Annotated in this window: 53 protein-coding genes, 1 other RNA gene and 4 pseudogenes (1 of these 58 only partly in view); 33 read left to right on the top strand and 25 right to left on the bottom strand. The window is 73.6% G+C overall.

Annotation, left to right across the window (positions count from 1 at the left end; translation table 11 throughout):
- The 3 genes from traB to AB0953_RS30190 form a co-directional block, all read left to right on the top strand.
- A protein-coding gene (gene traB / locus AB0953_RS30200; protein ID WP_366862745.1) for a plasmid transfer protein TraB crosses the window boundary here: on the top strand, positions 1-6 show its end. The gene continues 2,049 nt to the left of window position 1, outside the view; only the last 6 of its 2,055 coding nucleotides appear in the window; its start codon lies beyond the left edge, outside the window; its stop codon occupies positions 4-6.
- A 242-nt stretch (positions 7-248) separates the two neighbouring features.
- Positions 249-656: a hypothetical protein gene (locus tag AB0953_RS30195; RefSeq protein WP_366862778.1), complete on the top strand. Its 408-nt coding sequence runs from the start codon at positions 249-251 to the stop codon at positions 654-656.
- A gap of 13 nt (positions 657-669) precedes the next feature.
- Complete coding sequence (locus AB0953_RS30190) at positions 670-840, top strand: hypothetical protein (RefSeq protein WP_366862744.1); 171 nt, start codon at positions 670-672, stop codon at positions 838-840.
- A 101-nt stretch (positions 841-941) separates the two neighbouring features.
- Here the strand turns inward: AB0953_RS30190 and AB0953_RS30185 are convergent, their stop codons facing one another.
- Positions 942-1,934: an HNH endonuclease gene (locus AB0953_RS30185; protein WP_366862743.1), complete on the bottom strand. Its 993-nt coding sequence runs from the start codon at positions 1,932-1,934 to the stop codon at positions 942-944.
- A 160-nt stretch (positions 1,935-2,094) separates the two neighbouring features.
- Between AB0953_RS30185 and AB0953_RS30180 the strand changes: the two genes are divergently transcribed.
- The 5 genes and pseudogenes from AB0953_RS30180 to AB0953_RS30160 all read left to right on the top strand — a co-directional run bounded on the left by AB0953_RS30180 (position 2,095) and on the right by AB0953_RS30160 (position 7,086).
- Positions 2,095-2,745, top strand: coding sequence for a DNA cytosine methyltransferase (locus AB0953_RS30180; RefSeq protein WP_366862742.1), 651 nt, complete (start codon positions 2,095-2,097; stop codon positions 2,743-2,745).
- Positions 2,742-3,590, top strand: a complete 849-nt coding sequence (locus AB0953_RS30175) for a bifunctional DNA primase/polymerase (protein ID WP_366862741.1) — start codon at positions 2,742-2,744, stop codon at positions 3,588-3,590. The genes AB0953_RS30180 and AB0953_RS30175 overlap by 4 nt, the downstream gene beginning before the upstream one ends.
- Positions 3,591-3,592: 2 nt before the next feature.
- On the top strand, positions 3,593-5,068 hold the full coding sequence (locus tag AB0953_RS30170) for an ATP-binding protein (protein WP_366862740.1): 1,476 nt from the start codon (positions 3,593-3,595) through the stop codon (positions 5,066-5,068).
- A gap of 446 nt (positions 5,069-5,514) precedes the next feature.
- Positions 5,515-5,751 (top strand): helix-turn-helix domain-containing protein, encoded by a 237-nt coding sequence (locus AB0953_RS30165; RefSeq protein ID WP_366862739.1) that lies wholly within the window; start codon positions 5,515-5,517, stop codon positions 5,749-5,751.
- A 70-nt stretch (positions 5,752-5,821) separates the two neighbouring features.
- Positions 5,822-7,086: pseudogene (locus AB0953_RS30160) on the top strand (site-specific integrase).
- A gap of 75 nt (positions 7,087-7,161) precedes the next feature.
- On the opposite strand, the gene AB0953_RS30155 reads toward AB0953_RS30160, so the two are convergent.
- Complete coding sequence (locus AB0953_RS30155; protein ID WP_366862738.1) at positions 7,162-8,523, bottom strand: glutamine synthetase family protein; 1,362 nt, start codon at positions 8,521-8,523, stop codon at positions 7,162-7,164.
- Positions 8,524-8,739: 216 nt separating this feature from the next.
- Here AB0953_RS30155 and AB0953_RS30150 point away from each other — a divergent pair, with 216 nt between their 5' ends.
- The 4 genes from AB0953_RS30150 (at position 8,740) to AB0953_RS30135 (ending at position 11,206) form a co-directional block, all read left to right on the top strand.
- The gene (locus AB0953_RS30150; RefSeq protein WP_366862737.1) at positions 8,740-9,153 is read left to right on the top strand and encodes a hypothetical protein; all 414 of its coding nucleotides are present in this window, start codon (positions 8,740-8,742) and stop codon (positions 9,151-9,153) included.
- Between the two features lie 86 nt (positions 9,154-9,239).
- Positions 9,240-9,905: a DUF3105 domain-containing protein gene (locus tag AB0953_RS30145; RefSeq protein ID WP_366862736.1), complete on the top strand. Its 666-nt coding sequence runs from the start codon at positions 9,240-9,242 to the stop codon at positions 9,903-9,905.
- A complete protein-coding gene (locus tag AB0953_RS30140; RefSeq protein ID WP_366862735.1) occupies positions 9,902-10,669 on the top strand; it encodes a DUF305 domain-containing protein in 768 nt (255 codons plus the stop codon). The genes AB0953_RS30145 and AB0953_RS30140 overlap by 4 nt, the downstream gene beginning before the upstream one ends.
- 117 nt (positions 10,670-10,786) lie before the next feature.
- Positions 10,787-11,206 (top strand): CBS domain-containing protein, encoded by a 420-nt coding sequence (locus AB0953_RS30135; protein WP_366862734.1) that lies wholly within the window; start codon positions 10,787-10,789, stop codon positions 11,204-11,206.
- Positions 11,207-11,236: 30 nt separating this feature from the next.
- Here the strand turns inward: AB0953_RS30135 and AB0953_RS30130 are convergent, their stop codons facing one another.
- Both AB0953_RS30130 and AB0953_RS30125 read right to left on the bottom strand, forming a co-directional pair.
- Entirely contained in the window at positions 11,237-12,124 is an 888-nt protein-coding gene (locus AB0953_RS30130; RefSeq protein WP_366862733.1) for an alpha/beta hydrolase, read from the bottom strand.
- Positions 12,121-12,618, bottom strand: a pseudogene (locus tag AB0953_RS30125) (DUF998 domain-containing protein); the annotation flags it as partial. The gene AB0953_RS30130 and the pseudogene AB0953_RS30125, both read right to left, overlap by 4 nt.
- Positions 12,619-12,757: 139 nt before the next feature.
- On the opposite strand from AB0953_RS30125, the gene AB0953_RS30120 reads away from it, so the two are divergent.
- The 3 genes from AB0953_RS30120 to AB0953_RS30110 all read left to right on the top strand — a co-directional run bounded on the left by AB0953_RS30120 (position 12,758) and on the right by AB0953_RS30110 (position 16,951).
- Positions 12,758-13,636 (top strand): AraC family transcriptional regulator, encoded by an 879-nt coding sequence (locus AB0953_RS30120; RefSeq protein ID WP_366862732.1) that lies wholly within the window; start codon positions 12,758-12,760, stop codon positions 13,634-13,636.
- A 157-nt stretch (positions 13,637-13,793) separates the two neighbouring features.
- Positions 13,794-15,140: a DUF4190 domain-containing protein gene (locus AB0953_RS30115; RefSeq protein WP_366862731.1), complete on the top strand. Its 1,347-nt coding sequence runs from the start codon at positions 13,794-13,796 to the stop codon at positions 15,138-15,140.
- A 56-nt stretch (positions 15,141-15,196) separates the two neighbouring features.
- Positions 15,197-16,951: an NAD+ synthase gene (locus AB0953_RS30110; protein WP_366862730.1), complete on the top strand. Its 1,755-nt coding sequence runs from the start codon at positions 15,197-15,199 to the stop codon at positions 16,949-16,951.
- Between the two features lie 130 nt (positions 16,952-17,081).
- Here the strand turns inward: AB0953_RS30110 and AB0953_RS30105 are convergent, their stop codons facing one another.
- Positions 17,082-18,110, bottom strand: a complete 1,029-nt coding sequence (locus tag AB0953_RS30105) for an endonuclease/exonuclease/phosphatase family protein (protein WP_366862729.1) — start codon at positions 18,108-18,110, stop codon at positions 17,082-17,084.
- Positions 18,111-18,452: 342 nt separating this feature from the next.
- Between AB0953_RS30105 and panB the strand changes: the two genes are divergently transcribed.
- The 3 genes from panB to AB0953_RS30090 all read left to right on the top strand — a co-directional run bounded on the left by panB (position 18,453) and on the right by AB0953_RS30090 (position 21,426).
- Complete coding sequence (gene panB / locus AB0953_RS30100) at positions 18,453-19,313, top strand: 3-methyl-2-oxobutanoate hydroxymethyltransferase (protein WP_366862728.1); 861 nt, start codon at positions 18,453-18,455, stop codon at positions 19,311-19,313.
- 215 nt (positions 19,314-19,528) lie between these two features.
- Positions 19,529-20,563: an ATP-binding cassette domain-containing protein gene (locus AB0953_RS30095; RefSeq protein ID WP_366862727.1), complete on the top strand. Its 1,035-nt coding sequence runs from the start codon at positions 19,529-19,531 to the stop codon at positions 20,561-20,563.
- Positions 20,560-21,426: an ABC transporter permease gene (locus AB0953_RS30090; protein WP_366862726.1), complete on the top strand. Its 867-nt coding sequence runs from the start codon at positions 20,560-20,562 to the stop codon at positions 21,424-21,426. Before AB0953_RS30095 ends, AB0953_RS30090 begins: the two co-directional genes overlap by 4 nt.
- Positions 21,427-21,488: 62 nt before the next feature.
- Here the strand turns inward: AB0953_RS30090 and AB0953_RS30085 are convergent, their stop codons facing one another.
- Positions 21,489-25,271, bottom strand: a complete 3,783-nt coding sequence (locus tag AB0953_RS30085; protein WP_366862725.1) for a BTAD domain-containing putative transcriptional regulator — start codon at positions 25,269-25,271, stop codon at positions 21,489-21,491.
- A 62-nt stretch (positions 25,272-25,333) separates the two neighbouring features.
- Here AB0953_RS30085 and AB0953_RS30080 point away from each other — a divergent pair, with 62 nt between their 5' ends.
- Positions 25,334-26,137, top strand: a complete 804-nt coding sequence (locus AB0953_RS30080; protein WP_366862724.1) for a site-2 protease family protein — start codon at positions 25,334-25,336, stop codon at positions 26,135-26,137.
- A 150-nt stretch (positions 26,138-26,287) separates the two neighbouring features.
- Here AB0953_RS30080 and AB0953_RS30075 read toward each other — a convergent pair whose 3' ends face one another.
- Positions 26,288-26,473, bottom strand: coding sequence for a hypothetical protein (locus AB0953_RS30075; RefSeq protein ID WP_366862723.1), 186 nt, complete (start codon positions 26,471-26,473; stop codon positions 26,288-26,290).
- Between the two features lie 141 nt (positions 26,474-26,614).
- On the bottom strand, positions 26,615-27,319 hold the full coding sequence (npdG, locus tag AB0953_RS30070) for an NADPH-dependent F420 reductase (protein ID WP_366862722.1): 705 nt from the start codon (positions 27,317-27,319) through the stop codon (positions 26,615-26,617).
- A gap of 94 nt (positions 27,320-27,413) precedes the next feature.
- Here npdG and AB0953_RS30065 point away from each other — a divergent pair, with 94 nt between their 5' ends.
- Complete coding sequence (locus AB0953_RS30065) at positions 27,414-28,040, top strand: hypothetical protein (RefSeq protein WP_366862721.1); 627 nt, start codon at positions 27,414-27,416, stop codon at positions 28,038-28,040.
- A 64-nt stretch (positions 28,041-28,104) separates the two neighbouring features.
- On the opposite strand, the gene AB0953_RS30060 is transcribed toward AB0953_RS30065, so the two are convergent.
- Positions 28,105-28,347: a hypothetical protein gene (locus AB0953_RS30060; protein ID WP_366862720.1), complete on the bottom strand. Its 243-nt coding sequence runs from the start codon at positions 28,345-28,347 to the stop codon at positions 28,105-28,107.
- A gap of 103 nt (positions 28,348-28,450) precedes the next feature.
- Here AB0953_RS30060 and map point away from each other — a divergent pair, with 103 nt between their 5' ends.
- Positions 28,451-29,308 carry a type I methionyl aminopeptidase gene (gene map / locus AB0953_RS30055; RefSeq protein ID WP_366862719.1) on the top strand — a complete coding sequence of 286 codons (858 nt, stop codon included), beginning with the start codon at positions 28,451-28,453 and terminating at the stop codon, positions 29,306-29,308.
- 155 nt (positions 29,309-29,463) lie between these two features.
- Entirely contained in the window at positions 29,464-30,111 is a 648-nt protein-coding gene (locus AB0953_RS30050; RefSeq protein WP_366862718.1) for a biliverdin-producing heme oxygenase, read from the top strand.
- Between the two features lie 39 nt (positions 30,112-30,150).
- Here AB0953_RS30050 and AB0953_RS30045 read toward each other — a convergent pair whose 3' ends face one another.
- On the bottom strand, positions 30,151-30,822 hold the full coding sequence (locus AB0953_RS30045; RefSeq protein WP_366862717.1) for a PhzF family phenazine biosynthesis protein: 672 nt from the start codon (positions 30,820-30,822) through the stop codon (positions 30,151-30,153).
- Between the two features lie 361 nt (positions 30,823-31,183).
- Here AB0953_RS30045 and efeO point away from each other — a divergent pair, with 361 nt between their 5' ends.
- The 3 genes from efeO to efeU are packed head-to-tail and all read left to right on the top strand — an operon-like array spanning position 31,184 to position 34,565.
- Entirely contained in the window at positions 31,184-32,332 is a 1,149-nt protein-coding gene (gene efeO, locus AB0953_RS30040; RefSeq protein WP_366862716.1) for an iron uptake system protein EfeO, read from the top strand.
- A gap of 43 nt (positions 32,333-32,375) precedes the next feature.
- The gene (efeB, locus tag AB0953_RS30035) at positions 32,376-33,695 is read left to right on the top strand and encodes an iron uptake transporter deferrochelatase/peroxidase subunit (protein ID WP_366862715.1); all 1,320 of its coding nucleotides are present in this window, start codon (positions 32,376-32,378) and stop codon (positions 33,693-33,695) included.
- Positions 33,696-33,719: 24 nt separating this feature from the next.
- The gene (gene efeU / locus AB0953_RS30030) at positions 33,720-34,565 is read left to right on the top strand and encodes an iron uptake transporter permease EfeU (RefSeq protein WP_366862714.1); all 846 of its coding nucleotides are present in this window, start codon (positions 33,720-33,722) and stop codon (positions 34,563-34,565) included.
- A gap of 89 nt (positions 34,566-34,654) precedes the next feature.
- Here the strand turns inward: efeU and AB0953_RS30025 are convergent, their stop codons facing one another.
- From AB0953_RS30025 to AB0953_RS30015, 3 genes are all read right to left on the bottom strand, one after another.
- Positions 34,655-35,215, bottom strand: a complete 561-nt coding sequence (locus AB0953_RS30025) for a GNAT family N-acetyltransferase (protein ID WP_366862713.1) — start codon at positions 35,213-35,215, stop codon at positions 34,655-34,657.
- Positions 35,212-36,075, bottom strand: coding sequence for a PhzF family phenazine biosynthesis isomerase (locus AB0953_RS30020; RefSeq protein ID WP_366862712.1), 864 nt, complete (start codon positions 36,073-36,075; stop codon positions 35,212-35,214). The genes AB0953_RS30025 and AB0953_RS30020 overlap by 4 nt, the downstream gene beginning before the upstream one ends.
- Positions 36,076-36,142: 67 nt before the next feature.
- Complete coding sequence (locus tag AB0953_RS30015) at positions 36,143-36,904, bottom strand: SDR family oxidoreductase (protein ID WP_366862711.1); 762 nt, start codon at positions 36,902-36,904, stop codon at positions 36,143-36,145.
- 108 nt (positions 36,905-37,012) lie between these two features.
- Here AB0953_RS30015 and AB0953_RS30010 point away from each other — a divergent pair, with 108 nt between their 5' ends.
- Together AB0953_RS30010 and AB0953_RS30005 are read left to right on the top strand one after the other, a co-directional pair.
- Positions 37,013-38,326: a multidrug effflux MFS transporter gene (locus AB0953_RS30010; RefSeq protein WP_366862710.1), complete on the top strand. Its 1,314-nt coding sequence runs from the start codon at positions 37,013-37,015 to the stop codon at positions 38,324-38,326.
- A 61-nt stretch (positions 38,327-38,387) separates the two neighbouring features.
- Complete coding sequence (locus tag AB0953_RS30005) at positions 38,388-39,401, top strand: small ribosomal subunit Rsm22 family protein (RefSeq protein WP_366862709.1); 1,014 nt, start codon at positions 38,388-38,390, stop codon at positions 39,399-39,401.
- A 5-nt stretch (positions 39,402-39,406) separates the two neighbouring features.
- Here the strand turns inward: AB0953_RS30005 and ddaH are convergent, their stop codons facing one another.
- Positions 39,407-40,237: a dimethylargininase gene (gene ddaH / locus AB0953_RS30000; RefSeq protein ID WP_366862708.1), complete on the bottom strand. Its 831-nt coding sequence runs from the start codon at positions 40,235-40,237 to the stop codon at positions 39,407-39,409.
- 94 nt (positions 40,238-40,331) lie between these two features.
- Between ddaH and AB0953_RS29995 the strand changes: the two genes are divergently transcribed.
- Entirely contained in the window at positions 40,332-40,763 is a 432-nt protein-coding gene (locus AB0953_RS29995; RefSeq protein WP_366862707.1) for a TetR-like C-terminal domain-containing protein, read from the top strand.
- A gap of 8 nt (positions 40,764-40,771) precedes the next feature.
- Complete coding sequence (locus AB0953_RS29990; protein WP_366862706.1) at positions 40,772-41,521, top strand: bifunctional DNA primase/polymerase; 750 nt, start codon at positions 40,772-40,774, stop codon at positions 41,519-41,521.
- Positions 41,522-41,842: 321 nt separating this feature from the next.
- Here AB0953_RS29990 and yaaA read toward each other — a convergent pair whose 3' ends face one another.
- Positions 41,843-42,643 (bottom strand): peroxide stress protein YaaA, encoded by an 801-nt coding sequence (gene yaaA, locus AB0953_RS29985; protein WP_366862705.1) that lies wholly within the window; start codon positions 42,641-42,643, stop codon positions 41,843-41,845.
- A gap of 104 nt (positions 42,644-42,747) precedes the next feature.
- Between yaaA and AB0953_RS29980 the strand changes: the two are divergent.
- Positions 42,748-43,263, top strand: a pseudogene (locus AB0953_RS29980) (hypothetical protein); the annotation flags it as partial.
- A 145-nt stretch (positions 43,264-43,408) separates the two neighbouring features.
- Here the strand turns inward: AB0953_RS29980 and AB0953_RS29975 are convergent.
- Both AB0953_RS29975 and AB0953_RS29970 read right to left on the bottom strand, forming a co-directional pair.
- Entirely contained in the window at positions 43,409-44,236 is an 828-nt protein-coding gene (locus tag AB0953_RS29975; protein WP_366862704.1) for a hypothetical protein, read from the bottom strand.
- Positions 44,237-44,244: 8 nt separating this feature from the next.
- Positions 44,245-44,982, bottom strand: coding sequence for a MerR family transcriptional regulator (locus tag AB0953_RS29970; RefSeq protein WP_366862703.1), 738 nt, complete (start codon positions 44,980-44,982; stop codon positions 44,245-44,247).
- 77 nt (positions 44,983-45,059) lie between these two features.
- Between AB0953_RS29970 and rnpB the strand changes: the two genes are divergently transcribed.
- An RNA gene (gene rnpB, locus AB0953_RS29965) (RNase P RNA component class A) lies at positions 45,060-45,470 on the top strand.
- 93 nt (positions 45,471-45,563) lie between these two features.
- On the opposite strand, the gene AB0953_RS29960 is transcribed toward rnpB, so the two are convergent.
- Genes AB0953_RS29960 through AB0953_RS29950 form a run of 3 tightly spaced genes read right to left on the bottom strand, consistent with a single transcriptional unit; the run spans position 45,564 to position 48,456 of the window.
- Positions 45,564-46,859: a bifunctional RNase H/acid phosphatase gene (locus AB0953_RS29960; protein WP_366862702.1), complete on the bottom strand. Its 1,296-nt coding sequence runs from the start codon at positions 46,857-46,859 to the stop codon at positions 45,564-45,566.
- The gene (locus AB0953_RS29955) at positions 46,859-47,602 is read right to left on the bottom strand and encodes a C4-type zinc ribbon domain-containing protein (protein WP_366862777.1); all 744 of its coding nucleotides are present in this window, start codon (positions 47,600-47,602) and stop codon (positions 46,859-46,861) included. Before AB0953_RS29955 ends, AB0953_RS29960 begins: the two co-directional genes overlap by 1 nt.
- Positions 47,599-48,456 carry a Nif3-like dinuclear metal center hexameric protein gene (locus AB0953_RS29950; protein ID WP_366862701.1) on the bottom strand — a complete coding sequence of 286 codons (858 nt, stop codon included), beginning with the start codon at positions 48,454-48,456 and terminating at the stop codon, positions 47,599-47,601. Before AB0953_RS29950 ends, AB0953_RS29955 begins: the two co-directional genes overlap by 4 nt.
- Positions 48,457-48,639: 183 nt before the next feature.
- Between AB0953_RS29950 and AB0953_RS29945 the strand changes: the two genes are divergently transcribed.
- Positions 48,640-49,719: a hypothetical protein gene (locus AB0953_RS29945; RefSeq protein ID WP_366862700.1), complete on the top strand. Its 1,080-nt coding sequence runs from the start codon at positions 48,640-48,642 to the stop codon at positions 49,717-49,719.
- A 125-nt stretch (positions 49,720-49,844) separates the two neighbouring features.
- Here the strand turns inward: AB0953_RS29945 and AB0953_RS29940 are convergent, their stop codons facing one another.
- Genes AB0953_RS29940 through AB0953_RS29930 form a run of 3 tightly spaced genes read right to left on the bottom strand, consistent with a single transcriptional unit; the run spans position 49,845 to position 52,776 of the window.
- On the bottom strand, positions 49,845-50,786 hold the full coding sequence (locus AB0953_RS29940) for a 3-oxoacyl-ACP reductase (protein ID WP_366862699.1): 942 nt from the start codon (positions 50,784-50,786) through the stop codon (positions 49,845-49,847).
- Positions 50,787-50,800: 14 nt separating this feature from the next.
- The gene (locus AB0953_RS29935) at positions 50,801-51,880 is read right to left on the bottom strand and encodes a Zn-dependent alcohol dehydrogenase (protein ID WP_366862698.1); all 1,080 of its coding nucleotides are present in this window, start codon (positions 51,878-51,880) and stop codon (positions 50,801-50,803) included.
- A 41-nt stretch (positions 51,881-51,921) separates the two neighbouring features.
- Entirely contained in the window at positions 51,922-52,776 is an 855-nt protein-coding gene (locus AB0953_RS29930) for a MaoC/PaaZ C-terminal domain-containing protein (RefSeq protein ID WP_366862697.1), read from the bottom strand.
- A 225-nt stretch (positions 52,777-53,001) separates the two neighbouring features.
- Here AB0953_RS29930 and AB0953_RS29925 point away from each other — a divergent pair, with 225 nt between their 5' ends.
- Positions 53,002-53,358 (top strand): DNA-binding response regulator, encoded by a 357-nt coding sequence (locus tag AB0953_RS29925; RefSeq protein ID WP_366862776.1) that lies wholly within the window; start codon positions 53,002-53,004, stop codon positions 53,356-53,358.
- Between the two features lie 52 nt (positions 53,359-53,410).
- Here the strand turns inward: AB0953_RS29925 and AB0953_RS29920 are convergent.
- Positions 53,411-53,818, bottom strand: a pseudogene (locus AB0953_RS29920) (sigma factor); the annotation flags it as partial.
- A 169-nt stretch (positions 53,819-53,987) separates the two neighbouring features.
- Positions 53,988-55,038, bottom strand: a 1,051-nt coding sequence (locus AB0953_RS29915; RefSeq protein ID WP_366862696.1) for a beta-ketoacyl synthase N-terminal-like domain-containing protein, incomplete at its 5' end; no start/stop codon positions are given.

Genomic DNA, 55,038 nt, shown 5'->3' with positions numbered 1-55,038 from the left:
GCCTGACGCCTGACACCCCTGACACCGTCAGGCCCCCGTGACACCCAAACTCCTAGGCAAACCCGCTGTCAGACCCCGTGACACCCACGGTCTGACACCCCCTGACAGTGACGCCTGACACCTCACTCGAGGCCCGCGCCACCCGTACTCGGCGCGGGCCCGACCCACACCCGGGAGGCATGCACATGCCCCACGAACCCATCACCCACCACCCCGAACCGATCACCTGGCACCCCGGCCCGACCCCCATGCCGGGGCCGCTCCTCCCAGCGATACCGGCCGGGGCGGACATCCGGCTGGTGACCCTGCCCGACGGCATCCGCACCCTCGCCTACACCCACCCCACCCCCACCGAACCGGCCCCCGCACCGGCCCCCGCGGGCGGTGTCCCGGGGTGGGCGAAGACCGCCGCGCTGCTGGCCCCGACCGTCGGTGGGGGCATCGGCGCGGCCGGAATCGGAATCGCCTACGCCGCCCCGGGACTGATCGCCATGGCAGATGCCCTCTGGGCCCTCGTTGCTCTCATCGCCGCCGGCGCCGGCTTGGCCTGTGTCGGCCGCACCCGCGGTCGGGCCACCGCCACGACGCACATCACGCAGCACGTCACCGCGACCGGCCTGTTCGGCCGCGCCACCGGCACCATCCACCACCGCTGAAGGAGAGCGCCTGATGAGCCAGTCCGTGCCCGCCCGCATCGGCGACGCGGCCGCCCTGCTGCTGGGCAAGCACACCGTCCGCTGCCCGCAGCCCGGCTGCACGGTGCGAATCCGCTACCGCGCCATGACCCCGGAGGATGCCGAGCGGCTGATCGCCCTGGCCACCGACCACACCCGCCACTGAGGATCCGTGCCATACCCGCACGACGGCGCCGTGGTTCGAGACCACGCCGAGAACCCTGCTCGGGCCGCTCCGTTCGCGTCACGGGCACCTGCATGTGGCGATTAGGTCGCAGCGGCGCGGTCTGCACCGGGCTGGCCTTGGGCTTGGTGCGGGAGCCGAATGTACGCCGGCGGCCGGTGGAGGTTCCAGTGCGCCTGCAGCCAGGCGTGGTGGCCCTTGGTCAGTGCTGCATGCACTGTTTGGCCGTGCAGCTGGGTGTAGGCGGTGAATCCGGCGAGCTGGGGGGACACGTCCAGGGTCAGCGAGGCCGGGTTCACCGCGATGAGTCCCAGGTCGAACAGGCGGTGGAGGTCCCGGCGTAGCAGCAGGCCCCCGTCGGGATGGTGCTGTCCGTCGGCCGCGTAGCTGTACAGGTGCGCGGCTTCCAGGGCGGCGGCCGGGGCGGGGCCGGTGAACGCACACACCTGGCCGTGGTCGATGAGCAGGCGGCGCCGGAAGGTGGCCTGTCCCACCCGGGCGCGGACGACGGTGGTCTTGTGACCGCCAGGGATGGCCGCCTGCCGGGCCGCGTCGGTGATCTCGACGCTGGTCGGCTGGCCGGTGGCCAGGATCGCCGCCCGCATCCTGTCCCAGTCGAAGGGCCTCAGGCTCTGCTGGGACTTCGGTGAGTCACACAGGCTGCGCAGCTGGGCGCCGGTCAGCAGGCCGGGCATGTCGACCCAGCCGGTCCCGTGCCGGGACCGGTAGGTGGTGACCTGCTTGCGGTGCGCCACCGGGGTGTCGAACTCGGCCCTGCAGTCCCAGCACAGGTAGGTCGGGGTCTTGGTGCGGCGGGCCTTGAAGCTGGCCCGGCCGCAGGCCGGGCAGGCGTAGGTGTCCTTCTCGGCCTGGTCGACGTCGATCGCCTCGATGACCGACACACCGAGCAGGGACTTCTTGTCCCACAGGGCGATCACATCCCCGACGGCGATGTTGGCGTGGTTGGGGACGGTGCTGTCCCAGCTGTAGTGGCGGGACGGCTCGTCGTCGTAACCGTCGTTTCCGCCGTGCGTCCTGTCGGCGTCGTCCACCGCCAGCACCAGCCACGCACCCATCACAGGCCCCCCTCCCACGACCACCGTCACCGGCGGCCGCAACAAGATCCACGATCACCCGTCAACCTACCCCCCACCACAGACAAGGGCGGCCCCCTCTCGCCAAAGACCGGGGCCGCCCTGCTCTCCACATCCGCTGAAGACCTGGAGGACATCCAGCATGACCCATCCCACCGACATCCGGCGAGGCCGCAAGCCCCGGTTACTGGACCTGTGCTGCGGCGCCGGCGGCCTGTCGGCCGGCTACCACCAGGCCGGATTCGACATCACCGGCATCGACAACTGCCCCCAGCCCAACTACCCGTTCACCTTCCACCAAGCCGACGCCCTCCAGTACCTGACCGACCTCATCACCACCGGTGAGATCCACACCTACGACCTGGTGCACGCCTCCTGGCCGTGCCAGCGCTTCGCCCGCGTCACCGCCTGGCGGGGCATCCGCGAGGACCACCCCGACCTCATCACCCCCGGCCGCGAGCTTCTCCGGACGTCCGGGGTGCCGTGGGTCATCGAGAACGTCCCCGAAGCACCCCTGCGCCCCGACTACCTGCTGTGTGGGACCCAGTTCGGTCTGCGGGTCCGCCGCCACCGGGTCTTCGAGACCTCCTGGGGTGGGGGCGGGGACCTGGTGCCGCCCTGCTGGCACCACAGGAACCTCCTCGCCTTCGAGCACAAGGGCGAGCGCGCGTACGCGGATGCCATGGGCTGCACCTGGATGAGCAACGTCGAGGCCCGCCAAGCCGTCCCCCCGGCCTACAGCCACTGGATCGCCACCCAGTACCTCACCCACGAGACGAGGGCAGCCGCATGAACCGCGCAACCGAACACCTGCGAACCGCGCTCTGGCTCGCTGGAATCGGCCTCCCGGTCCTGCCCCTGAGGGAGGGCAAGCTGCCCTTTGGGAACTGCCCCGCCTGTTCGGGCAGTCTCTGCGGGGACCGGCCCCACATGAAGGCCGCCGGCCCGTGCCAGTGCCCCGCTCCCTGCCACGCCTGGGGCGCCGCCACCACCGACCCGAACGTTCTCACCTCCTCCGCGTGGGCGGGAGCCTGGCGGCAGGCTCAGGCCGTCGCCTACCACCCCGGCGGCGCCGGACTCACCGTCGTGGACCTCGACAACGCCGACGCGGTCGAGTGGGCCCGCCAGGAACTCCCCACGACCAAGGTCGTGGCGACCACCCGGGGCCAGCACTGGATCTACCGGGGCGCGATGCAGTCCGCCAACGGGGTTCGGCCCGGCGTGGACATCAAATCGACCATGACCTACGCGCGGTGGCGCGGTCCCGGTACCGGGGGCATGGCGGCGTTGCCCGCGGTCGTGCGGGCGCTCGCCATGAAAGAGCCCATCGTGATCCGGCCGGCGCCCGTCTCCGTCTCCGTGCCGGCGTTGACTGGCGGCGGGGAGTGCCCGCACCGCTCGCCCGCCTACCTGGAGCGCGGGATCGCGATGGCGGAGCAGCGCATCACCGAAGCCGACAGCGTCATCCACACCACTGTGTACCGGACGTTCCTCGCCGTGCTGTCCGCCCACGGTCGGTGCGGCTGCCTTACCGACAAGCACATCGGTCGGCTGTTCACCGCCGCGCACGGGAAGGGCGAGTCCCTGCGGCACTGCGAGGCCGCCTGGGACAACGCCCGAGCGAAGCTGGGGATGTAGCCATGCCCGAGGAAGAGAAGACTCCGGCCCGCGAGATCATCACCGACTACGCGCAGGCGCATTTCCGGTACTTCCGCACCACCGAAGGCACCGTGTACGCGCAGAAGAACGGCCACCCCGTGGCCCGCCCGATCCGCTCTCAGGGCACGACCGGCAGCCACCGGCAGGAACTCATGGTCGGGCTCTTCAACGACGGGCACGGCGTGTTCAACGGAACCGCCCTCAAGGAGGCGTTGGACTTGATCGAAGCACTCGCGCTCAGCCAGGACGTACAGGCCACCCACATCCGGGTGGCCCCGGGCTTCGACGGCGCGACGTGGCTCGACCTGGGCCGCGACGACGGCCGATCCGTCCGCATCCACGCCACCGGGTGGGAGATCCGAATCCCCGACCCGCGCGAGGTGTGCTGGCGGCGCACCCAGCTCACCGGCGAACTGCCCATCCCCGAGAAGGACACCGACGGCAAGGGCATCGACGCCCTGCTGCGGCTGTGCAACTTCGCCAACGCCGAGAGCGAGTGCCTGGCCGTGGCGTGGCTGATCGGCTGCCTGGAACCGTCCGTGCCCGTCCCCGCCCCGTTCCTCACCGGCCCCCAAGGCGCCGGCAAGTCCACCGGCGGCCGCATGCTCGTGCGGATCATCGAGGGCATGACCGGTGACCTGCGCCGGGCCCCGAAAGACGAGGAGAACCTGATCACGGCCGTCGCCGCCGGATGGGTCACCGCCCTGGACAACCTCTCCCACCTGCCCCCGGACCTGTCCGACCTGATGTGCTGCATCGTCACCGGCGCCGAGAGCCTCAAACGCGCCCTGTTCACCGACGGAGACGTCGTCCGCTCCCGCTACCGCCGCCCGCTCCTGCTGACCGGCATCGACGTCGGCGTCATCCGCCCCGACCTCGCCGAACGCCTCCTGCCTCTCCGCCTGGTGCGACCCCGGGTTCGGCGCACGGAAGCGGAGCTGTGGGCGGAGTACGCACAGGTCCTGCCCATCATCCTCGGCTCACTGCTCGACCTCACCGTGAAAGTGCGGGCCACCGAAGCCGAGACTCCCACCGACCTACGCATGGCCGACTTCGCGCACCTCTGCGCCCAGCTCGACGCTGCCGCTGGCCTCGGCGCGCTGAACGCCTACCGAGCCAGCCTCGACGACCTCAACGACGACGTCATCGAGGGCGACCTCCTCGCCCAGACCGTCCTCAAGCACGCCGCCGGCCTCGACCTGGGCGCCGAAGCGCGGATGACGTCCACCGAGTGGCTGCACGCCCTCACCCAGCTCTACACCGGAGACGACTTCCGTGCCCTGCCCAAGGGGTGGCCCACCACCGGCAAAGTCCTCTCCGACCGCCTCAAGCGCCTCCAGCCCACCCTCGCCGCCCGCGGCGTCCTCGTCGACTGGGGGCGCACCAAAACCGCCCGCTACATCGAGATGAACCGCCCGGCCGCCTCCCCGCCCGGACAGCAGGAGGCCGCGTTCTAAGCGGCTCCATCGCGACCGGCTGGCACAAGCAAGAGGAGCACCCGCCGCCTACGCGGGGCGTGCTCCTCTTGCTGTTCCGGCGGCTTGCCGCCGCTGCAAAGAATGTGCCGCCGTGGCGGCTCCTTCTTCGCGCTTGAAGGCGCACTCCACCACAACAGACACCACCCTCTCTTTTCCTAAGAGAAGAGACGCTGCGTCACCCGTGTCACCACCGGGCTCCAAACGGCCCGTGGCCTGCGGCTACACCGGTGACGCAGACGGCCAACGGCTGCGTCACCACGCGTCACCCGCGTCACCGGCCTGGCGTCGAGGGGTGACGGTGACGCTGGCCGGTGACACACGGCCGACCTACTACGTCACCGAAAACCGCAGGTCAGACCAGTAAGTGACACAGACGACGCGATGACGCAGAAATCCGGACCTCGGACACACCCGCCGGAGGAGCAATGCCCGCCGAGAGTGCCCCCCGCGCCATCCTGCGCGGCGGACTCCCCGACCGTTACCTCAACCCTGACGACGTCGCCGAGATCCTCGACGTCCCGGTGGAGACCCTCTACCAGTGGCGCAAGAAGCGGACCGGTCCGCCCGGGTTCCGCGTCGGCAAGCACACCCGCTACGACCCCGCCGACGTCTACGACTGGATCGCCGAGCAGAAGCGCAAGGACATCAGCCAAGCCGCCTAACCCACCACACCACCGCCGAGGGCGGGCCCACTTGGGCCCGCCCTCGGCGCTTGCCCAGAAAGGCCCATACGTGGCAGGCCACATCCAAGACCGGTGGTTCAAGACTGAGCAGGGACCCGACGGCAAGCCCCGTCGGATCAAGACCGACCGCTACGGCAGCGGCATGCGCTACCGCGCCCGGTACATCGGGCCGGACGGCACAGAGAAGTCGAAGAGCTTCCCCGACAGGCAGAAGCGGCTCGCCGAGCAGTGGCTGGCCCACATCGAGGCGGACATGTCCCGGGGGCAGTACATCGACCCCGCCGCCGGCGGATCACGTTCCGGGAGTACGGAGAGAAGTGGCTCGCGTCGCTGACGACGGATGTGACCACGCGGTCGTCCGTCGAGGTGCAGATCCGCAAGCACGCCTTCCCGTACCTCGGCACGCGGCCCCTCGACTCGTTCCGGCCGGAGCACATCCGTGACTGGCTCAGCGAGCTGGAGCAGATCCTGCCGGTCTCCTCGTACCGGCGCGTCATCTTCGCGAGCGTGTCGGCCGTACTCGCCGCCGCGGTGGATGACGAGTTGCTGGCGAAGAACCCGTGCAAGGCCCGTACGGTCCGGGCGCCCGCTCCGGTCGCTCCGCGGGTCAGGCCGTGGACGCCCGAGCGGCTCTTCGCCGTCCGGGCGGCGCTGCCGAAGCGCTATCGGGCGATGGCTGATGCCGGCGGGGGTCTGGGGCTCCGGCAGGGTGAGATCTTCGGCCTGCCGGACGACCCCGATGACTTCCGCGGTGAATGGCTGCGGGTGGCCAATCAGGTGAAGGTGGCGAACGGGCACCTCGTCTTCGGTCCGCCCAAGCGGGAGAAAGAGCGGGACGTGCCGCTCCCCCGCCGCATCGGGCAGGTGCTGCGGGAGCACCGCGAGGAGTTCCCGCCGGTGGACGTGACGCTGCCCTGGCTGAAGCCGGACGGGCCACTCGTCACCAAGCGGCTGCTGTTCTCCCTCCCGGGCGGGGGCGCGGTGCGGCGCACCGACTTCAATACGCGGGTATGGAAGTTCGCCCTCGTGCAAGCCGGCGTCATCCCGGAGCCGCGGCCGGGTGAGCGTCACCAGGCCGCGCGCGAGCACGGGATGCACGCCCTCCGCCACTTCTACGCGTCCGTCCTGCTGGACTCCGGGGAGAACATCAAGGCGCTGAGCACGTACCTCGGCCACGGCGACCCCGGGTTCACACTCCGCGTCTACACGCACCTGATGCCGAGCAGCCACGAGCGCACGCTGCGGGCCGTAGACGAGGTCTACAAGGCCGCCGATCCGACGGCCGACGGCCCACAGACGGCCCAGGAGGGGTGAAACGGGTCCGGGCCGGCGGCTGAGTGCCGCCGGCCCGGGGGGCCGTTTGACTGGGGTACCGCCGTTGACCTGGGGTTACAGGACCGGAAGGTTCTTGCGGAGTTCGAAGGCCGTGACCTCCGAGCGGTATTCCTCCCACTCCTGCTTCTTGTTGCGGAGGAAGAAGTCGAAGACGTGTTCGCCGAGGGTTTCGGCGACCAGTTCGCTGCGCTCCATCAGGGAGATGGCCTCGCCGAGGTTCTGCGGGAGGGGTTCGATGCCCATGGCGCGGCGTTCGGAGTCGGACAGGGCCCACACGTCGTCGTCGGCGCCCGCCGGGAGCTCGTAGCCCTCCTCGATGCCCTTCAGGCCGGCGGCGAGGAGCACGGCGTACGTCAGGTAGGGGTTGGCGCCGGAGTCGATCGAGCGGACCTCGATGCGGGACGAGCCCATCTTGCCCGGCTTGTACATCGGGACGCGGATCAGCGCCGAGCGGTTGTTGTGGCCCCAGCAGATGTACGAGGGGGCCTCGCCGCCGGAGCCGGCGGTGCGGGCCGAGCCGCCCCAGATGCGCTTGTACGAGTTGACCCACTGGTTGGTGACCGCGGAGGTCTCGGCCGCGTGCTTCAGCAGGCCTGCGATGAAGGACCGGCCGACCTTCGAGAGCTGGTACTCGGCGCCGGACTCGTAGAACGCGTTGCGGTCGCCCTCGAAGAGGGAGAGGTGGGTGTGCATGCCGGAGCCCGGGTACTCCGAGAAGGGCTTGGGCATGAACGTGGCCTGGACGCCCTGCTCCAGCGCGACCTGCTTCATGACCAGGCGGAAGGTCATGATGTTGTCGGCCGTGGAGAGCGCGTCGGCGTAGCGCAGGTCGATCTCCTGCTGGCCGGGGGCGCCCTCGTGGTGGCTGAACTCCACGGAGATCCCCATGGATTCGAGCATGGTGATCGCCTGGCGGCGGAAGTCCATGCCGACGTTCTGCGGGGTGTGGTCGAAGTAGCCGGAGTTGTCCGCCGGGATGGGGCGGGAGCCGTCCAGCGGCTTGTCCTTCAGCAGGAAGAACTCGATCTCCGGGTGGGTGTAGAAGGTGAAGCCCAGGTCCGAGGTCTTGGCGAGGATGCGCTTGAGCACGAAGCGGGGGTCGGCGAAGGAGGGCGAGCCGTCCGGCATCAGGATGTCGCAGAACATGCGGGCGGTCCCCGGGGCCTCGGCGCGCCACGGCAGTATCTGGAAGGTGCCCGGGTCCGGCTTGGCGATCATGTCGGACTCGTAGACCCGTGCGAAGCCCTCGATGGCCGAGCCGTCGAAGCCGATGCCCTCGTCGAAGGCCTGCTCCAGCTCTGCGGGGGCGACGGCGACGGACTTGAGGAAGCCCAGCACGTCGGTGAACCACAGGCGCACGAAGCGGATGTCGCGCTCCTCGAGCGTCCGGAGGACGAATTCCTGCTGCTTGTCCATGCCTTCATCCTCGCAGTTCAGACGGCCTGTGCACCACTGCCCCCGGGGAGGGCGCGCGGTCGGGGCGCCCAGTATCGCCAGCCGTGGTTTCCGCCACATTACGCACCCCGGAAAGATCACGGCACCCCCGCACTGACCTGGGACCCGTCATGAGCACTACCATCGGCGGCCATGGGGGGCCGGGAGCACAGGGGGCACGGGCGCATCGGGCGTCACGTGCCTCGGCGTGCCGCGCCGGCGCTGGTCCTCGCCCTCTCCGTCCTGCTGGGGGCGCTGCTGCTGTGCGTACGGCCGGGTGAGCCGCACTCCGTGGCGGCGGCCGTACGGGGGAAGCTCGGGGGCCGGGCCGTCGAGCATGGTCCCGGTCAGACCCGGGCCGCTGGGCCGGCCCGGCCGGCCCTGCCGAGCGGGCCGCACGCCGTGTGCGCCGCCCCCGGCGAGCTGCCCGGCTGCTCCCCCTTTTCGCACGTCACCCCGGGTGTCCTGCCCGCCCCGCCGCCCGCCTTGCCCGTGACGGCCGCCGCCGGAGGCCCCGTCGCGCGCCCCGCCGACGGCGCAGGCCGGCTCCGGCCTGACGACGCGCCCGCCCGCGCCCCCGACCTCCACGCCCTGCAGGTGCTGCGGAGCTGAGGGGTCCGGCGCGCAGCCGCTCCGGCGGCGTCCGGGCGCGCCCTCCGGATCCACCTCCACCCCCCTCAGCAGAAGGAACAGGGCACATGGCCGGCACGACCCCCACCGACAGGAACACCCGCCAGGCGCGCATAGCCGAGATGCGCCGGGCCGAACGCTCCCGCGAGCGGCGCAACAAGGCCGTGGCGATCACGGTCTCGGCGGCCGTCGTCGCGGGCCTCGTCGGCTTCGGCGCGTGGGTGCTGATCGACCGGAAGAACAAGGACGAGGCCGCGGCGAAGGCCGCCGAGACCGCCCGCACCGCCCCGGTGGCCGAGGAGCAGAGCTGGGACCCGAAGACGCTGGGCCGCAACCACGTCGAGACCCCGGTGAGCTACCCGATGAACCCGCCGGTCGGCGGCGACCACCACCCGCGCTGGATGAACTGCAACGGCGACGTCTACAAGAACCCGGTCCCCCAGGTGAACGCCGTCCACTCGCTGGAGCACGGCGCGGTCTGGGTGACGTACAACGAGAAGGCGCCCCAGGCCGACATCGACCAGCTGGCCGACCGGGTGTCGAAGACGCCGTACACGCTGATGAGCCCGGTCAAGGAGCAGAGCGGCACGATCACGCTCAGCGCCTGGGGCAAGCAGGTGACGGTGGACAGCGCCGCCGACCCGCGGGTGAAGCAGTTCTTCACCAAGTACGTGCAGGGCCCCCAGACCCCCGAGCCGGGCGCGGCCTGCACCAACGGGCTGGCCGGCAAGTGAGCGGGAGCGAGGCGGGCCGCCCGGCCCGGCGCACGGCGTACTGGGCGGCCGGTACGGCGGTGCTGCTCGCGCTGCTCTTCGCGGTGGCGGCCACGGTGGCCGCCGCGAGCGGAGGGGACGGCTCCGCCGCAACGCCGGCCCGCACGCCCGCGCAGGACTCCCCGGACGCGGGCTTCGCCCGGGACATGGCGGTGCACCACCAGCAGGCCGTGGAGATGGCGTTCGTGGTGCGCGACCGCACACAGGACGAGGCGGTGCGCACCCTCGCGTACGACATCGCCAACACCCAGGCCAACCAGCGGGGCATGCTGCTGGGCTGGCTGGACCTGTGGGGGCTGCCCAAGGTGGTGGCCGACCGGCCGCCGATGGCCTGGATGGCGCCGGCCGGGGGCAGCGCCACGGGCGGGGGCGGCACCACGGGCGGCAGCCACGCCGGCCACGGCGACCACTCCGGGCACGGCGACCACTCCGGCCACGACATGGGCGGCGTGGCCGCCAAGCCCGGGGCGCTGATGCCCGGCATGGCCACCAAGGAGGAGCTCACCGCGCTCGGCACCGCCGAGGGCCGGGACGCCGAGGTGCTCTTCCTCCAGCTGATGACCGACCACCACAAGGGCGGCGTCGCGATGGCCAAGGGCTGCGCGGAGCTGTGCCGGACCCCGTCCGAGCGGGCGCTCGCGCAGGGCATGGTCGAGGCCCAGCAGTCGGAGCTCGTGCTGATGGCGGACCTGCTGCGACAGCGGGGGGCTGCGCCGCGCGGGTGACGGGGTCCGCCCGTACGGTGGGGGGAGGGTGCCCTGACGGCCCTCCCCCATCGGCCTCCCGGGGCGCCGCAGCGGGCGCGACCGCGCCCGGCCGCAACGCACGCCAGGAGGTACGCAATGACCACAGCGGCGGACATCATGCACGCCGGGGCGCAGTGGATCCCCGCCACCGAGACCCTGGACCGGGCAGCCGAGCTGATGAGCCGGCTCGGCGTGGGCGCCCTTCCCGTCAGCGATGCCGACGAAAGGCTGTGCGGCATCGTCACCGACCGCGACATCGTCATCAAGTGCGTGGCCAAGGGCATGGACCCGTCCAGGGTGACCTGCGGCGACCTGTGCGAGGGCACCCCGCGCTGGATCGACGCGGGCGCCGACGTCTCCGACGTCCTCGAGGAGATGGAGAGCCACCGGATCAAGCGGCTCCCGGTGATCCAGGACAAGAGGCTGGTCGGCATGATCAGCGAGGCCGACCTGGCCCAGCACCTCTCGGAGGACCAGCTCGCGGGCTTCGTGGAGCGGGTCTACGCCAAGCACTGAGCCCCGGCGCCGCCCGACGCGGTGATCCGGTCATGGCTCACGGCGCGGGGAGGCCGGGAGCCGCGGGTCCCGCAGGGCGGTCAGGATGGCTTCGGCCACCTGGGCGGGGGCGTCCAGCATGGCGAGGTGGCCTGCGGGGGACGCCGTGGCGAAGCGGGCTGCGAGGGTGGCGGCCAGGATGCGCTGGCGGGCCGGCCAGCGCAGCGACGCGGGGCGGGTCGAGCCGTCGTGGGCCGCCAGGACCGTGGTGGGGGCGGTCAGCGGGCGCCGGGCGCGCAGGGCGAGCAGCTCGGCGGCGGTGTCCGGGTAGCGGGAGTTCTCCAGCAGGGCGCCGCGCCAGACCCGGCCGGTGCGGTAGCAGCGGCGTACGAGGTCCCGCGGGGCCGGATCCCCGCCGCCGGCGCGGGAGGCCCGTACGGCGGCGCGCCGCGCCCGCGGCCCCAGGGCGGCCGGCAGCCCGGCGGCGGTCAGGGCCCGGCCGAGGGCACGGGCGGCGCCGGTGCGCAGCGCGGCGGGCAGGACCGTACGGGGGGCGTCCTCCACACTGCCGTCGACCAGGACGAGGGCGGCGGTGCGCTCCGGGTACAGGCGGGCGAAGGCCTCGACGTGGAACGCGGCGACCGAATGCCCGACCACGGTGACGGGCCCCGGGCAGCCCAGCGCGTCCAGCAGCCCGGCGATCCTGCGGGCCTCCCCGGCGGCGGTCGGCGGGTCCGCGGCCGGACCGCTGAGGCCGTGCCCGGGGCGGTCGAACCGGATGGCGGTGCGGCCCGCGGCCACCAGCAGCGCGGCGACCGCGTCCCAGTCGAACCAGGCCATGGCCAGCCCGGCACTCAGCACGACGGGCGGCCCGCTGCCCTCGACGACCACGTGCAGCGGGACCCGGTCCACCCGGACGAAGGAGCCGGGGCCGCTCACGTACGGCGCTCCCGACGGACCGCATGCGCCAGCAGGCCCAGCCACAGGGCCACGAGCAGTACCTGGAGCCGCTGCCCGGCCCCCATGGCCCAGGTGCCGCGCCCGGCGGTGAACAGGGCGATGGCGGTCAGGGTCCAAGCGGTGGCGAGGAGTTCGAGGGCGACGAGGGCGGGGCCGTGGCGGGCGAGCGGGGCGTGCCTGCGGTAGCGGCGCGCAGCGGTGGTGAGGGCGACGATCCCGACGAGGGCGCCGGTCATGGCGAGGCTGCTGCTGACGGCGTGGGCCTGGTGCGTGGCCGGGACCAGGCCGGCGGTCTCCCGGGCGGCGCACACCGGGTCCGCGGTGGGGGTGCAGCTCAGCGGCAGCCAGGCGTCGGCGGCGGTGGCCGCGCCGAGGAGGGTGATGCCGGCCCAGCCGAGGACGGACCAGGGGCGGCGGGAGCCGGGGTGCCGGGCCGCCCGGAGCAGGGCCGGCAGCCCGCCCGCGAGGACGAGTCGGTCGTGCACCGGGCCGCATCCGGTCGCCCGGCCGCGTCCGGCCACCGGCCGCACCCGACCGGACCGGGCACAGGATGTCGGGTCGGGCAGGGTGGTCCCTCCCTACGTTGGTGATCGAAAAGGGAAGGAGGCCGGGTTGCTGGAGCACCTGAACCGGGCCATGGACCACATCGAGGACCATCTCGACGGCACGGTCGACGCCGCCGAGCTGGCCCGGATCGCGATGACCTCGGAGTACCACTTCCGGCGGCTGTTCTCGGCGCTGGCCGGGCTCCCGCTGTCGGAGTACGTGCGGCGCAGGCGGCTGACCGTCGCCGGCGCCGAGGTACTGGCCGGCGAGCGCACGCTGCTCGACGTCGCGGTGCGGCACGGCTACACGTCCGCGGAGGCCTTCGGGCGCGCGTTCCGGGCCGTGCACGGCATCGGCCCGGGCGAGGCCCGTCGCACCGGTGCGGTCCTGCGCTCGCAGCCCCGGATGTCCTTCCGCCTCATCGTCGAAGGGAGTACCGCCATGGAGTACCGAATCGTGGAGAAGGAGGCTTTCCGCATCGTCGGGAAGAAGGCGCGCGTGCCGCTGGTCCACGAGGGCGTGAATCCTGCCATAGCCGAGTTCATCAAGGGACTCGCGCCGGAGACGGTGCAGCGGATCACCGCACTGTCCGACCGGGAGCCCGCCGGGATCGTCTCCGTGACGGAGGTCCTCGGCGACAAGCGGGTGGAGGGCACCGAGGTGGACTACCACCACGCGGTCGTGACCGGCGCGGAGCGGGCCGAGGAGGAGTTCGAGGGCCTGGACGTGCAGGACGTACCGGCCGGGACCTGGGCCGTCTTCGAGAGCAGCGGCCCGTTCCCGCAGACGCTCCAGAACCTGTGGCGGGACGTCTTCACCCAGTGGTTCCCCTCCAACCCGTACGCCTCCCGGCCGGGGCCGGAGATCCTGCGCACCCTGCCGTCGGCGGACTGGACGGAGGCGGCCGCCCAGCTGTGGATCCCGGTGGAGCGGATGCCGGTCTGACCGGTCCCGGGGGGTGTGGTGCCGGCCGGGCACCACACCCCCCGCGGCATCCGCTCCTGCCCGGGGGCAAAAGACTTTTGGCCGGTTCTCATGCCCATGGCAGGCTGACCACCTGATCATCCGACTGCCGCACGCATACGAGGACACAGCCGCCAGCATGAGTACGCCGCCGCCGGACCAGCCCGGCACTCCCACGGAGCCCGAGGGCATCCCCGCACCCGAGCCGGAGGCGGCCCCGGCGGGCCGGCCGGTGTCGTTCGACAAGGCCCCGGAACCGCAGCCCGAGCCGGAACCGCAGCCCGAGCCGGAGCCCGAACCCGCACCCCGGCCCGAACCCGAGTCGCAGCCCGACTCCGAGCCGTCCCCCGCCGCGCCCGCCGCCGGGCCGGTGTCGTTCGACAAGGCCCCGGAGCCCCAGCCCGAGCCCCAGGCGGCCCCCGCAGCGGCCCCCGCCCCGCCGGCCGACCCGTTCGCCGCGCCCGCAGCGGCCCCCGCCCCGCCGGCCAATCCCTTCGCCGCCCCCGATCCCGCCGCCGCGCCGCCCACCGCCCCCCTCGGCTTCACCCCCGTCACCCCGGGTCCCGCCCCCGCAGCCGCCGGCGGGTACGGCGGCGGGGCCGTGCCCCCGCCCGGCAATCCGTGGGCCGCCCAGCCGGGCTACGGCGCCGGCCCGGGCCATCTGTGGGGCCGGCCCGCTCCCGCCGCCAACGGCCTGGCCGTCGCCGCGCTGATCGTCGGGATCTTCGGCCTGCTCTTCGGCCCGATGCCGTTCTTCTTCTGGGCCGGCGGCCTCCTCGGCGTGATCGCCGTCGGCCTCGGCATCGGCGGGATCAACCGTGCCTCGGCCGGGTTCGGCCGCAAGGCGATGGCCGTCACCGGCACCGTCCTCGGCGTGCTCGCCCTCGGCGCCTCGGTCGGCGGCTTCTTCCTCACCGGTGTCGTCGTCGACAAGGCCCGCGAGCGCGTCGACGAGCGGATCGACCACGACTGGCCGGACCCCGGCGGCGACCCCGACCTCGACGACGACTTCGACGACGACTTCCACCCCGCCACCCCCTGGCCGACCAGGCCGCCGCGGCCGACGAAGCCGGCGCCCACCCCCTCCAAGGAGCCGGGCATCACCTCGCCGCTCCCCTTCGGCCAGACGTACGCCTACCCCAACGGCATCAAGGTGTCCCTGTCGGCGCCCAAGCAGTACCGGACGAAGAACAAGTACGCCAAGGTCGGCAACGCGGTGGAGATGACGCTCACCATCACCAACGACTCGGCGGAGACCCACCACGTCATCTACGCCATGCCCAACGTCCGCGACGACAAGGGCATGACCGCCAAGCTGGTCTTCGACGGCGAGGTACCCAACATGATCAAGGGCGACATCCTGCCGGGCCAGTCCGCGAGCGGTGTCGTCGCGTACGAGGTCCCCGAGGGCACCGCCTCCCTCAGCGCCGACATCTCCCCCGGAACGCTGATGCCCAGCGCGAAGTTCACCGGCCCGATCGGCTGACCCCACCCGGCCGGGGCCCAGGACATCGCGTCAGAAAGACGATTACACTGGGCCCCGTGCCTCAACTACGCCTCGCTCTGAATCAGATCGACTCGCACGTCGGCAACATCGCGGCGAACGCCGACTCGATCGTGCACTGGACCCGGCACTCCGCCGAGCAGGGCGCCCACCTCGCGGCGTTCCCCGAGATGGTGCTGACCGGCTACCCCGTCGAGGACCTCGCCCTGCGCACCACCTTCGTCGAGGCCTCCCGCGCCGCCCTGCTCGCACTGGCCGAGCGCCTGGCGGCCGAGGGCCTCGGCGAGCTCCCGGTCGTCGTCGGCTACCTCGACCGCAGCGAGCGCTCCACCCCGCGCCTCGGGCTGCCCGCCGGCTCCCCGGAGAACGCGGCCGCCGTACTGCACCGCGGGAAGGTGGTGCTCCGCTTCGCCAAGCACCACCTTCCCAACTACGGCGTCTTCGACGAGTTCCGCTATTTCGTCCCGGGCGACACGCAGCCGGTGCTGCGCGTCCACGGCGTCGACATCGCCCTGGCGATCTGCGAGGACCTCTGGCAGGAGGGCGGCCGCGTACCCGCGACCCGCTCTGCCGGCGCCGGACTGCTGCTCTCGATCAACGCCTCCCCGTACGAGCGCAACAAGGACGACGTACGCCTCGAACTGGTGCAGAAGCGGGCCCAGGAGGCCGGCTGCACCCTCGCCTACCTCGCGATGATCGGCGGCCAGGACGAGCTGGTCTTCGACGGCGACTCGATCGTCGTGGACGCCGACGGCGAGGTCATCGCCCGCGCCCCGCAGTTCTCCGAGGGCTGCGTCCTGATCGACCTGGACCTGCCGGCGGCGCAGGCCGACGCCCCCGAGGGCGTCGTCGACGACGGGCTGCGCATCGAGCGCGTCATCCTGTCCGAGGAGCCGGTGGAGCCGTACGAACCGGTCGTCAGCGGCGACTACGCCGACCGCCTCGACGACGACGAGGAGGTCTACGACGCGCTGGTCGTGGGGCTGCGCGCGTACGTGAAGAAGAACGGCTTCCGCTCCGTCCTGATCGGCCTCTCGGGCGGCATCGACTCCGCGCTCGTCGCCGCCCTCGCCTGCGACGCCATCGGCGCGCAGAACGTCCATGGCATCTCCATGCCCTCGAAGTACTCCTCGGAGCACTCCCGGGGCGACGCGGCCGAGCTCGCCGAGCGGACCGGCCTGAACTTCCGCACCGTCCCCATCGCCCCCATGTTCGACGCGTACATGGACGCCCTGGGCCTGACCGGCCTGGCCGAGGAGAACCTCCAGTCCCGGCTGCGCGGCACCCTGCTGATGGCGGTGTCCAACCAGGAGGGCCACATCGTGCTGGCCCCGGGCAACAAGTCCGAGCTGGCCGTCGGCTATTCCACCCTGTACGGCGACTCGGTCGGCGCGTACGGCCCGATCAAGGACGTCTACAAGACGGACGTCTTCCGGCTGGCCCGGTACCGCAACCGGGCCGCGGTCGAGCGCGGCGAGACCCCGCCGATCCCGGAGAACTCCATCGTGAAGCCGCCGAGCGCCGAGCTGCGCCCGGGCCAGGTGGACACGGACTCGCTGCCGGACTACCCGGTGCTCGACGCGATCCTGGAGCTGTACGTGGACCGCGACCAGGGCCTGGAGGCGATCGTCGCGGCCGGCTTCGACCGGGAGCTGGTCGCCAGGACCCTGCGGATGGTGGACCTGGCGGAGTACAAGCGCCGCCAGTACCCGCCGGGCACGAAGATCTCCGCGAAGGGCTTCGGCAAGGACCGCCGCCTGCCCATCACGAACGGCTGGCGCGAGCACGCCTGACCCCGCACCCCCGCCGTGACGGCGAAGGGCCCCGGCCGCCCCTCCCGGCGGCCCGGGGCCCTTCGCCGTCACGGGCGCCCCCCTTGTGCGCTCCGCGCCCTCCGCGCCCTCTGCGCCCTCTTCGGTCCGCCTAATTCTTCACGGTCACCCGGGCCGCCACCGGCAGGTGGTCGCTGCCCGTGCGCGGCAGGGTCCAGGAGGCCTCCGGCTTCATCCCGCGCACCATGATCTGGTCGATCCGGGCCATCGGGAACTGTGCGGGCCAGCTGAAGCCGAAGCCGTCACCGGCGGCGCCCTGCGTGGAGCGCATCTGCGAGGTGACCTCCGACAGGGAGCGGTCGTTCATGGTGCCGTTGAGGTCGCCCAGCAGCACGACCTTGCGCAGGGGTTCGCCGGCGAGCGCGGCGCCCAGCGCGCCGGCGCTGTTGTCGCGCTGGTTGGCGGTGAACCCGGCGTTCAGCTTGACCCGGACGGAGGGCAGGTGGGCGACGTACACGGCGACCGCCCCCTGCGGGGTCTCCACGGTGGTGCGCATGGCCCGGGTCCAGCCCAGCTTGATGTCGACGGCCCGGCTGGAGGTGAGCGGGTACTTGCTCCACACCCCGACCGTGCCCTCGACCGCGTGGTACTTGTACGTGGCCTCCAGCGCCTGCTCGTAGACGGGGACCGCGCTGCCCTTGAGCTCGGTCAGGGCCAGGACGTCCGCGCCGGCCCGGGCCACCGAGCGGGCGGTGCCGCGCGGGTCGGGGTTGTCGGCGTCGACGTTGTGGGAGGCGACCGTCAGGTTGCCGCCGGAGCCGGACTTGTCGATGACCAGGCCGCCGAAGAGGTTCACCCAGACGACGGCCGGCAGCAGGATCGCGATCAGCGCGGTGGCCGACTTGCGGACCACCGCGGCGGCGACCAGCAGCGGGATCGCCAGCCCCAGCCAGGGCAGGAAGGTCTCGGTGAGGCTGCCCAGGTTGCCGACGGCGTTGGGCAGCTCCGCATGGAGGATCATCACCAGCGAGACCGCCAGGGCGAAGGCCGCGGTCACGATGCCGCGCCGCCAGATCCCGGGGTCGCGCCGCAGTTCGGCCAGGCGCCGGCGGAACCGGGATCCGGAGGACTCGGGCCCCGAGCCGCCGTTCCCCGTCTCCGTCATGTACGCCTGTGCCATGCCACTGCCCTCGCTGCCGTGCTCGCGCTCCGTCCCCGCACCATGACCCTAGGCGATCGACGGAGCCTTCCGTGCCGGTGTCCCCGGCCGTACGTCCGGGAGGACGAACGGCCATACGGCCCGGGTTCCGCTTGTCACGAAACGCGCACATTCGCTCGGACGCGCGCACTTCGCGCCCTCGGGCGACCATGAGGAGGGCCGGAGCCGGCCTCGTGCGCGGCCGGGAGTGTGACGCACCGGTCACCGCGCCACTTTCCCAGCGGCCGAGACAGGTGCAACCATGGTGGATGAGTCCGGGGACGCCGTGAGGGCGCCTCGAGATGACATCAAGGAGCAGTGGCAATGACGCATGCCGTTTCGCCTGCCCGCGAAGCCGCTTCCCCCACCCTGTACGGGGGCGCAGGCACCCGGCGGATCACCGTCCGCGACCTCACTCTCGCCAAGGAGCGCGGCGAGAAGTGGCCCATGCTCACCGCCTACGACGCGATGACCGCCTCCGTCTTCGACGAGGCCGGCATCCCGGTCATCCTCGTCGGCGACTCGATGGGCAACTGTCACCTCGGCTACGAGAACACCGTCCCCGTGACGATGGACGAGATGACCCTGCTGTCGGCGGCCGTGGTGCGCGGCACCAGCCGGGCCCTCGTCGTCGGAGACCTGCCGTTCGGCTCGTACCAGGAAGGCGCCGTGCAGGCGCTGCGCAGCGCCACCCGGCTCGTGAAGGAGGCGGGCGTCGGCGCCGTGAAGCTGGAGGGCGGCGAGCGCTCGCTGCACCAGACGGAGCTGATCGTGCAGTCCGGCATCCCGGTCATGTCGCACCTGGGCCTGACCCCGCAGTCCGTCAACGCCATGGGCTACCGGGTCCAGGGCCGCGGCGACGAGGCCGCGCACCAGCTGCTGCGCGACGCCAAGGCGGCGCAGGACGCGGGGGCGTTCGCGGTGGTGCTGGAGCTGGTTCCGGCGGAGCTGGCCGCCGAGGTCACCCGTTCGCTGCACATTCCGACGGTGGGCATCGGAGCGGGCGCGGAATGCGATGCGCAGGTGCTGGTGTGGACCGACATGATGGGCCTGACCGGCGGCCGGATGCCCAAGTTCGTCAAGCAGTACGCCAACCTGCGGGCGACGATGACGGACGCGGCGAAGGCCTTCGCCGAGGACGTCGTCGGCGGAACGTTCCCGCAGGAGCAGCACGCCTTCCACTGAGCCGCTGAAGCACTGAACCGCTGAGGCACTGAACCGGCAGCCCGTACGCCCATCCGGCGTACGGGCTGCCGGCGTTCTGCGGGGTTGCCCGGCACGTGTGCCGACGGCCCTGTCGGTGCGTCATCGCGTTCTGTCGGTGACCTGTCGGCGGCCTGTCGGTGCAGGCCGGCGGCTGTCGGTCGCCTGTCGGTGGTTTGTCGGCGGCCGCTGGTTGCATGGTGGACATGACGCGAAACGACAAGAATCCCCTGAACGGCCCGAACGCCGTCGAGGTCCGGGGACTGGTCAAGCACTTCGGCGAGACCAAGGCCCTGGACGGGGTCGACCTGGACGTCCGCGAGGGCACCGTCCTCGGGGTCCTCGGCCCCAACGGCGCCGGCAAGACCACCCTCGTGCGCTGCCTGTCCACGCTGCTCGTCCCCGACGCCGGCACGGCCCGGGTCGCGGGCTACGACGTGGTCCGCCAGCCGCGGCAGCTGCGCCGCACCATAGGCCTCACCGGCCAGTACGCCTCGGTCGACGAGAAGCTCTCCGGCTGGGAGAACCTGTACATGATCGGCCGGCTGCTCGACCTGTCCCGCAAGGAGGCCCGCGCCCGCGCCGACGAGCTGCTGGAGCGGTTCTCCCTCACGGAGGCCGCGAAGAAGGCGGCCATGCACTACTCCGGCGGCATGCGGCGCCGCCTCGACCTGGCCGCCTCGATGATCGGCCGCCCGGCCGTCCTCTACCTGGACGAGCCGACCACCGGTCTGGACCCCCGTACCCGCAACGAGGTCTGGGACGAGGTGCAGCGGATGGTCGCCGAGGGAGCGACCGTCCTGCTCACCACCCAGTACATGGAGGAGGCCGAGCAGCTCGCGAGCGAGCTGACGGTCATCGACCGCGGCAAGGTCATCGCCAAGGGCAAGGTCGACGAGCTGAAGGCCCGCGTCGGCGGCCGCACCCTGCGGATCCGCCCCGCCTCCGCCGCCGACCTGCCGGGCATGGCCCGCGCCCTGGCCGAGGCCGGGCTGGACGGGGTGGCCGGCTCGCAGGCCGTGCCGGACGAGGGCGTGCTGCTGGTGCCGATCCTGAGCGACGAGCAGCTGACCGCCGTGGTCGGCATGCTGGCCGCCCGGGGTTACGCGATCGCCGACCTCGGCACGTACCTGCCCAGCCTGGACGAGGTGTTCCTGGCCATCACCGGCCACCGGACCGACACCGTTGACGCAACCGAGAAGACCGAGAAGACCGAGGGGGTCGCGGCATGAGCACCGTCACCACGAACAAGCCCGCCGGCACCGCCGCGGCCGCCGCCGGCGGCGGCGCGCAGGGCCAGGCGCTCCCGCCCTCCGAGGGCCGGATCGGCCTGCGGGCCAACCTGCGGCACATCGGCGCACTGGTGCGCCGCAACACGTTGCAGATCAAGCAGGACCCCGAGTCGATGTTCGACGTCCTGTTCATGCCGATCATCTTCACGCTGCTGTTCGTGTTCGTCTTCGGCGGCGCGATCTCCGGCAAGGGCAACCAGGAGGCGTACGTCAACTACGTCGTCCCGGGCCTGATGGCCATGATGGGCATGAACATCGCCATGGGCGTCGGCACCGGCGTCAACGACGACTTCAAGAAGGGCGTCATGGACCGCTTCCGGTCCATGCCGATCGCCCGGTCGTCCGTTCTCCTCGCCAAGATCGTCGTCGAGCTCGGCCGCATGATGGTCGCCATCTCGATCCTGCTCGGCGTGGGCTTCCTGCTCGGCCTGTCCATCAAGACGTCCGTGCTCGACCTGTTCCTGTCCATCGGCCTGTCCGCCGTCTTCGGAGCCTCGCTGATGTGGATCTTCATCCTGCTCGGCCTCACCCTGAAGACCGCCCAGGCGGTCCAGGGCATGGCCATGCTGGTCCTGATGCCCCTGCAGTTCGGCAGCTCGATCTTCGCCCCGCCGTCGACCATGCCCGGCTGGCTGCAGTCCTTCACCGACTACAACCCGCTGTCCAACCTGGCCGACGCCGCCCGCGGCCTGATCAACGGCGGCCCGGTCGCCCACCCGGTGTGGGTGACGCTCGCCTGGTCGCTGGCGATCACCGTCGTCACCATGCCGCTCGCGGTGCGCAAGTTCCGCCAGAAGACCTGATCCGGGACGGCGGCCGGTCCGTTCCGGATCGCGTCCCGGACGGGCCCCGCACGGGGGCCGGGTCAGACGAGGGCGGTGGCCTCCTCCAGGGTGAGGCCGCCGCCTTCCGTATGCGCCGCCTCGTACGCGGCGTCACCGAGCACCGCCCGTGCCAGCTCCTCGGCCCGGGCGGCGTCCTCGCGTTCCGTGGTGATCGGGAAGTGGTGGGGCGGCAGCAGGGCCCGGTAGGCGCCGAGCAGCCGCGCGGCGTCGTACGCCTGCTCCCGGCCCCCGAGGCTGACGTGCGACAGCGCCGCCGTCATCAGGTACACGGCCGGCAGCTGCGGGGCGACCATCACGGCGAGCGGGTCCCGGGCGCTGACCAGGGCCTGCCGCAGCAGTTCCAGCGCCTCGGCGTGCTTGCCCTCCTGGTTCTCCAGCCAGGCCATCGTGCCGAGCAGGAAGCCGTCGAAGATGGCGTACGCACCGAAGGCGAACTCGTCGCGCAGCTGCTGGAGCTGGGCGCGGGCCTCGGGGATGCGGCCGGTGCGGCCGTAGCAGCCGGCCAGGAACATGCGGGCCGCGGGCAGGGCCTCGTTGCCGTACGAGCGCGGGACGCTCAGGATCTCCGTCAGCAGGGCCTCCGCCTCGGCGACGCGGCCGCTCTCGATGAGGACCCCGGCCATGCGCACGCGCAACACCGTGACCTGGGAGGGGGCGCCGAGCCGCTCGGCGTACTCGATCGCGGAGAGGAAGTCCTCGGCGGCGAGCGCGTACTGGCCGCGCTTCTCCCGGGCCTCGGCGCGCGCGGACAGGGCCTCGGCGCAGCCCCAGTCGTCGCCGAGCCCGGTGAACAGGGCCAGGCTCTCGTCGGCGTCGCGCGAGGCGTCTCCGGCCCAGTCGGCCCGGTTCGCCAGGATGTTGGCCCGCATCTGGAGGGTGGCGGCCAACTCCCAGCGCTGCTCCAGCTCGCGGCAGGTGTCGACGGTGGCGTCGATGGCGCGCCGCAGCAGGTCCACCTCCCCGGAGATCATCACGGCGAAGATCCACAGCGATCCGGGGGCCCAGCAGGTCTGCGGCAGACCGGGTGCGTAGGCGGCGATGATGCCCTCGATCCGGGGGCGGATGGACGGGCAGGTCCAGCTCTCGCTGGTCTGGTCGCGGGCCGCGAGCTGGAGCAGGCGGATGCCGCGCCAGGCCTCGGTCAGCAGCTCCCCCTCGTACGGCGGGGGCGTGTCGATCAGCCGCGCGTACACCGGCTCGGCGGGGACGACCGGCGCCAGGAAGGGGTCGGGGCCGAGCGCACCGGCCGCGTCGGCCCAGTGGCGGGACTCGGCCCGCAGGTCGTGCATCATCCAGTACCAGCCGAGGGAGTGGATCAGGCACAGCACCTCGTCGGTGTCGCGGGCGGCGACCGCGCGGCGCAGGGCGGTACGGAGGTTCTCGTACTCGGTGGCGAACCGCTCGCCCGCCGCCCGCTGGTGCGGGCCGCGCAGCAACGGCTCGGTGGTGCGGGCCAGTTCCCGGTAGTGGACGAGGTGGCGGCGCTCGGCGGCGGCCCGGTCGCCGGGGACCTCGTCCAGCCGCTCCCCGGCGTACTCGGCCACGGTCTCCAGGAGCCGGTAGCGCATGCCGTCGGCGGCGGGGGCGGCGATGACGAGGGACTTGTCGACGAGGGCGCCGAGGGCGTCAGCGACATCGGCGGGGCGGCCGCCCCGGTCGTCGGTGCAGACGGCTTCGGCGGCGGCGAGGTCGCAGCCGCCCGCGAAGACGGACAGGCGGCGCAGGACGGCCCGTTCGGGCTCGTCGAGGAGGTCCCAGGACCAGTCGACCACGGCGCGCAGGGTCTGCTGGCGGGGCAGGACCGTGCGGGCTCCACCGGTCAGCAGCCGGAACCGGTCGTCGAGCCGGTCGGCGATCTGGCGCGGGGTGAGCAGGCGCAGCCGGGCCGCGGCCAGCTCGATGGCCAGCGGCAGCCCGTCCAGGCGGCGGCAGATCTCGGCGGCCGCCTCCGGGTCGTCGTCGGGGCTGAAGCCGGGCCGGGCGGCGGCGCCGCGGTCGCCGAGCAGGCGTACGGCGACGGGGTCGGGCAGCGGCTCCACCGGACGCAGGAACTCCCCCGGCACGCCGAGGGGTTCGCGGCTGGTGGCCAGGATCCGTACGCCGGGACAGCGGGTGAGCAGCTGCTCGGCCAGCTCGGCGGCCGCCCCGACGACGTGCTCGCAGTTGTCCAGGATCAGCAGGAGGCGGAGCCGAGCGCAGTGCTCGGTCAGCCGGTCGAGCGGGTTGTCGCCGGCCCGGTCGGTCAGCGCCCGCATCTCCTCGGCGGAGGCGCCGCGCAGCTTGGTCTCGCGGGCCCCGAGCGCGGAGAGCGCGGCCTCGGCGACGGCCTCGGGGTCGTCGACGGGGGCCAGCTCGACGAACCACACCCCGTCGGGCGCCGCGTCGGCGGGCTGCGCCTCGGCGGCCTCCTGGGACAGCCGCGTCTTGCCGGCCCCGCCGGGCCCGAGCAGCGTGACGAGCCGCGCCCGCGCGAGGTCGCCGCCGATGGCCCGGATGTCCTCCTCCCGCCCGACGAAGGTGGTCAGCCGGGCCCGCAGATTCCCCCGCCGGGCCACGACGGCACCCGCGCCGGCAAACGCACCCCCGCCGCCCCCGAACACGCCCCCGGCCCCGGCCTGCCCGAAGCCGCCGACCCCGGGCACGCCCGGCACAGCCCCGGCCGGCTCGGCCCACGTCGCCGGGGCGTGACCGGTCGCCGCCTCGGGGCGACCGCCTCCGGCGGGGTCCGCGGGTCCCGCCCCGGCCGCCGCGTGAGCCGGACCGGCCGACGCACCGGGGCCCGCCGCGGCGCGGGCGGACTCTCCCGCCCCGGCCCCGCCGGGAGCCCCGGGCGCGCCGTATGCCGCACCGGCCGCGGAGCCCTGCCCGGCACGCAGGGGCCCGGCGGGCCCGGCGCCCGCATCCGGGCGGCCGGGGCGGTCGGACCCCGCGTCCGGGGCGGCGGGCGCCGCCGCGTCCCTCACGACGTGCCCGTGGGTGCCGGGCAGCGCAGCAGTGCGGTCGGATGCCGCGGGACCAGGACCGGGACCGGGAGCCGGGCCCGGCAGGGCCGGAGCGGCGGACGCGCCGGAAGCGGGGGCGGTGGTCTCGGGGCCGGACAGGAGTTCGGCGTGCAGGGCGCGCAGCGCCGGGCCGGGGTCGGCGCCCAGCCGGTCGGCGAGGGCCTGCCGGACCTCCTCGTAGGCGGCCAGGGCCTGCGCCGCCCGCCCGGCGTCCCGCAGGGCCCGCAGCCGCAGCACCTGGAGCGGCTCGTCCAGCGGCTGCTGCGCGCACAGCGCGGTCAGCTCCGGCAGGGCCCGCTCCGCCTCACCGAGGTCGAGGGCCGCCGCGAGCCGGCCCCGGCGCGCGTCCGTCCGTACGGCCTCCCAGCGCGCGGCCTCCGCCCCGGGGTCGGGGAGGTCGGCCAGCGCCGGGCCGCGCCACAGCGCCAGGGCCTCGTCGTACAGGGCGGCCGCCCGCGCCGGGTCCGGGTCCGCGGCGGCGGCCCGGACCAGCCGCTCGAAGCGGTACAGGTCGACGTCCTCGCGGGCGGCGGCCAGCTCGTACCCGCCGCCCTCCGCCGACCGCACCGCCCCGTGCCCGAGCGCCCGGCGCAGCCGCGCCACCAACGCCTGGAGGGCGGCGGGGGCGTCGGCCGGCCGGTCGCCGTCCCACACCTCGGCCACCAGCAGGTGCACCGGCACCGCCCGCCCCGGCCGCAGCGCGAGCGCGGTGAGCAGCGCCCGCAGGCGCGCGCCGCCGACGGCGACGGGTGTCCCGTCGTCCCGGATGGCCTGGGTGGTGCCGAGGATCGCGTAGCGCACCGCCCCATTCTCCCCGGCCCCCGCTGCTCGAACGGCCCGGTACCCGGGGTAGGTTTCGCCGCATGGTTCACCAGGGCACGCGCAGCGAGCGGCAGATCAGTTCCGTTTTCCTCGGCATAGCCGCGATCATGGCGGTCACGGGATGGGCCGTGTGGACGGGCTACGCGGCGAGCCCGGGGCTCGCGGTCTTCCTCTTCGTGACCTCGGCGTGGATCGTCTCGCTGTGCCTGCACGAGTACGCGCACGCCCGCACCGCCCTGCACGGCGGCGACCTCACGGTCGGGGCCAAGGGCTATCTGACCCTGAACCCCCTGAAGTACACGCACGCGCTGCTCAGCGTGGTGCTGCCGGTGATTTTCGTGATCATGGGCGGGCTGGGCCTGCCCGGCGGCGCGGTGTACATCGAGCGGGACCGGATCCGGGGCCGCTGGAAGCACAGCCTCATCTCGGCGGCGGGCCCGCTGGCGAACGTGGCGTTCGCGGTCGTGTGCACCGCCCCGTTCTGGCTGAACGCCCTCGACGGCGTCCCGCTCGCATTCCGCTTCGCGCTGGCCTTCCTCGCGCTGCTCCAGGTTTCGGCGGCGGTCCTGAACTTCCTGCCGGTGCCGGGCCTGGACGGCTACGGCATCATCGAGCCCTGGCTCCCCTACCGGGTGCGCCGCGAGGTGGCGCCCCTCGCTCCGTTCGGCCTGATCGCCGTCTTCGCGCTGCTGTGGATCCCCGCGGTCAACGTCTGGTTCTTCGGCGTGGTCGACGGCCTGCTGTCCGCGCTCGGCGTCTCCGACCTGGAGGCCTACTGCGGCCACCACCTCTACCGCTTCTGGCAGGAGGGCGACGACTTCTTCTGCGCCCTCCCGGAGTCCTGACCGCTGCGCTCGAGCCCTTCGGGGTGTTCGTCGCGCTGGACGAGGGTCGCGCGCACCCCGTGTTCCCCTGCGGTCGGACGACGGGAACGGCGCGGCCCGGCTGTCGCTGCCGCCCCTCGGCCGCAGGCCGGCACCCTCCCTGCGGCGGGCCTAGCGGGCGGCGTCGGCGGCCTTGCGGGCCTTGTCCTTGCGGACGTAGTACCAGGCCATGTTCGAGGTGAGTCCGGCCAGCAGGACCCAGACGATCCCCAGGAAGCTGCCCTCCACGAAGGCGACCACGGCCGCCGCCACGGACAGGACGCAGACGACGATGGCGAAGACGGCAAGGCGGGGCATGGGGTACGGCTCCTCGGCGGCACGGAACGGGGTCGAGCCCCTCCAGTGTCCCCCATGCCCCGCAGTGCTCCCGTAAAGGCGCCCGCCCTCCGCCCCCCGTGTGCGGGGCGGCGGGGGTGGGGCGCCGCCCCGAAGGCGGGGTCAGACGTCGGTGATGCGGAGGCCCGAGTGGGCCTTGTAGCGGCGGTTCGTCGAGATGAGGTTGGCCACCAGGGACTCGACCTGGTGGGCGTTGCGCAGGCGGCCGGCGAAGACGCCGCGCATGCCCGGGATGCGGGCGGCCAGTGCCTGGACGACGTCCGTGTCGGCGCGGGACTCGCCGAGCACCATCACGTCGGTGTCGATCTCGTCGATCGACTCGTCCTGCAGGAGGACGGCGGAGAGGTGGTGGAAGGCCGCCGTGACGCGGGAGTCGGGGAGCAGGGCGGCGGCCTGCTGCGCGGCGCTGCCCTCCTCGACCTGCAGGGCGTACGCGCCCTGCTTGTCGAAGCCCAGCGGGTTGACGCAGTCCACCACGAGCTTGCCGGCGAGGTCCTCGCGCAGGGCTTCGAGGGTCTTGGCGTGGCCCTCCCACGGCACCGCGATGATCACGATGTCGCTGCGGCGTGCGCACGCGCCGTTGTCGGCGCCCTCCACGCCGAGGCCCAGTTCGGCGGCGGCCTGCTCGGCGCGCTCGGCGGCGCGGGAGCCGATGATCACCTTTTGGCCGGCCTTCGCGAGGCGGTAGGCCAGGCCCCGGCCCTGGTCGCCGGTGCCGCCGAGGACGCCGACGACGAGGCCGGAGACGTCGGGCAGGTCCCACGGGTCCTTGGCGGGGGGCTTCTGCGTGCTGTCAGTGGAGGTCATGGGGGTGAGGGTAACGCCGGGGCGGGATGACTCGAACGGGCGCGTGGGTGCGTAGCGGGCCGCGCGGGGCGGCGGTGTGGGGCAGGATGCCCGCATGGATGCCGTGAGGGTCGCGCTGCTGCGCGAGGTGCTCGCCGGTACGCAGTGGCCGGCGGCCGTCCGCCGCTTCGCGGGGTCCCTGCGGCATGCCGTGGTGCCGGCCGGCGGCGGCCTGCTGCTGGTGGGGACCGAGGGCTACGAGCCCTGGCACCTGGCGGCCCACCTCGCGGACGAGGCCGCGTGGTGCGGGCTGCCGGAGCTGGCGCCGACGCTGGTGCGCCACCGGGTGCCGCCCGGGGAGCCCGCGCACCTGTCGGTGGGGTTGGGGCGGCTGGCGGCGGCCCGGCGCGGGCACACGGTGCTGGTGGTCGCTCCGCAGCGGCCCGGGGAGGGGCTGCTGGAGCGGGTCCACGACGCCCGGCGCGCGGGGGCGACCGTACTGTCCCTGGACGGCGGGGACCGGGATCTGGCCGCCCTCGCCCACGATGCGCTCTCCGTACGGCAGGAGGAGCCCGAGCCGGGGGCCGGGGCCGCCGTCCTGGACCTGGACACCGTGCAGCACCTCGTCAGTGCGGCGGCCGGGGAGAACGGCCTGCCCTCGCCGCGCGGCACGCGGCGGTTCCGGGACCGGCTGGCGCGGCTGGCCGACCGGCTGACCGCGCCGCCGCCCAGCCGCTGGTAGGCGCCGGCGGACCCGGCCGACTCGATCCGGGCCGGGCCCTACCCCGCCCGGCCCGGGCCGCCGCCTACGGCGTGGGGCCGCCCTCCGCCTCCTCGTCGCCGGCCTTGTCGTTCCAGCGGGGGTCGTTCTGCCATTCGAGGTTGCGCTCCTGCGCCGTCTCCATGGCGTGGGAGGCCTCCTCGCGGGTCGCGTACGGGCCGAAACGGTCCTTCGCCGGGCACTCGGGGCCTTCCTCGACCTTCTTGTGCACCAGGCAGTAGTACCACTCACCCGGTTTGCCCACCTGCCGCTTCTTGAACAGGGCCATCGTCCTCGGACTCCTCTCGCCCGTGCCGGCCGCCGCTCGCGGCCGCTCTCTCCCGGCCTTCTGCGGCCATGCTGCCCCATCCCCGCTGGATACACTCGCTTGCATGTCTGGCCAGTCGCTGCTCGTTCCAGGCGAGCTCTCTCCCGCCCGTTCCGTTCCCGGAAACATCCGCCGGCCCGAGTACGTGGGCAAGCCCGCGCCCACTCCGTACACCGGACCGGAGGTGCAGTCGGCCGAGACCGTCGAGGCGATGCGCATCGCCGGCCGGATCGCCGCCCAGGCGATGGAGGAGGCCGCCAAGCTGATCGCCCCCGGCGTGACCACCGACGAGCTGGACCGGGTCGCCCACGAGTACATGTGCGACCACGGCGCCTACCCCTCGACGCTGGGCTACCGGGGCTTCCCGAAGTCGCTGTGCTCCTCGGTGAACGAGGTCATCTGCCACGGCATCCCCGACTCCACCGTGCTGCGCGACGGCGACATCGTGAACCTCGACGTCACCGCGTACATCGGCGGCGTGCACGGCGACAACAACGCCACCTACCTGTGCGGCGACGTGGACGAGGAGTCCCGCCTGCTCGTCGAGCGCACCCGCGAGGCCCTGAACCGGGCCATCAAGGCGGTCAAGCCGGGCCGCCAGATCAACGTGATCGGCCGGGTCATCGAGTCGTACGCGAAGCGCTTCGGCTACGGCGTCGTGCGCGACTTCACCGGGCACGGCATCAACTCGTCCTTCCACTCCGGCCTGATCATCCCGCACTACGACAGCCCGCACGCCACCACCGTCATGCAGCCCGGGATGACCTTCACGATCGAGCCGATGCTGACGCTGGGCACGCACGAGTACGACATGTGGGCCGACGGCTGGACCGTTGTGACGAAGGACCGGAAGCGGACCGCGCAGTTCGAGCACACACTGGTGGTGACGGACACAGGGGCCGAGATCCTCACCCTGCCGTAGCGCTTCCCGGCCGGAGGGCGTTTTACCGACAACGCGTCGGGAAGACATTGACTCGGGTTTGCCCCAGCAGGAGGATCGGGCGCGGCGGCCGCCACGCGGCAGCTGCCGTGCCCGCCGCCGGGCCGTCGGGTCGCCGGAATCCTCGGAGGTTTGTCTTGGACGCCTTCTCCACCGTCATCCGTGTCGCGTCGCACCAGCAGCACACCGAGGCGGAGTCCTCGACGTTCATGAGCGACCTGCTCGGCGGCCGCCTCGGCGTCGAGGCGTACGCGCGCTACACCGAGCAGCTGTGGTTCGTGTACCGGGCCCTGGAGGACGCGGCCGCGTCCCTGAGGGACGATCCGGTGGCGGGCCCGTTCATCCGGCCCGAGCTGATGCGCGTCGCCGAGATCGAGCGCGACCTGGCGCACCTGCGCGGGCCGTCCTGGCGCGAGACGCTGGTGGCCCTGCCGGCGACACGGGCGTACGCGGCCCGGGTGGCCGAGTGCGCCGCCACCTGGCCCGGCGGGTACGTCGCCCACCACTACACCCGCTACCTGGGCGACCTCTCCGGAGGCCAGATCATCCGCGACAGGGCGGAGCGGACCTGGGGCTTCGAGCGCAAGGGCGACGGCGTGCGGTTCTACGTCTTCGCCGACATCGCCAACCCGGCCGCCTTCAAGCGCGACTACCGGGAGCTGCTGGACGCCATCGCCGCGGACGACCTGGAGAAGCAGCGCATCATCGACGAGTGCAGGCGCGCCTTCGACCACAACGGGGCGGTCTTCCGCGAGCTGGCCCGGGAGTTCCCGCTGAGCGCCTGAGCCGCGACGCCCGCACCGCCGCCGGGCGGCGGCGGTGCCTCAGCGGCCGGGCGCCTGCGGCGGGGCGTCGAAGCGGACGCGGCCGCCGATCTCGACCGTGCCGTCGGGGCCGGGGGCGGTGAGCAGCTGGGAGCCGGCGCCCTGGGTGATGTTCAGGGCGCGGTTGAGCTCGGCCGTCAGCAGGATCGCGGCCGAGCCGGTGGCCTCGTCCTCGGTGATGATCCCGTCGGGGCGGCGCGGGAAGCCGCGGGCGCGCACCCGGCCCGCCGCCTCGTCCTCCCAGGCCCACGCGTACAGCCAGCCCTCACCGGGCGGCGGGGCGGGCAGGGCGTCGACCTCGGCCGGGGTCGCGTACTGCACGGTGTGCTTGCCCTCGACCCACTCGGGGCGGGCCGTGATCCAGGTGAACTCCCCGTCGTCGCGCGCCCATACGGACCCGACCGGCGGCTGGAGCTCCTCGATGTCCAGGAGCCAGGCCACCCCGACCAGCGGATGTCCCGCGAAGGACATGCGCGTGGCGGGGGTGCGGATGTCGACGATGCCGCGCTCCGGGTCGTCGACGAACACCGTCTCCCCGTGGCCGAGTTCGGCCGCGAGGGCCTGCCGCGCCGCGTCGTCGAGGCAGGTCCGGCCGTCGCGCACGACGCCGAGGAGGTTGCCGAACCTTCCGTCGCCCGCGCAGAAGACCCTGAGGACATCGAGATCGTTCACGCGGGCATTCAAACACGGCCCGGCAGCTCAGAGCCGCGGAGCAGCCGAGCCGGGTCTACCGGCAGCCGGTGGAGGTGCTGCCGCATCGCGGACCGGGATTCCGCTTGTCCTCCCCGTACGCGGGTAAGCCCGTTCCGCACTACGGAACAGTCACCTCTACTTGACCTCCGCTTGACCTTTTCATGACCGTCGCTTGGAGGCGCCGTGACGGCGCCGTGTCCGGGGGGCGTAGATGTGGGCCGAATCACTGGACGGCCGGGGAGGGGTCAGGTAAGCCTCGGTTAAGTTAGGTCCGCCTCACCGGCCGTCCCGTCTGATCGGGGCGGCCGTCTGCCGACAGCCAGCCAGCCCAGGAGCCCGCATGCGCCCCGCCCGCCTCACCGCCCTCACCACGGCCGCCGCCGTTGCTGCGCTCACCGCCGTGACCGGTTGCGCCGAGAAGAGCGACGCGGGCGACGCCGCGATCAAGGTGGCGGCGTCCGACAGCGCGTGCGAGGTCTCCAAGACCGAGTTCCCCGCCGGCAAGGTGGCCCTGGACGTCGAGAACAAGGGCTCGAAGGTCACCGAGGTCTACGTCTACTTCCCGGACGGCCGCATCGTCGCCGAGCGCGAGAACATCGGCCCGGGCACCAAGGCCGCCATCACCGCCGAGGTCAAGGCCGGCGAGTACGAGATCGCCTGCAAGCCCGGCATGAAGGGCGACGGCATCCGCCAGAAGGTCAAGGCCACCGGCGGCGCCGCCGCCGAGAAGCGCAGCCCCGAGCTGGACGCGGCCGTGGCCGAGTACCGCAAGTACGTGCAGGCGCAGGCCGACGAGACCACCCCCACCGTCAAGGCGTTCGTGGACGCCGTCAAGGCCGGTGACCTGGAGGCCGCGAAGAAGGCGTACGCCACCTCCCGCATCGGCTGGGAGCGCACCGAGCCGGTCGCCGAGTCCTTCGGCGACATCGACCCCAAGATCGACGTGCGCGAGGACGGCCTGGAGGCGGGCCAGGACCCGGCGAAGGACTGGACCGGCTGGCACCGCCTGGAGAAGTCCCTGTGGGCCGACGGCAAGATCGGCGACGAGGAGAAGAAGCTCGCCGACCAGCTGGCGACCGACATCACCGAGTGGCAGAAGAAGATCGGCAGCGCCGAGATCACCCCGACCTCCATGGCCAACGGCGCCAAGGAGCTGCTGGACGAGGTCGCCACCGGCAAGGTCACCGGTGAGGAGGAGCGCTACAGCCACACCGACCTGGTGGACTTCAAGGCCAACGTCGAGGGCGCGCAGAAGGCCTACGAGCTGCTCAAGCCGGTCGCCGCGAAGAACGACCCGGAGCTCGCCAAGCAGCTGGACACCCAGTTCGCGGCGATGAACACGCTGCTGGACAAGTACCGCGCGGACAAGAACACCTACGAGTTCACCTCCTACGACAAGGTCGGCGCCCCGGAGCGCAAGGAGCTGTCGGACGCCGTGAGCGCGCTGGGCGAGCCGCTGTCCAAGCTGGCCGCCGCGGTCGCGAAGTAATTCCGGCAACCGGTAGAGAGAACAGCAGGCGGGAGAATCCGGAATGACTGAATCTGTGTCGGCTCCGCAGGCGGACGCGGTGTCCGCGGCCCAGGACGGGCGGGCCGAGGCCGCCGGCGGCCACGCCGGCCGGCCGGCGGGCGGACCCTCGCGGCGCTCCCTCCTCGGCTGGGGCGGGGCCGGGCTGGCGCTCGGCGCCGCCGCGGCCGGCGGCGCGGCCGCGGCCCTGAACTCCGGATCGGACCTCGCGCCGGTGGCCGCCGCCGGCGGGGCCGTGCCCTTCCACGGCGAGCACCAGGCCGGCATCGCCAGCGCGGTCCAGGACCGCCTGCACTTCGCCGCCTTCGACGTGAAGACGAAGGACCGGGCCGAGCTGGTCAAGATGTTCAAGGAGTGGACCGAGGCGGCCCGCCTGATGACGGCCGGCCGGCCCGTCGGCGACGTGTACGAGGGCTCCCCGGAGGCCCCGCCGACCGACACCGGGGAGGCCTTCGGCCTCAAGCCGTCCCGCCTGACCCTCACCATCGGCTTCGGCCCCGGCCTGTTCGCCAAGGACCGCTTCGGCCTGGAGGACAAGCGCCCCGAGGCCTTGGTCGACCTGGAGCTGTTCCCCGGCGACAACCTCGACCCGGCCCGCTCCGGCGGCGACCTGTGCGTCCAGGCCTGCGCCGACGACCCGCAGGTCGCGGTGCACGCCATCCGCCAGCTCGCCCGCATCGGCTTCGGCAAGGTCGCGGTGCGCTGGTCGCAGCTCGGCTTCGGCAAGACCTCCTCGACCACGCCCGACGAGCAGACGCCGCGCAACATGATGGGCTTCAAGGACGGCACCCGGAACATCGCCGGGAACGACAAGGCAGCCCTCGACAAGCACGTGTGGGTCGGCGAGAACGACGGCAGCGCCTGGATGACGGGCGGCTCGTACCTGGTCGCGCGCCGCATCCGCATGAACATCGAGATCTGGGACCGCACCCCCCTGCAGGAGCAGGAGGACATCTTCGGCCGCAGCAAGGGCGAGGGCGCGCCGGTCGGCAAGTCCAAGGAGCGCGACGAGCCGTTCCTGAAGGCGATGAAGCCCGAGGCGCACGTCCGCCTCGCGCACCCGGACTCCAACAACGGGGCGACGATCCTGCGCCGCGGCTACTCGTTCACGGACGGCTCGGACGGGCTGGGCCGCCTCGACGCGGGCCTGTTCTTCCTGGCCTACCAGCGCGACGTGCGCAAGGGCTTCATCCCGATCCAGCGCAACCTGGCCAAGTCCGACGTGCTCAACGAGTACATCCAGCACGTGGGTTCGGCGATCTTCGCCGTCCCGCCGGGCGTCCGCGACAAGGACGACTGGTGGGGCCGGACGCTGTTCGCGTAGGTCACGGGGAAGGGGAGAACCGGCGTGTTCAGCAACTATCTGATCGGCCTGCGTGAGGGGCTCGAGGCCAGTCTGGTCGTCTGCATCCTCATCGCCTACCTGGTGAAGACCGGGAACAGGGACAAGCTGGGGCCGCTGTGGCTCGGGGTCGGCCTCGCGGCCGCGCTGAGCCTGGCCTTCGGCGCGGCCCTGGAGTTCGGCACCTCGGAGCTGACGTTCCAGGCGCAGGAGGCGATCGGCGGCAGCCTGTCGATCGTGTCGGTCGCCCTGGTGACGTGGATGGTCTTCTGGATGAAGAAGACCGCCCGGCACCTGAAGGCCGAGCTGCAGGACAAGCTCGACGCGGCCCTCGCGATGGGCACCGGCGCGCTGGTGACCACGGCGTTCCTCGCCGTCGGCCGGGAGGGCCTGGAGACCTCGCTCTTCGTGTGGCGCTCCGTCCACGCCGCCGGCAACGGCGCCGGGCCGCTCGTGGGCGTCCTGCTCGGCATCGGCTCGTCGATCGTGCTGGGCTGGCTGTTCTACCGCGGTGCACTGAAGATCAACCTGTCGAAGTTCTTCACCTGGACCGGCGGCATGCTGGTGGTCGTCGCCGCGGGCGTGCTCGCGTACGGCGTCCACGACCTCCAGGAGGCCGAGTTCCTGCCCGGCCTGATGAACAAGGCCTTCGACGTCAGCGCCGCGATCCCGCCGGACAGCTGGTACGGGACCCTGCTGAAGGGCACGTTCAACTTCCAGCCGGACCCGACCTGGCTCCAGGCGGGCGTGTGGCTGCTGTACCTGGTCCCCACGCTCCTGCTCTTCCTGAAGCAGCAGAGCTCCGGCCGCCCGGCCGCGGCCCCGGCCCCGGCCGCCACGGCTGACGCGTAACGGCACCCCGCCCGCCGAAGGGGGCCCGGATCACCACGATCCGGGCCCCCTTCGCGTACGCCCCGCGGGGTCCCCGTGAAAGGGCCGGGTCACCAGAGGCGGTCGACCAGGCCGGGGTACAGGGCGATGCGGGTGTCCGTGAAGGCGGCGGCGGCCCGGTGTCCGAGCCGCGGGAAGTCGCCGAGCACCTCCTTGTCGAAGCCGGGCGCATCCGTGGCCAGCGGCTCCTCCGGCGTGCCGCCGACCAGCACGGCGCCGGGCAGCCGCGTGAAGCCGGCCGCCTCGTAGAACCCGGCCAGCGGCCGGTCGCAGCTGAACAGGACCACGTCGACGGCCGGGTCCGCGGCCAGCGCCGCGCGGGCCGCCGCCACCAGCCGGCCGCCGTGGCCGCGGCCCCGCGCCGACTCCCGCACCACCACACCGCTGAGCCCGGCCGCGCGGTACGTGCGCCCCGCGTGCCGGACCGGCTTGTACAGCAGCGCCAGCGAGGCCGCGACCTCCCCGGCGCCGTCCAGGAGCAGCATCACCCGGGGCGCGAGGGCCGGATCGTGCCCGGCTCCGGCGCCCGGCCAGGCCTGCGCCTCCAGGGCGGCGACCTGGGCCGCGAGCTCCGCCGGCAGCTCGGCCTGCGGGTACGCGACGACGGTCATCCGGGGATCCGGACGCCCTCGCCGCCCACCCGTACCCGCGGGTCGCCGTCGCTCAGTTCCACGGTGAGGACGCCGGGCCGGCCCATGTCCTCGCCCTGGTGGAGGGTGAGCACCGCCTCCGCCGGGACCAGGCCGAGCTCGCGCGCGTACGCCCCGAAGGCCGCGGCGGCGGCGCCCGTGGCGGGGTCCTCGACGACGCCGCCGACCGGGAAGGGGTCGCGTACGTGGAACTCGGCGGGGCCGGCGCGGTGCACCAGCTGGACCGTGGTCAGGTCCAGGCGCCGCATCAGCGCCTCCAGCCGGGCGAAGTCGTAGTCGAGGTCGGCGAGCCGGGCCCGGGTGGCGGCGCCGAGCACGAGGTGGCGGTTGCCCGCGAACGCGATCCTGGGCGGGATCCGGGGGTCCAGGTCGGCCGCCGGCCAGTCCAGTGCGGCCAGCGCCTCGGCGAGGTCGGCCGGGTCGACGTCCTCGACGTGCGGCTCGACGCTGGTCAGGACGGCCCGCAGGCCTTCCTCGGACGCGGTGACCGAGACGGGCACCGTTCCCGCCGGGGTGGCGAAGACGAGCTCGCCCGGCCCGATCCGCTCCGCCAGCGCCACGGAGGCGGCCACGGTGGCGTGCCCGCAGAAGGCCACCTCCGCCTTCGGGCTGAAGAACCGCAGGGTGAAGGCGCGGCCGGGCTCGCCGCCGAGACCGGGCGGCGGGCCGGTCAGGAAGGCGGTCTCGCTGTAGCCGAGCCGGGCGGCGATCTCCAGCATGCCGGCGTCGTCCAGGGCGCTCGCGTCGAGCACGACTCCGGCGGGGTTGCCGCCGGAGGGGTCGGCGGAGAAGGCGGTGTAGCGCAGTACGTCGGTCGTCATGATCGGCCCAACTGCCGCCCGCCGCCGCTCATTCCCGCCCGCGGCCGGAGCCGCCCGCGCGGCCGGGTCAGCCCCGCCCGATGTACGGCATCGCCGTCGCCATCACCGTCGCGAACTGCACGTTCGCCTCCAGCGGCAGCTCCGCCATGTGCAGGACGGTGCGCGCGACGTCGGCGGCGTCCATCACCGGCTCCACCGCCAGCTGCCCGTTGGCCTGGAGGATCCCGGTCTGCATGCGCTCCGTCATCTCGGTGGCCGCGTTGCCGATGTCGATCTGCCCGCAGGCGATCCGGTACGGGCGCCCGTCCAGGGACAGCGACTTCGTCAGGCCCGTCACCGCGTGCTTGGTGGCGGTGTAGGCGATCGAGTTCGGGCGGGGCACGTGCGCGGAGATGGAGCCGTTGTTGATGATCCGGCCGCCCTGCGGGTCCTGTTCCTTCATCTGCCGGAAGGCCGCCTGGGCGCACAGGAAGGCCCCGGTGAGGTTGACGTCGACCACCGAGCGCCAGGCCTCGTAGCTGATGTCCTCCAGCGGGACGCCGCCGGGGCCGAAGGTGCCGGCGTTGTTGAACAGCAGGTCCAGGTGCCCGTAGCGGGCGCGGACCGCCGCGAAGAGGGCGGCCACGTCGTCCGGCTCGCTGACGTCGGCCCGGACGCACAGCACGTCCGCGTCGGGGCCGGCGGCCCGTGCGGTCTCCTCCAGCGGTTCGGGCCGGCGGCCCGCGACCGCGACCGCCCAGCCGGCGCCGGCCAGGGCGAGGGCGACGGAGCGGCCGATGCCGGAGCCCGCTCCGGTGACGACGGCGGTCTTCTTCCCACGTGAGCTCATGGGGCCGCAGGGTACGTCACATGTCGCATCCGTCCGCGGACGTTCCATGTGCTGAGAGCATGGGTCGGCCAGGGGTGTGAAAAGACGACGAGAAGACTGGAGTCCCGCATGTCGGAGACAGGCCCTGCGACGGCCTCCTCGCCCGAGCAGCCCCCACCCGAGACGCTCTCCGCCCCACCCCCCGCTTCCGCCGCGAAGACCACCGCCGCCCGGCGGACCGGGCTGCTCGTCACCGTCGTGCTCGGCGGGCTCAGCGCCCTCCCCCCGCTGTCGATGGACATGTACCTGCCGGCCCTGCCGGAGGTCACGACGGCCCTGCACAGCCCGGCCGCCACCATCCAGCTCACCCTCACCGCCTGCCTCGCCGGCATGGCGCTGGGCCAGCTCGTCGTCGGCCCGATGAGCGACAAGTGGGGACGGCGGCGGCCCCTGCTGGCCGGCATGGTCCTCTACGTCCTCGCCACCGCCGTCTGCGCCCTCGCGCCGAGCGCCGAGCTCCTCATCGGCTTCCGCCTGCTCCAGGGCCTCGCCGGCTCGGCCGGGATCGTCATCGCCCGCGCCGTCGTCCGGGACCTCTACGACGGCGTGGAGATGGCCCGCTTCTTCTCCACGCTGATGCTCATCTCCGGCGTGGCCCCCATCGTCGCGCCGCTCATCGGCGCCCAGGTGCTCCGCTTCGCCGACTGGCGCGGGGTCTTCGTCGTCCTCGCCGCCGTCGGCCTCGCCCTCACCCTGGTGGTCTGGCGCAGCCTCGGCGAGACGCTGCCGCCCGCGCAGCGTCAGACCGGCGGGGTCGGAGCCGCGCTGCGCACGGTACGCGGGCTGCTCGCCGACCGCGTCTTCGCCGGGTACACCCTCGCCGGCGGTTTCGCCTTCGCGACGCTGTTCTCGTACATATCCGCCTCGCCGTTCGTGGTGCAGGAGATCTACGGGGCCTCCGCGCAGACCTTCAGCCTGCTGTTCGGCCTCAACTCCGTCGGCCTGATCGTCGCCGGGCAGGTCAACGGCAAGCTGCTGGTAGGCCGGGTCAGCCTGGACAAGGTGCTGGCGGGCGGGCTCGCCGTCCTGGTGGGCTCCGCGGCGGCGCTGCTGCTGATGACCACCGGGGTGTTCGGGCGGGTCGGCCTGGTGCCGGTCGCGGCCGGGCTGTTCGTGCTGATGTCGGCGATGGGCTTCGTCCTGCCGAACACCAACGCGCTCGCCCTGATGCGCACCCCGCACGCGGCCGGCTCGGCCTCCGCGCTCCTGGGGACGGCCTCGTTCCTCGTGGGGGCGGTGGCCTCGCCGCTGGTCGGGATCGCGGGCGAGGGGACGGCGGTGCCGATGGCCGTGGTCCAGCTGGCGTGCGCGCTGCTCGCGACGGGCTGCTTCCTCGCCATGTGCCGCCCGTGGCGCGCCCGGGAGGCGGCGGCCGCGGCGTGAGCCGGAACGGCGGCGCCGGCCGGGCGTGGGCCGGGCGGCCCCGGCGCCGTAAACTTCGCAGGTGAACGTCTCCGCCCCCACCACCGCCGAAGCCCTCCGGTCCGCGCTGGCCGGTCTGCTCGACGGGCTCCCGCCGAAGCAGGCCGCGGCCGCCGTCGAGCGGCTGATCGCCAACTACCGGGGGCGCACGCCCACCGACGCGCCCGTCCTGCGCGACCGCTCGGACGTCGCGGCGTACGCGGCGTACCGGATGCCCGCCACCTTCGAGGCCGTACGGTCCGCCCTGGCCGGCCTGGCCGAGGCCGCCCCGCAGTGGACCCCGGGCTCGCACGTGGACGTCGGCGGCGGTACGGGTGCGGCGACCTGGGCGGTGGACGCCACCTGGGACGGCCCGCGCACGACCACCGTCCTGGACTGGGCCGAGCCCGCGCTCGCCCTGGGCCGGGAGCTCGCCGGCGCCTCCGGCTCGCCGGTGCTGCGCGCCGCCGAGTGGCGGCGGGCCGTCATCGGCTCCGGGCTCGCCCTGCCGCAGGCCGACCTGGTGACCGTGTCGTACGTGCTGGGCGAGCTGACCCCCGACGCCCGCCGGGCCGTGGTCGCCGAGGCGGCCCGCGCCGGGCAGGCGGTGGTGCTGATCGAGCCGGGGACGCCCGAGGGCTACCTGCGCATCCGCGAGGCCCGCGACCAGCTGATCGCGGCGGGGCTGCACGTCGCCGCCCCCTGCCCGCACGACGGCACCTGCCCGATCGAGGTCGGGAAGGACTGGTGCCACTTCGCGGCGCGGGTCAGCCGCTCCTCGCTGCACCGGCAGGTCAAGGGCGGCTCCCTGCCGTACGAGGACGAGAAGTTCGCCTACGTCGCCGCGACCCGCTTCCCGGTGGAGCCGGTCCCCTCCCGGATCACGCGCAAGCCGCAGATCCGGAAGGGGCTCGTCCTGCTGGACCTGTGCGGTCCCGAGGGCGAGGGGCTGACCCGGTCGACCGTGGCCAAGCGCCACGGCGACCTGTACAAGGCGGCGCGGGACGCCGAATGGGGCGGGCAGTGGCCGCCCCCGGCCGAGGACACCGCCGGCTGACGGCGCTACATCCGCAGCTCCTGGGTACAGCACTTCACGCTGCCGCCGCCCTTGAGCAGCTCGCCCAGGTCCATCGGGATCGGCTCGAAGCCCCGCTCGCGCAGCGGGGCGAACAGCCCGGTCGCGGCCTGCGGGAGCAGGACGTGCCGGCCGTCGCTGACCGCGTTCAGGCCGAGGGCCGCCGCGTCCTCGTCGCCGGCGATCAGCGCGTCGGGGAACAGCCGGCGCAGCACGGCCCGGCTGCCCGGCGAGAACGCGGGCGGGTAGTACATGACCTCGTCGCCGTCGAGGACGCACAGCGCGGTGTCCAGGTGGTAGTACCGCGGGTCCACCAGGTCCAGGCCGATGACCGGGCGGCCGAAGAACTCCTGGGCCTCGTCGTGCGAGAGGGGGCTGGAGCGGAAGCCCCGGCCGGCCAGGATCCAGCTGGCCGTGACGGCGAAGTCGCCCTCGCCCTCGTTGACATGGGACGGCTCGTGGACGTCGCGAAAGCCGTGGGAGCGGAACCACTCGAGGTGGATCTCCGCCTCGGCGGCCCGCTCCGGGTAGGCGAACCGGGCGCCGAGCACCCGGCCGTCGATCACGAGGGCGCCGTTGGCCGCGAAGACCATGTCCGGCAGCCCCGGGTCCGGTACGAGCGTCTCGACGGTGTGGCCGAGGGAGCGGTAGCGGTCCCGGAGGTCTTCCCACTGGGCGTGTGCGAGGGGCAGGTCCACCGGTTTCGTGGGGTCCATCCACGGGTTGATGGAGTACGTGACCTTGAAGTGTGCCGGTGGGCACATCAAGTAGCGCCGGGGTGTGGCGTCTCTGCGCAAAGAAGGCTCCTCACGACTCACGTGACATGTGGAGAGAATCGTCTCTCCTCGCGGGGGACCGCGCAGTGAACTGACCGGGTGGTTTACGGAATGACTCAAAGACAAGACGTGTCGAGTGGCGATTTGTCCGGATGACCAAGAGGAACCGGGGACGCGGCCGCGGAGGGAGGCCGGGCAGCTCCCGCCCGGGGCGGACCTCCGGCCGGCCGTGGAGATGCCGGTCGGGCCGCTCACGTACCGCTGGCCGATGCGGACGGCCCCGCCGACGCACGCGTACGCGGACGCGCTGGTGGACCGGGTGCCGGCGGGGGCCGGGGCTGACGGCGGAGGCGGGGCGGGACAGGAGGTGGCGAAGGTCACCGAAGCCCGACAAGGCGCCAACTCGGCCGCGCAATGCCCTGGTTTAAGCCACTTCATGGCGAATTTCCCGGCGGCGCAACGGTCCTCGCACGCATGTCAGCCCCACCCCCCGGTGGGGGAGAGCGGTCACCCGGGCCGCAGGATGGTGGGACGATGTGAGGGTCTGCCGGGGCCGAGGTCGTTGTGAGGGGATAGATGGGGTCTGAGTCCGGCCGCGTCAAACGCGGCGAGCAGAGCAGGATTTCGCAGTGGCTGCGCCGCCGGTCGAAACCCTCGCCCGAGGACCCCGGACGGGTACGCGAGACCCTCCTGCTGTCCGTCGTCGCCGCGGGCCTCCCGCTCGCCCCCGCCGCCCATCCCGCCGGCTACCGCTGTTCGTGCGACCGCATCGGCTGTCCCACCCCCGCGCGGCACCCGCTCTCCTTCGCCTGGCAGACGCAGTCGACCACCGACCGCGCGCAGATCGAGCGCTGGGCCCGCAACCAGCCCCAGGCCAACTTCGTCACCGCGACCGGCATGGTCCACGACGTGCTCGACGTTCCGTACGAGGCCGGGGTGCGCGCCCTGGAGCGGCTGCTGGCGGCCGGCGTCGAGGTCGGGCCCGTCGCCGAGTCGGGCGGTGCCGGCGACCAGGCGCGCATGCTCTTCTTCACGGCGACGCGGGGCACGCCCGAGGACGAGGACGAGTGGTGGCCGTGCGAGCTGGACTGCCATCCGGAGACGATGGACGAGCATCCGGGGCTGCGGTGGCACTGCCGGGGCAGCTACGTCCTGGTGCCGCCGGCGGCCCTCCCGGGTGACCACGCGGTCACCTGGATCCGCGGCATGGAACACCCGCTCCCGGATCCGCTGACCCTCCTGGAACCCCTGACGGACGCCTGCGCCGCCTACGCCGACGCCGCTCCCCAGACCCCGTCCTCAGTCGCCTGGCCCCTGGGACGCTGACCCGCCCCGCCCGACCCTGCCCTTGCCCGCCCGGCAGCGGGCCACCGCTGCGCGGAGCCGGGGCAACGCCCCGGACCCCGTTCCGGGCGCTTCGCGCCCGGTGCGCTCAAAGGCCGCGCGGGCTGGATTGTGCCGCTGCGCGGCAAATCCAGCCCCGCCGGCGTTTGAGGCGCGGGGGTCCGGGGGCGGAGCCCCCGGTTTCGGGAAGGGGCGGGGTGGGGGAACGGCTCCGCGCAGCGGATCGACGCGCACCCCGCACCCACCGGCACGGCACCGGCAGCGGCAGCGGAACCGGCCCCGCCCGGCCGGCCCCGGGTGCGATCAGTGGATGTGGGTGACCACCACGTCCAGGGACCACGGCTTCGCGGCCTTGGCCGGCGCCTCCCCCTCCACCGTGTAGCCCAGGTCCCGCAGGGCCTCCACCAGCTCCGCCGGCCCCTCCGGCCGCACCCCGGCCACCAGCAGGTCCCGCACCAGCCGCCCCTTCGTCGCCTTGTTGAAGTGGCTCACCACGGACCGCTTCTCCACCCCGTCGACCACCTGCGCGTGCAGCACCCGCACGGTGGCCGTCCTGCCCGCCACCTCCCCCTTCGGCTTCCAGGCGGCCCCGTACGCCGCCGACCGGAGGTCCAGCACCAGCCCGTCACCGGCCGCCTCCGGCATCACCTCGGCCATCGGCCCCCGCCAGTACGCGCCCAGCGCCCCCAGCCCCGGCAGCTTGACGCCCATCGAGCACCGGTAGGAGGGGATCCGGTCCGTCACCCGGACCGCGCCCCACAGCCCGGAGAAGACCAGCAGCGACCGCTCCGCGAGGGCCCTGGCCGGCGCGGGAAGCTCCCCCAGTCCGAGGGCGTCGTACAGCACGCCCGTGTAGATCTCCCCGGCGGGCCGGGCGGCAGCCGTCCGCAGGCCGGCGTTCTTGGCGACCTCCCCGCGCAGCCCCTCGCTCAGCCCGAGCACCTCGCGCGCCTTGAGCTCGTCTCCCGCGCAGAGCTCGACCAGCTCCTCCAGCACGGCCGCCCGCGCCCCGGCGAGCCCCGGCAGCGACAGCGTCTCCGGCTCCAGGGGTGCGCCGGAGCCGCCGGCGGCCTTTCCCTCGGAGGGCGGCAGCAGCACGAGCACGGTGGTTCTCCTTCGGTACGACACGGCGCAGGGGGTGCGGCCCCCGAGCCAGGGTAGACGGCCCGCCGCGCCGTGACCGCCCGCCCGCCCTGGGCTCGAAATCCATGCCACGCCGTCATCTGCACATGACCGGCGCAGACGGGGCTGCCCTGCGGGCCGCGCTGCGCGACCTGCGTACGCAGCTGGGGGTGCCGGGCCAGTTCCCGGCCGCGGTCCTGCCGAGGCCGAGGAGGCCGCACGCAGCCCCCGCCTTCCGGGGCTCGACGCGACCGACCTCCCGCTGTTCACGATCCACCCGCTCGGCTCCCGGGACGTGGACCAGGCCGTGCACCTGAGCAGGCGCACGGCCTGCGGGTACCTACCACGCCCTCGCGGACGTCGCCGCGTCGTCGGCGCCCTGCGCGAGCGGCTGGAGCGGGAGCGCGGCGGCATCTCGCCGAACGTGCCCGAGCAGGAGATCGTCGCGCAGAACGGCTCGTACACCCTGGGACCGGCCCCGGCCGGCCCATGCCTCGTTCCTCCAGGAGTGCACGGCCCTGCCGCGCGGCGCCGGGTACACCGTCTTCACGGGCGGGCGTGCCCCGGATCCGGTCCTGCACGCCGCGGTGGCGGCCCCGTACCGTTCGCCCCGGCCCGAGCGCGTCGGCACGGCCGAATGCGTCGCGCAGCCGGTGGGCCGCCCCGGCGGCGGGGCACCTGCTCCGGCGCTGCGGCCGCACCTCGCCGACGGCACGGGCTCGGTGGGCGGTTCGGCGCGGGGCCCCGTCACGGGGGTGCGGGTCGCCGCAGCGCGGCCACCACGGCGCGCGGGTCGTCCGCGTGGAAGCGGATGGTGCGGGCCTCGGCCCGGGCGCCGAGGGGCCGGGTGAACGGGAGGGGGCGGGTCAGCTCCAGCGTCACGGTGGTCTGGCTGCCGACGATCAGGTCGAGCACCCCGGCCTCGGAGAGCGTGACGAGCCGGCCCTGCGGGTAGCGGCGCTCCACACGGGCCGAGGCCACCGCGTCCGGCGGGACGGTCAGGTCGAACAGCGCCCCGTAGCGCAGCCGCAGCGAGCCGTCCCGGTGCAGGACGTGCGGCCGGGTCACGCAGGCGGCGTGCAGGGCGAGCACGAGCAGCACGCCGTACGCGTCGAGGGCGAGCACCACCCGGTGCACACCCGGCCACGGGATCAGGAAGCCGAGGGCGGCGGTCTCGACCAGGGACACGGACAGCAGCCCGTACAGGAGGGCGGTCTGGGGTCCGATGTACCGGGCGGCGCGGTCGCCCGCGCCCACCCCGTGCGGCGGCCGGCGCAGCACCCACCGGCCCAGGGAGGCGGTGGCCCGCAGCTCGTGCAGCACCAGCCGGCGCACCGCCCGGGGCACCACCGCGCGCACCGCGCCGCGCCAGGCCTCCCCGGGCGGCGCGCCGCGGGCCCGCCCGGCGGCGTACAGCGACCCGAGCACCCACGCCTCCAGCAGCAGCACGCCGGCCAGGACCGCCTCGGTGCCGGCGAGTACCCATCCGGGCGGCCGGACCCCGGCGGCGAGGGCGCACCCGAGGACGGCCTCGGCGGGAACCGCGGCCGCGGCCGCGATCCGCGCGCCCCTCACCCCGCGGCTCACCGCCGCGCCCGCTGCGCGAAGGCCTCCATCACGCGCCGTACGACCTCCGCCTGGGCGGGCGCGTACTCGGCGAGCAGCGCCCGGGCGAAGCCGGGGGCGGCCACCTCTGCCGTGCCGGCCACGGCGTCGAACACCGCGTCCGGGACGGCCGCCACCAGTGCTTCGGCCAGGGCCGGGATGCGGGGATCGTCGACGGGGGCGTCGGCCAGCGCGTCGAGCCGTTCGTACAGCGCGAGCACGGCCGGGTCGGCGACCAGCGGGCCGAGCGCGGCGTACAGCTCGGGGCCGCCCGCGTCGGCCGTGTCGAGCAGGGCCAGGTGTTCCCGGTCGAGCGCGGCGCTGGGCGATCCGCTGTCCGGCGCCTCGGCGAGCAGCGCGGCGAGCGCCGGCGAGACGGGGCCCTGCGCGCCGGGCGGTGAGCCGCGCAGCGCCGCGAGCCGCCGCCTGCGCTCCCGGAGGGCTTCCTCCTGCCGGGCCAGATCGGCGTCGAGCTCCTCCAGCACCTCGGCGAGGTCGCGTCCGGCGTCGTCGGCGAGGACGTCGCGCACCTCTTCGAGGCCGAGCCCGAGCTCGGTGAGCCGGCGGACCCGCGCCAGCAGCACGGCGTCGCGGACGCCATACGTCCGGTAGCCGTTGGGGCGCCGCTCCGGCTCCGGGAGCAGCCCGACGTGGTGGTAGTGCCGGATCGCCCGGGTGGTGACCCCGACGACGGCGGCGATTTCTCCGATCCGCATGCCGCCAGTAGAAACCCTGCCGCTGCGGCAAGGTCAAGCGGCTCGGGCGCAGCCGGTACCATGGTCGGCACGGCAGACGAGTCGGCCGGACGGCCGCGTCGGGATCCCCGGATCCCGCCGAGGAACGTCCGGGCTCCACAGGGCAGGGTGGTGGGTAACGCCCACCCGGGGTGACCCGCGGGACAGTGCCACAGAAAACAGACCGCCGGAGGCTTCGGCCCCCGGTAAGGGTGAAACGGTGGTGTAAGAGACCACCAGCGCCTGGGGTGACCCAGGCGGCTAGGTAAACCCCACTCGGAGCAAGGTCAAAAGGGGTCGGCAGTCTTCGGACGGCCCGGCCCTGCGCGAACGTTCGAGGGCTGCCCGCCCGAGTTCGCGGGTAGACCGCACGAGGCCGGCGGCAACGTCGGCCCTAGATGGATGGCCGTCTCCCCGGGGACCGCGAGGTCCCCGGGTGACAGAACCCGGCGTACAGGCCGGCTCGTCTGCCCCTTCCCCACTTCCCCCTTTCCGGCGCCGCTCCGGCACGCCGGGCCGCCCGAGCGTCCCGCAGCGCCCGCGCCCTCCCGCGCTGCGCGGGGTCAGCGCAGGTGGGACGTGTCGTTCAGGAGGCGGAGGGAGGCGTTGCCGTCGGCGTAGTACGCCACCGCCGACAGGGAGGCCGCGGAGAGCTCCATGCGGAACAGGGATTCCGGCGGGGCGCCCAGGGCCAGGCGTACGAGGATCTTGACCGGGGTCACGTGGGTGACCAGCAGGACCGTGCGGCCCGCGTGGGCGGCCAGGAGCCGGTCCCGGGTCGCGGAGATCCGGCGGGTGGCCGCGGCGAAGCTCTCGCCGCCGCCCGTGGGGGCCGCCTTCGGGGAGTCGAGCCACGCCTGGAGGTCGGCGGGGAAGCGCTCCCGCACCTCGGCGAAGGTCAGGCCCTCCCAGGCGCCGAAGTCGACCTCGCGCAGGCCCTGTTCGACCGTCACCTCCAGGCCGAGGCGGTCCGCCACGGCCTGCGCGGTCTCGCGGCAGCGCCGCAGGGGGGAGCTGATGACGGTCTGGATGGTGCCGCGGGCGGCCAGGGTCTCGGCGACCGCGAAGGCCTGGCGGCGTCCCGCCGGGGAGAGTTCGGGGTCGCTGCCGCCGCTGCCGGAGAACCGCTTCTGCGGGGTGAGGGCCGTCTCGCCGTGGCGCAGGAGGACGAAGGTGGCCGGGGGGCCCATGTCGGGGCCCCAGCCCTGGCCCTTCCCTTGGCCCTGGCCCTGGCTCTGGCTCTGGCTCTGGCTCTGGCTCTGGCCCTGGCCGGCCTCGGGGGTCGCGGCCTCGGCCTGTGCCGGTACGGACGCCGTCGCGGCCAGCGCCGCGCGGACCGCTGCCGCCCCGGCCGCGGCGTCGCCGGGGGTGCCGGGCGGCGGCGGGGTCGCGAGGGCGCGTGCCGCCGAGGTGTCCAGCGCGGCCGTGGAGGCGGAGGGCTCCCACTGCCGGCCCTGCCGTCCGGCGTCCATCGCCTCGTTGGCGAGCCGGTCCGCGTGCCGGTTCTGCTCGCGCGGGATCCACGCGTACGTCACCTGCGAGCGGGGCAGGACCGTCGCCGCCTCCGCGGCGAGCGGCTTCATGTCCGGGTGCTTGATCTTCCAGCGGCCCGACATCTGCTCCACGACGAGCTTGGAGTCCATGCGGACCTCGACCACCGCGTCGGGCGACAGCTCGCGGGCCGCCTTCAGGCCCGCGATCAGGCCCTTGTACTCGGCCACGTTGTTCGTCGCGACGCCGATGTACTCGGCGCGCTCCGCCAGGGTCTCCCCCGTCACCGGGTCGAGGACGACCGCGCCGTAGCCCGCGGGCCCCGGGTTGCCCCGGGAGCCCCCGTCCGCCTCGACCACCAGACGCATCAGATGCCCGACTCCGCCGTACGGACCAGGATCCGGCCGCAGTTGTCGTGGCGGACCACCTGGTCGGCGGCCGCGGCCTTGATCTCGTTGACCTCCGCCATGTCGAGCTCCAGGCGGCAGCCCTCGCAGCGGCGCTGGTACAGGCGGGCCGCGCCGACGCCGCCCTGCTTCAGGCGGATCTTCTCGTACAGCGCCATCAGGTCGGCCGGCATGGAGGCGACGATGACCTCGCGGTCCTTGGTGACCCTGGCCGTCTCGGCGTCGAGCTCGCCGGCGGCCGCGTCGCGGCGGGCGGTGGCGTCGGCCAGCTTGGCCTCCAGCGCCGAGACGCGCTCGGTGATCTCGGTGACCCGCGCCTGCGCGGCCTCCAGACGCTCCATCACCTCGAGGACGACGTCCTCCAGGTCGGCCTGGCGCTTGGCGAGGGAGACGACCTCGCTCTGCAGGTTGGCCAGGTCGCGGGCGGAGATGCCGACGCCGGAGTCCAGGCGCTGCTGGTCGCGGGCCGCGCGCTGGCGGACCTGGTCGACGTCCTGCTCCGCCTTGGTCTGCTCACGGGCGGCGTCGCTCGCCTGCGTCTGGGCCGCCACGAGCAGGTCGCGCTGCTGACTCAGGTCCTTGGTCAGGGAGTCGACCTCGGCGTGCTCGGGCAGCGACGAGCGCTTGTGGGCGAGCTGGGACAGCCGCACGTCCAGGGCCTGGACGTCGAGGAGTCGGATCTGGTCGGCGGGCTCGGCGTTCAGTTGGGGGCTCCAGAGGTAGAAGGGGCGGTGGCGGACGGCGCGTGCACCGTCCAGGGGTCGGTGACCGTGCGCGAGACATGGGTGCGCAGACCCCAGCCGTGGCGCTCGGATACGGCGTCGAGCTGGGCCGCGGCCTGCTCGCACCAGGGCCACTCGGTGGCCCAGTGGGCGGCGTCGACGAGGGCGAGCGAGCTCTGCTCGCGGGCCTCGGACACCGGGTGGTGGCGCAGGTCGGCGGTCAGGAAGGCGTCCACGCCCGAGGCCCTGACCTGCGCGAAGAGGCTGTCGCCGGAGCCGCCGCTGACGGCGACGGTGCGGACGGTCCGCTCGGGGTCGCCGGCGACGCGGATGCCCTGCGCGGTGCGCGGCAGCCGGGCGGCGGCGCGGGCGGCGAACTCGCGCAGCGTCTCGGGGTGGTCGAGCTCGCAGATCCGGCCGAGGCCGCGGCGGCCCTCGGGGTCGGTCGGGTCCGGCACGAGCGGGCCCGTGATGCGCAGGTCGAGGGCGCCGGCGAGGGCGTCGGAGACGCCGGGGTCGGCGGTGTCGGCGTTGGTGTGGGCGACGTGCAGCGCGATGTCGTTCTTGATCAGCGTGTGCACGACGCGGCCCTTGAAGGTGCCGGCCGAGACGGTGGTGGTGCCCCGCAGGTAGAGGGGGTGGTGGGTGACGAGCAGGTCGGCGCCCAGCTTCACGGCCTCGTCGGCGACCTCCTGTACGGGGTCGACCGCGAACAGGACCCGGGAGACCTCGGCCTCGGGGTCGCCGCAGACGGTTCCGACCGCGTCCCACTCCTCGGCCCGCGAGGGGGGCCAGAGAGCGTCCAGCGCGGCGATGACTTCAGAGAGACGTGGCACAGGCCAAGGCTACCGTCCGTACGGGAGCGCGAGGGTCCGCGCACGCCCGGTACCGCGCAGCACAACCGTCCCCTCCCTCACAGGCGAACCGCCGGGCGGCCACCCGTATGTGTGAAGCGGCGGGGGTGGTGTTGTTCGGCAGGAAGTGCGAAAACTAGCTTCCTCACCGGAGGTGACGCACGGATGACTGTCTGTGCCATCGAGATCACGACGGCTGCCCCGTTCACCATCGCCGCGGACGGCTCGTACGCCGCCCGCCTCGCCGGGAACGGCGAGGCGCGGTACCCGGAGCGCTGGACACTGGCCGGCCCGGAGCCGTACGCGGTGCCGCTGCCGCTGGCTCAGCCCGAGGAGGCCGACAGCGAGGTGCTGGCCCTGGCCGACGGGCGGGTCCTGATCCACCGGCGGGTCGCGGAGCGGCACGCCTTCGCGCTGCTGTACCCGACCGGCGGCGCCGCGGCCGGCCCGCGCACCGGCGAGCTCCCGCTCGGCTCGGTGGAGCCGGACGGCGAGGGCGTACGGGTGTCCCTGCTGCCCCCGTCGCCGGAAGGGTACGGCGCCTTCGCCCTGGCCGCCGGCGACGCCGAGACCACCGTCTGGCAGGTGGCCGGCGGTCCCTTCGCACAGGTGGCCCGCATCCCGGGCCGCTGCTCCGGCGGGGTCTGGCTGGACCGCGGAGGTCGGATGCTGGCCCTGGACCGGGAGCTGGAGGGCACGGTCAAGGCGGTAGCGGTGGACCTCGGCCGCGGCGGCGAGGTCTCGCCGCTGCTTCAGATCACGGACGGCAGCGACGACCGGCTGCTGCTGGCCGACCGCGACAGCGGGCTGCTGCTGATCCGCTCGGACGCCCCGGGAGAGCCGCGCCTGGGCTGGGGGGTGCTGGGCAGCACCCGGCCGGTCCGCTTCCCGGAGTGCCTGCGCGGCGAGGCCGCCGTCCCGTTCGCCGTCCAGCCGGGCCAGGCCCTGATGCCGGAGAGCTGTGCGGTCGCGCTCCGGCTGGAGGACGGCGGCATCGGGCTGTGGCGCCCCGCCGACCGGCACGTGTTCCGCCTCGGCGCGCCCGCCGGCTGGCACGGCACCGGGCTGTGGAGCGCACAGGGCCGGCTGCGGCTGCCCTACTCCACCCCCGAGACGCCCTGCGGGATCGCCGCCCTGACCATGCCGGCGGCCCCGCCGCCCCCGGTCCGCGTCGACCCGCCGGCCTCCGCGCCCCGGCCGGTTCCCCTCCAGCAGGCCCCGCTCCACCGGGCCGGGTGCGGCTGAGACCGACCCCGCGGCCCTGCGCGCGCCGCCTCCAGGGCCGCGGGTGCGGGAGAGCCGCGGGGCCGCCCGCCGCGGCGGCTAGGTGTATTGACCCGCAGCGTTGTCAACGCTGCGGGTCAATACACCTAGTCGTGCTTGAGCCCGAGGACCTCCGCCGCGGCGAACGTCTCGTTCGCCGGGCGGGAGGCGTAGTGCGGGGCGAGGAGCCCGTCCAGTTCCTCGTAGGAGAAGGCCTCCTTGGCGGTGTCGAACTTCGCCGCCACCTTCGGCCGGTCCATCACCACCACGATTCCGCCGTGCACGACGAACAGCTGGCCGTTGGCCCGCGCCGAGGCCGGCGAGGCCAGCCAGCCGACCAGCGGCGCAACGTGCTCGCAGGCCAGCGGGTCGAGCTTGCCCTCCTCCGGCACCTGGAACCCGGCGAAGACGTCCTCCGTCATCCGGGTGCGGGCCCGCGGGCATATGGCGTTGGCCGTCACCCCGTACTTGGCGAGGGCCAGCGCGGTCGAGGTCGTCAGGCCCACGATGCCGCCCTTGGCCGCCGCGTAGTTCGGCTGGCCGGCCGAGCCCGCGAGGAAGGCCTCGGAGGAAGTGTTGACGATCCGGCCGTAGACCGGCCCGCCCGCCGCCTTCGAGCGCTCGCGCCAGTGCGCGGAGGCGAAGTGCGTGGTGTTGAAGTGGCCCTTGAGGTGGACCCGGATCACCGAGTCCCATTCCTCCTCGGACATCGAGAACACCATCCGGTCGCGCAGGATGCCCGCGTTGTTGACCAGGATGTCGAGCTTGCCGAACCGGTCCACCGCCAGCTCGACCAGCTCGCGCGCCTGCTCGAAGTCGGCCACGTCCCCGAGGTGGGCCACTGCCCGGCCGCCCGCCGCACGGATCTGCGCGGCGACCTCCTCGGCGGGGGCGGCCGAGGCCTCCCCGGAGCCGTCGCGGCCGGGCTGGCCGAAGTCGTTGACGACCACGCTCGCGCCGAGCCGGGCCAGCTCGACCGCCTCGGCCCGGCCGAGGCCGCGGCCGGCGCCGGTGACGACGGCGGACAGTCCCTCAAGCGGTAGCGACATGTGCGCGGTTCCTCTCAGATCTCGATGCAGGTGCGCAGGGCCACGCCCGTGCGCATCTGGTCCAGGGCGTCGTTGATCTCACCGAGCCTGACCCGGTGGGTGATCAGGCCCGCCAGGTCCACGCGGCCGGCCCGCCACAGCGCGATGGTGCGCTCGTAGGACCGCAGGACGTCGCCGCCCCCGTACATCGACGGGAGGATCTTCTTCTCGTCGAAGAACAGGGAGAACATGTTGACCGAGTAGGCGTCGTCGAGGGCGCCGGCCCCGACCACGACGACCGAGCCGCCGCGCCGGGTGGCGTCGTACGCGGTCTTCGTGGTGGCGGACTTGCCGACGACCTCGAAGACGTAGTCGAAGCCCTCGCCCGCGGTGATCCGGTTCTTGGCGTCACCGAGCTCCTCCGGCGCGACCGCCTCCGTCGCCCCGAACCGCAGGGCCGCCTCGCGCCGCGAGGCCACGGGGTCCACGGCGACGATCTGCGCCGCGCCCTGCACCTTGGCGCCCTGCACGACGGAGATGCCGACACCGCCGCAGCCGATGACCGCAACCGAGGAGCCGGCCTCCACCTTCGCGGTGTTGATGGCCGCACCGAGCCCGGTGGTGACCCCGCAGCCGATGAGCGCGGCGATGTCGTACGGCAGGTCGTCCGGGATCTTCACGGCGCACGCGGCGGGCACGACCATCTCCTCGGCGAAGGTGCCGGTGCCGGCGAAGCCGAAGACCTCCCCGCCTCCCGCGCGCCGGAAGTTCGGGACGGCGACGTTGCCGAACGACTCCAGGCACAGGTGGCCCTGGCCCCGCTTGCAGGCCGGGCAGTGTCCGCACGGCGGCAGCCAGCAGACCAGGACGCGGTCGCCGATCGCATGGCCGGTCACCCCGTCGCCGACGTCGACCACCTCGCCCGCGCCCTCGTGGCCGGGGATGAAGGGCGCGGGCTGCGGCAGCACGCCGCTCATCGCGGAGAGGTCGGAGTGGCACAGGCCGGTGGCCTTGATGCGGATCCGGACCTTGCCGGGACCGAAGCCCGCGGCCTCCATGTCGTCGACGACCTCGAGCTTGTCCTGGCCTATCTCGCTCTGCAGCGCTGCGCGCACGGTGCGGCTCCTGGGGTCGGTGGGGCTGGGGTGTCCTGTCCTTACGCGTGCTCGACGACGGTGTCGGCGAGGACCGGCGCGTCGTCCCGTTCGACCGCGCTCACCGCGACCTGGACGCGGCCGGGCTCCTGCCACATCCGGATCCGCAGCGTCTCCCCGGGGAAGACGATCCCGGCGAAGCGCGTGCGGTAGGAGCGGACCCGGGACACGTCCCCGCCGAGCAGGGTGTCGACGACGGTCTTGAGGGTCATCCCGTACGAGCACAGGCCGTGCAGGATCGGCCGGTCGAAGCCGGCTAGCTTGGCGAACTCGGGGTCCGCGTGCAGGGGGTTCCAGTCGCCCGAGAGCCGGTACAGCAGCGCCTGCTCTTCCCTGATCAGCCGCTCCTCGGTCCGGTCGGGCTCCCGCCCGGGCAGCTCCATCCGCTCCGACGGCCCGCGCTCCCCGCCGAAGCCGCCCTCGCCGCGGACGAAGATCTGCGCGTCGGAGGTCCACAGCGGCCCCTCGGCGTCGGCGACCTCGGAGCGCAGCACGATGACGGCGGCCTTGCCCTTGTCGTAGACGGCGGCGACCTTGGAGCGGGAGGTGGCGCTGCCCTTCACCGGGATGGGGCGGTGCAGCTCGATGGAGTGCCCGCCGTGCAGCACGGCGGCCAGGTTGACCTCGATCCCCGGCGCCCCGAGTCCGCCCAGCATGGCCATCCCGGCGCCGGCGACGGTCGCGAAGCTGGGCAGGACGTGCAGCTTGGATTCGAGGGTGTAGCGCAGTTCGTCCGGGTCGGTGGCGGGGCGTCCGGCCCCCAGTCCCAGGTGGTAGAGCTGGATGTCCTTGTGGTCCCACGCGATCTCGCTGCGGCGGGGTTCGGCGGCCAGGGCCTTGGCGGCATCGATCGGCATGAAGATGCTGCTCCTTGTTCCTTTTGGAAGACCCCGGCGCGGCCGTCCGCACCGTCGGCCGCACCGGGGTCGTATGCGGACCGGCTCCACGCGTTCTAGAACGCGTTCTATCTGTTCCGGTGAGGGAAATGTATAACGCACCCCTGTGGAGTTGTGAAGACTCCTGACGTCGTGTCAGAAGTGGTGGCCGGGACCCGCCGCCCCTACCCTGGCGGGGTGGACGAAATGCCCCGGGACCACCCTCCCGCCAAGTCCCTCCGGGTCCTCATCAGCCCGCCCGACCCGGCCCTCGCCGTCCTGCTCGGCCTCCAGCCCGACATCGAGGTCGTCCACTCCCTGTACTCCCGGCCCCAGGTCGCCCTGGCCGACTCCGTGGAAGCCGCGGCCGCGCTGCTCGCGGAGGATCCCGACTGCCGGGCCCTGGTGATGACGGGCTCGGCCCACCCCGGCCTGCTCCAGGCCGCTCTCGCCGCCGGCGCGGCGGGCCTGGTCCTGCGCGACGTCCCGGTCGAGGACCTGGCCCGCTCCCTGCGCGACGCCTCCATGGGCGAGACCGTCATCGACCCGGTGCTCCGCCCGTAACCCGGCCCGGGCGGCGCCCTCAAAACGGGGACGTCACCCACTTGCGCTGACACCGCAGCACCACCGCCTGCCGCTGCCGCAGCGGCAGCGCCGCCAGTCCGCGCATCAGGGCCGCGCGGTCATCCGCCTGGGCGATCCGGTCGCCCTTCTCCGGCCGGTCGGCCAACGGGGCCGACGGCCCGTCCACGCCCGGGGGCGCCAGATCCTCCTTGAGGCGCCGGCGGAACCGCCGGGCATAGGTATTGGCCAGCACCCGCCGCACGTACGCATCCGGATCATCCGCCTGGCTCACCTTCCGCCAGGACGCGTACACCTTCTCCAGCGACGCCTGGAGCAGGTCCTCCGCCGCGTACGGCTCGCCCGTCAGCAGATACGCCGTCCGCATCAGCCGCGGCCACCTGCTGGTCGTGAAGCCCTGGAACTCCTCGTCCAGGGCCTGCTTCGGTCCCCCATCACACACCTCCTACCTCTTCGGAGTCCACGAGCCTCCCGAACCGTTGCCCCGCCACGAACACCGAACACCGAACACCCCAGGCCGAACGGCCCCACACCCGAACGCCCCACGCCGCGCGGCCCGCCCCCGGCCGAAGCCGGGAGCGGGCCGCGCGGACCGGAAACCCGGACGAGGCCTACGGCCGCCGCAGCACGGTCACCACGGCGGCCCCGCCCAGCCCGATGTTGTGGGCCAGGCCGACCCGCGCCCCCGCCACCTGCCGGGCCCCGGCCTCTCCCCGCAGCTGCCAGACCAGCTCGGCCGCCTGCGCCAGGCCAGTCGCACCGAGCGGGTGCCCCTTGGAGATCAGCCCGCCGGACGGATTGACCACCCAGCGCCCGCCGTACGTCGTCGCCCCCGACTCCACGAGCTTCCCCGACGCCCCGTCCTCGCACATCCCGAGCGCCTCGTACGTCAGCAGCTCGTTGATGGAGAAGCAGTCGTGCACCTCCAGCACGTCCACGTCCTCGATGCCTAGCCCGGAGCGCTCGTACACCTGCCGGGCCGCCGCCGCGGTCATCGGCTTGCCCACCACGTCGATGCAGGAGCCGGAGGAGAACGAGGCCTGCGTGTCGGTGGCCATCGCCTGGGCGGCGATCTCCACCGCCTTCGCGTGCAGGCCGTGCCGGACGAGGAACCGCTCCGAGACCACCACCGCCGCCGCGGCCCCGTCCGAGGTGGGCGAGCACTGCAGCTTGGTCAGCGGCCGGTGGATCTCCTTCGCCGCGAGGACCTCCTCCACCGTGTACACGTCCCGGAACTGGGCGTGGGGGTTGTCCGCCGAATGCCGGTGGTTCTTCGCCCCGACCGCCGCGAGCTGCGCCGCGGTGGTCCCGTACCGCTCCATGTGCTCGCGGGCGGCGTTGCCGAAGATCTGGGCGGTCGGCGGCGACATCTCGAAGCCGTGCCGGGCGGCCATGATCCCGTAGTGGCGGGCCACGGGCGAGGTCTTGAAGTCGCCGCCGTCGGCCCCGCCGCCCAGGGCGCCCTTCTTCATCTTCTCGAAGCCCAGCGCCAGTACGCAGTCGGCGAGGCCGCCCGCCACGAGCTGCCGGGCCATCATCAGCGCCGTCGACCCGGTCGCGCAGTTGTTGTTCACGTTGTAGACGGGTATGCCGGTCAGCCCCAGCTCGTACGCCGCCCGCTGGCCGGCGGTGGAGGCCTGGAAGCAGTACCCCGCCGGAACG

The sequence above is a fragment of the Streptomyces sp. NPDC046866 genome, assembly GCF_040704625.1.
Lineage (GTDB): Bacteria > Actinomycetota > Actinomycetes > Streptomycetales > Streptomycetaceae > Streptomyces.
Note: the sequence above shows the minus strand (reverse complement) of the source record. Positions and strands in the feature narration are given on the sequence as shown.

Bases quoted from the DNA above. Each gene is read 5' to 3' on its own strand.
- AB0953_RS30195 (WP_366862778.1), top strand. From the start codon at position 249: ATGCCGGGGCCGCTCCTCCCAGCGATACCGGCCGGGGCGGACATCCGG.
- AB0953_RS30190 (WP_366862744.1), top strand. From the start codon at position 670: ATGAGCCAGTCCGTGCCCGCCCGCATCGGCGACGCGGCCGCCCTGCTG.
- AB0953_RS30185 (WP_366862743.1), bottom strand. From the start codon at position 1,934: ATGGGTGCGTGGCTGGTGCTGGCGGTGGACGACGCCGACAGGACGCAC.
- AB0953_RS30180 (WP_366862742.1), top strand. From the start codon at position 2,095: ATGACCCATCCCACCGACATCCGGCGAGGCCGCAAGCCCCGGTTACTG.
- AB0953_RS30175 (WP_366862741.1), top strand. From the start codon at position 2,742: ATGAACCGCGCAACCGAACACCTGCGAACCGCGCTCTGGCTCGCTGGA.
- AB0953_RS30170 (WP_366862740.1), top strand. From the start codon at position 3,593: ATGCCCGAGGAAGAGAAGACTCCGGCCCGCGAGATCATCACCGACTAC.
- AB0953_RS30165 (WP_366862739.1), top strand. From the start codon at position 5,515: ATGCCCGCCGAGAGTGCCCCCCGCGCCATCCTGCGCGGCGGACTCCCC.
- AB0953_RS30155 (WP_366862738.1), bottom strand. From the start codon at position 8,523: ATGGACAAGCAGCAGGAATTCGTCCTCCGGACGCTCGAGGAGCGCGAC.
- AB0953_RS30145 (WP_366862736.1), top strand. From the start codon at position 9,240: ATGGCCGGCACGACCCCCACCGACAGGAACACCCGCCAGGCGCGCATA.
- AB0953_RS30135 (WP_366862734.1), top strand. From the start codon at position 10,787: ATGACCACAGCGGCGGACATCATGCACGCCGGGGCGCAGTGGATCCCC.
- AB0953_RS30115 (WP_366862731.1), top strand. From the start codon at position 13,794: ATGAGTACGCCGCCGCCGGACCAGCCCGGCACTCCCACGGAGCCCGAG.
- AB0953_RS30105 (WP_366862729.1), bottom strand. From the start codon at position 18,110: ATGGCACAGGCGTACATGACGGAGACGGGGAACGGCGGCTCGGGGCCC.
- panB (WP_366862728.1), top strand. From the start codon at position 18,453: ATGACGCATGCCGTTTCGCCTGCCCGCGAAGCCGCTTCCCCCACCCTG.
- AB0953_RS30095 (WP_366862727.1), top strand. From the start codon at position 19,529: ATGGTGGACATGACGCGAAACGACAAGAATCCCCTGAACGGCCCGAAC.
- AB0953_RS30090 (WP_366862726.1), top strand. From the start codon at position 20,560: ATGAGCACCGTCACCACGAACAAGCCCGCCGGCACCGCCGCGGCCGCC.
- AB0953_RS30080 (WP_366862724.1), top strand. From the start codon at position 25,334: ATGGTTCACCAGGGCACGCGCAGCGAGCGGCAGATCAGTTCCGTTTTC.
- AB0953_RS30075 (WP_366862723.1), bottom strand. From the start codon at position 26,473: ATGCCCCGCCTTGCCGTCTTCGCCATCGTCGTCTGCGTCCTGTCCGTG.
- npdG (WP_366862722.1), bottom strand. From the start codon at position 27,319: ATGACCTCCACTGACAGCACGCAGAAGCCCCCCGCCAAGGACCCGTGG.
- AB0953_RS30065 (WP_366862721.1), top strand. From the start codon at position 27,414: ATGGATGCCGTGAGGGTCGCGCTGCTGCGCGAGGTGCTCGCCGGTACG.
- AB0953_RS30060 (WP_366862720.1), bottom strand. From the start codon at position 28,347: ATGGCCCTGTTCAAGAAGCGGCAGGTGGGCAAACCGGGTGAGTGGTAC.
- map (WP_366862719.1), top strand. From the start codon at position 28,451: ATGTCTGGCCAGTCGCTGCTCGTTCCAGGCGAGCTCTCTCCCGCCCGT.
- efeO (WP_366862716.1), top strand. From the start codon at position 31,184: ATGCGCCCCGCCCGCCTCACCGCCCTCACCACGGCCGCCGCCGTTGCT.
- efeB (WP_366862715.1), top strand. From the start codon at position 32,376: ATGACTGAATCTGTGTCGGCTCCGCAGGCGGACGCGGTGTCCGCGGCC.
- AB0953_RS30025 (WP_366862713.1), bottom strand. From the start codon at position 35,215: ATGACCGTCGTCGCGTACCCGCAGGCCGAGCTGCCGGCGGAGCTCGCG.
- AB0953_RS30020 (WP_366862712.1), bottom strand. From the start codon at position 36,075: ATGACGACCGACGTACTGCGCTACACCGCCTTCTCCGCCGACCCCTCC.
- AB0953_RS30015 (WP_366862711.1), bottom strand. From the start codon at position 36,904: ATGAGCTCACGTGGGAAGAAGACCGCCGTCGTCACCGGAGCGGGCTCC.
- AB0953_RS30010 (WP_366862710.1), top strand. From the start codon at position 37,013: ATGTCGGAGACAGGCCCTGCGACGGCCTCCTCGCCCGAGCAGCCCCCA.
- AB0953_RS29990 (WP_366862706.1), top strand. From the start codon at position 40,772: ATGGGGTCTGAGTCCGGCCGCGTCAAACGCGGCGAGCAGAGCAGGATT.
- AB0953_RS29970 (WP_366862703.1), bottom strand. From the start codon at position 44,982: ATGCGGATCGGAGAAATCGCCGCCGTCGTCGGGGTCACCACCCGGGCG.
- AB0953_RS29960 (WP_366862702.1), bottom strand. From the start codon at position 46,859: ATGCGTCTGGTGGTCGAGGCGGACGGGGGCTCCCGGGGCAACCCGGGG.
- AB0953_RS29945 (WP_366862700.1), top strand. From the start codon at position 48,640: ATGACTGTCTGTGCCATCGAGATCACGACGGCTGCCCCGTTCACCATC.
- AB0953_RS29940 (WP_366862699.1), bottom strand. From the start codon at position 50,786: ATGTCGCTACCGCTTGAGGGACTGTCCGCCGTCGTCACCGGCGCCGGC.
- AB0953_RS29930 (WP_366862697.1), bottom strand. From the start codon at position 52,776: ATGCCGATCGATGCCGCCAAGGCCCTGGCCGCCGAACCCCGCCGCAGC.
- AB0953_RS29925 (WP_366862776.1), top strand. From the start codon at position 53,002: ATGCCCCGGGACCACCCTCCCGCCAAGTCCCTCCGGGTCCTCATCAGC.